The sequence below is a fragment of the Bacillus sp. SD075 genome, assembly GCF_017355165.1.
Classification (GTDB): Bacteria; Bacillota; Bacilli; order Bacillales; family DSM-1321; genus Peribacillus.
In genome coordinates, this window is sequence record NZ_JADILK010000028.1 from 1 (window position 1) to 57,671 (window position 57,671).

At 41.5% G+C, this 57,671-nt stretch carries 57 protein-coding genes, 1 pseudogene and 1 riboswitch (1 of these 59 running past the window's edge); of the genes and pseudogenes, 22 read left to right on the forward strand and 36 right to left on the reverse strand.

The window, feature by feature from the left end:
• Window positions 1-175: 175 nt before the first annotated feature.
• Window positions 176-1,051 carry a nucleotidyltransferase-like protein gene (locus tag IOC57_RS17080; RefSeq protein ID WP_207439867.1) on the reverse strand — a complete coding sequence of 292 codons (876 nt, stop codon included), beginning with the start codon at window positions 1,049-1,051 and terminating at the stop codon, window positions 176-178.
• Window positions 1,052-1,226: 175 nt separating this feature from the next.
• Between IOC57_RS17080 and IOC57_RS17085 the strand changes: the two genes are divergently transcribed.
• Window positions 1,227-1,580 carry a YgzB family protein gene (locus IOC57_RS17085; protein ID WP_207439822.1) on the forward strand — a complete coding sequence of 118 codons (354 nt, stop codon included), beginning with the start codon at window positions 1,227-1,229 and terminating at the stop codon, window positions 1,578-1,580.
• Window positions 1,581-1,678: 98 nt separating this feature from the next.
• On the opposite strand, the gene perR is transcribed toward IOC57_RS17085, so the two are convergent.
• The 6 genes and pseudogenes from perR to IOC57_RS17115 form a co-directional block, all read right to left on the reverse strand.
• Window positions 1,679-2,122, reverse strand: coding sequence for a peroxide-responsive transcriptional repressor PerR (gene perR / locus IOC57_RS17090; protein ID WP_076371177.1), 444 nt, complete (start codon window positions 2,120-2,122; stop codon window positions 1,679-1,681).
• A 166-nt stretch (window positions 2,123-2,288) separates the two neighbouring features.
• A complete protein-coding gene (locus tag IOC57_RS25985; protein ID WP_286184953.1) occupies window positions 2,289-2,417 on the reverse strand; it encodes a hypothetical protein in 129 nt (42 codons plus the stop codon).
• Window positions 2,418-2,451: 34 nt separating this feature from the next.
• A pseudogene (locus tag IOC57_RS17100) lies at window positions 2,452-2,744 on the reverse strand (NAD(P)-dependent oxidoreductase); the annotation flags it as partial.
• A 378-nt stretch (window positions 2,745-3,122) separates the two neighbouring features.
• Window positions 3,123-4,232 carry an aminopeptidase gene (locus IOC57_RS17105; protein WP_207439824.1) on the reverse strand — a complete coding sequence of 370 codons (1,110 nt, stop codon included), beginning with the start codon at window positions 4,230-4,232 and terminating at the stop codon, window positions 3,123-3,125.
• Window positions 4,233-4,242: 10 nt separating this feature from the next.
• Window positions 4,243-4,713 carry a thioredoxin-dependent thiol peroxidase gene (gene bcp, locus IOC57_RS17110; protein ID WP_207439825.1) on the reverse strand — a complete coding sequence of 157 codons (471 nt, stop codon included), beginning with the start codon at window positions 4,711-4,713 and terminating at the stop codon, window positions 4,243-4,245.
• 62 nt (window positions 4,714-4,775) lie between these two features.
• Window positions 4,776-5,195, reverse strand: coding sequence for a potassium channel family protein (locus IOC57_RS17115; RefSeq protein WP_034305333.1), 420 nt, complete (start codon window positions 5,193-5,195; stop codon window positions 4,776-4,778).
• Between the two features lie 243 nt (window positions 5,196-5,438).
• Window positions 5,439-5,630: riboswitch (cobalamin riboswitch) on the forward strand.
• 146 nt (window positions 5,631-5,776) lie between these two features.
• Here IOC57_RS17115 and metE point away from each other — a divergent pair.
• Window positions 5,777-8,083, forward strand: coding sequence for a 5-methyltetrahydropteroyltriglutamate--homocysteine S-methyltransferase (gene metE / locus IOC57_RS17120; RefSeq protein ID WP_207439826.1), 2,307 nt, complete (start codon window positions 5,777-5,779; stop codon window positions 8,081-8,083).
• Window positions 8,080-8,556, forward strand: a complete 477-nt coding sequence (locus tag IOC57_RS17125) for an acyl-CoA thioesterase (RefSeq protein WP_207439827.1) — start codon at window positions 8,080-8,082, stop codon at window positions 8,554-8,556. The genes metE and IOC57_RS17125 overlap by 4 nt, the downstream gene beginning before the upstream one ends.
• 41 nt (window positions 8,557-8,597) lie before the next feature.
• Here IOC57_RS17125 and IOC57_RS17130 read toward each other — a convergent pair whose 3' ends face one another.
• The 3 genes from IOC57_RS17130 to IOC57_RS17140 are packed head-to-tail and all read right to left on the reverse strand — an operon-like array spanning window position 8,598 to window position 11,235.
• The gene (locus tag IOC57_RS17130) at window positions 8,598-9,383 is read right to left on the reverse strand and encodes an ABC transporter permease (protein WP_207439828.1); all 786 of its coding nucleotides are present in this window, start codon (window positions 9,381-9,383) and stop codon (window positions 8,598-8,600) included.
• A gap of 4 nt (window positions 9,384-9,387) precedes the next feature.
• Entirely contained in the window at window positions 9,388-10,179 is a 792-nt protein-coding gene (locus IOC57_RS17135; RefSeq protein WP_063234836.1) for an ABC transporter permease, read from the reverse strand.
• A gap of 48 nt (window positions 10,180-10,227) precedes the next feature.
• Entirely contained in the window at window positions 10,228-11,235 is a 1,008-nt protein-coding gene (locus tag IOC57_RS17140; RefSeq protein WP_207439829.1) for an ABC transporter ATP-binding protein, read from the reverse strand.
• Between the two features lie 150 nt (window positions 11,236-11,385).
• On the opposite strand from IOC57_RS17140, the gene IOC57_RS17145 reads away from it, so the two are divergent.
• The 4 genes from IOC57_RS17145 to IOC57_RS17160 all read left to right on the forward strand — a co-directional run bounded on the left by IOC57_RS17145 (window position 11,386) and on the right by IOC57_RS17160 (window position 19,350).
• A complete protein-coding gene (locus IOC57_RS17145; protein ID WP_207439830.1) occupies window positions 11,386-11,706 on the forward strand; it encodes a hypothetical protein in 321 nt (106 codons plus the stop codon).
• 144 nt (window positions 11,707-11,850) lie between these two features.
• Window positions 11,851-13,143 carry a glutamate-1-semialdehyde 2,1-aminomutase gene (locus IOC57_RS17150; protein WP_207439831.1) on the forward strand — a complete coding sequence of 431 codons (1,293 nt, stop codon included), beginning with the start codon at window positions 11,851-11,853 and terminating at the stop codon, window positions 13,141-13,143.
• Window positions 13,144-13,479: 336 nt separating this feature from the next.
• Window positions 13,480-17,952: a glutamate synthase-related protein gene (locus IOC57_RS17155; protein WP_207439832.1), complete on the forward strand. Its 4,473-nt coding sequence runs from the start codon at window positions 13,480-13,482 to the stop codon at window positions 17,950-17,952.
• A gap of 306 nt (window positions 17,953-18,258) precedes the next feature.
• Window positions 18,259-19,350, forward strand: coding sequence for an FUSC family protein (locus IOC57_RS17160; RefSeq protein WP_207439833.1), 1,092 nt, complete (start codon window positions 18,259-18,261; stop codon window positions 19,348-19,350).
• Window positions 19,351-19,408: 58 nt separating this feature from the next.
• On the opposite strand, the gene IOC57_RS17165 is transcribed toward IOC57_RS17160, so the two are convergent.
• On the reverse strand, window positions 19,409-19,867 hold the full coding sequence (locus tag IOC57_RS17165; RefSeq protein ID WP_063234830.1) for a MarR family winged helix-turn-helix transcriptional regulator: 459 nt from the start codon (window positions 19,865-19,867) through the stop codon (window positions 19,409-19,411).
• Window positions 19,868-20,196: 329 nt separating this feature from the next.
• Between IOC57_RS17165 and IOC57_RS17170 the strand changes: the two genes are divergently transcribed.
• From IOC57_RS17170 to IOC57_RS17190, 5 genes are all read left to right on the forward strand, one after another.
• Window positions 20,197-20,835, forward strand: a complete 639-nt coding sequence (locus tag IOC57_RS17170; RefSeq protein ID WP_207439834.1) for a biotin/lipoyl-containing protein — start codon at window positions 20,197-20,199, stop codon at window positions 20,833-20,835.
• 55 nt (window positions 20,836-20,890) lie between these two features.
• Window positions 20,891-22,495, forward strand: coding sequence for a DHA2 family efflux MFS transporter permease subunit (locus tag IOC57_RS17175; protein WP_396020853.1), 1,605 nt, complete (start codon window positions 20,891-20,893; stop codon window positions 22,493-22,495).
• A gap of 18 nt (window positions 22,496-22,513) precedes the next feature.
• On the forward strand, window positions 22,514-23,044 hold the full coding sequence (locus tag IOC57_RS17180) for an NAD(P)H-dependent oxidoreductase (protein WP_207439836.1): 531 nt from the start codon (window positions 22,514-22,516) through the stop codon (window positions 23,042-23,044).
• 13 nt (window positions 23,045-23,057) lie between these two features.
• Window positions 23,058-23,399: a hypothetical protein gene (locus IOC57_RS17185; RefSeq protein ID WP_207439837.1), complete on the forward strand. Its 342-nt coding sequence runs from the start codon at window positions 23,058-23,060 to the stop codon at window positions 23,397-23,399.
• Window positions 23,400-23,692: 293 nt separating this feature from the next.
• Complete coding sequence (locus IOC57_RS17190) at window positions 23,693-24,613, forward strand: EamA family transporter (RefSeq protein WP_207439838.1); 921 nt, start codon at window positions 23,693-23,695, stop codon at window positions 24,611-24,613.
• 87 nt (window positions 24,614-24,700) lie between these two features.
• Here IOC57_RS17190 and IOC57_RS17195 read toward each other — a convergent pair whose 3' ends face one another.
• The 5 genes from IOC57_RS17195 to fabL form a co-directional block, all read right to left on the reverse strand.
• Window positions 24,701-26,449 carry an ABC transporter ATP-binding protein gene (locus IOC57_RS17195; RefSeq protein ID WP_309487723.1) on the reverse strand — a complete coding sequence of 583 codons (1,749 nt, stop codon included), beginning with the start codon at window positions 26,447-26,449 and terminating at the stop codon, window positions 24,701-24,703.
• Between the two features lie 240 nt (window positions 26,450-26,689).
• A complete protein-coding gene (gene ntdP, locus IOC57_RS17200; RefSeq protein ID WP_048685440.1) occupies window positions 26,690-27,220 on the reverse strand; it encodes a nucleoside tri-diphosphate phosphatase in 531 nt (176 codons plus the stop codon).
• 232 nt (window positions 27,221-27,452) lie between these two features.
• Complete coding sequence (locus tag IOC57_RS17205) at window positions 27,453-27,707, reverse strand: YgaB family protein (protein WP_207439839.1); 255 nt, start codon at window positions 27,705-27,707, stop codon at window positions 27,453-27,455.
• Between the two features lie 160 nt (window positions 27,708-27,867).
• Window positions 27,868-28,140, reverse strand: a complete 273-nt coding sequence (locus tag IOC57_RS17210) for a gamma-type small acid-soluble spore protein (RefSeq protein WP_207439840.1) — start codon at window positions 28,138-28,140, stop codon at window positions 27,868-27,870.
• Window positions 28,141-28,220: 80 nt separating this feature from the next.
• Window positions 28,221-28,970 carry an enoyl-[acyl-carrier-protein] reductase FabL gene (fabL, locus tag IOC57_RS17215; protein WP_207439841.1) on the reverse strand — a complete coding sequence of 250 codons (750 nt, stop codon included), beginning with the start codon at window positions 28,968-28,970 and terminating at the stop codon, window positions 28,221-28,223.
• Between the two features lie 68 nt (window positions 28,971-29,038).
• Here fabL and IOC57_RS17220 point away from each other — a divergent pair, with 68 nt between their 5' ends.
• Complete coding sequence (locus IOC57_RS17220; protein ID WP_061461732.1) at window positions 29,039-29,263, forward strand: hypothetical protein; 225 nt, start codon at window positions 29,039-29,041, stop codon at window positions 29,261-29,263.
• Window positions 29,264-29,660: 397 nt separating this feature from the next.
• Here IOC57_RS17220 and mutY read toward each other — a convergent pair whose 3' ends face one another.
• Window positions 29,661-30,779 carry an A/G-specific adenine glycosylase gene (gene mutY / locus IOC57_RS17225; RefSeq protein ID WP_207439842.1) on the reverse strand — a complete coding sequence of 373 codons (1,119 nt, stop codon included), beginning with the start codon at window positions 30,777-30,779 and terminating at the stop codon, window positions 29,661-29,663.
• Between the two features lie 207 nt (window positions 30,780-30,986).
• Between mutY and IOC57_RS17230 the strand changes: the two genes are divergently transcribed.
• On the forward strand, window positions 30,987-31,964 hold the full coding sequence (locus tag IOC57_RS17230) for a metal-dependent hydrolase (RefSeq protein WP_207439843.1): 978 nt from the start codon (window positions 30,987-30,989) through the stop codon (window positions 31,962-31,964).
• Window positions 31,965-32,019: 55 nt separating this feature from the next.
• Here IOC57_RS17230 and IOC57_RS17235 read toward each other — a convergent pair whose 3' ends face one another.
• On the reverse strand, window positions 32,020-32,286 hold the full coding sequence (locus IOC57_RS17235; RefSeq protein WP_101225953.1) for a YfhJ family protein: 267 nt from the start codon (window positions 32,284-32,286) through the stop codon (window positions 32,020-32,022).
• 111 nt (window positions 32,287-32,397) lie between these two features.
• On the opposite strand from IOC57_RS17235, the gene IOC57_RS17240 reads away from it, so the two are divergent.
• On the forward strand, window positions 32,398-32,556 hold the full coding sequence (locus tag IOC57_RS17240; RefSeq protein ID WP_207439870.1) for a small, acid-soluble spore protein K: 159 nt from the start codon (window positions 32,398-32,400) through the stop codon (window positions 32,554-32,556).
• A gap of 41 nt (window positions 32,557-32,597) precedes the next feature.
• On the opposite strand, the gene IOC57_RS17245 is transcribed toward IOC57_RS17240, so the two are convergent.
• Together IOC57_RS17245 and recX are read right to left on the reverse strand one after the other, a co-directional pair.
• Window positions 32,598-32,909, reverse strand: coding sequence for a YfhH family protein (locus IOC57_RS17245; protein ID WP_207439844.1), 312 nt, complete (start codon window positions 32,907-32,909; stop codon window positions 32,598-32,600).
• A 75-nt stretch (window positions 32,910-32,984) separates the two neighbouring features.
• Window positions 32,985-33,782, reverse strand: a complete 798-nt coding sequence (recX, locus tag IOC57_RS17250; protein ID WP_207439845.1) for a recombination regulator RecX — start codon at window positions 33,780-33,782, stop codon at window positions 32,985-32,987.
• A gap of 125 nt (window positions 33,783-33,907) precedes the next feature.
• Between recX and IOC57_RS17255 the strand changes: the two genes are divergently transcribed.
• The 3 genes from IOC57_RS17255 (at window position 33,908) to IOC57_RS17265 (ending at window position 35,294) form a co-directional block, all read left to right on the forward strand.
• Window positions 33,908-34,828 carry a TIGR01777 family oxidoreductase gene (locus IOC57_RS17255; RefSeq protein ID WP_207439871.1) on the forward strand — a complete coding sequence of 307 codons (921 nt, stop codon included), beginning with the start codon at window positions 33,908-33,910 and terminating at the stop codon, window positions 34,826-34,828.
• Window positions 34,829-34,881: 53 nt separating this feature from the next.
• Entirely contained in the window at window positions 34,882-35,004 is a 123-nt protein-coding gene (locus tag IOC57_RS17260; RefSeq protein ID WP_207439846.1) for a YfhE family protein, read from the forward strand.
• 104 nt (window positions 35,005-35,108) lie between these two features.
• On the forward strand, window positions 35,109-35,294 hold the full coding sequence (locus IOC57_RS17265; protein ID WP_101225951.1) for a YfhD family protein: 186 nt from the start codon (window positions 35,109-35,111) through the stop codon (window positions 35,292-35,294).
• A 401-nt stretch (window positions 35,295-35,695) separates the two neighbouring features.
• Here IOC57_RS17265 and IOC57_RS17270 read toward each other — a convergent pair whose 3' ends face one another.
• The 5 genes from IOC57_RS17270 to IOC57_RS17290 form a co-directional block, all read right to left on the reverse strand.
• Window positions 35,696-37,276, reverse strand: coding sequence for a fatty acid--CoA ligase (locus tag IOC57_RS17270; RefSeq protein WP_207439847.1), 1,581 nt, complete (start codon window positions 37,274-37,276; stop codon window positions 35,696-35,698).
• 132 nt (window positions 37,277-37,408) lie between these two features.
• On the reverse strand, window positions 37,409-38,560 hold the full coding sequence (locus IOC57_RS17275) for a thiolase family protein (protein ID WP_207439848.1): 1,152 nt from the start codon (window positions 38,558-38,560) through the stop codon (window positions 37,409-37,411).
• A gap of 27 nt (window positions 38,561-38,587) precedes the next feature.
• Window positions 38,588-39,733: an acyl-CoA dehydrogenase family protein gene (locus IOC57_RS17280; RefSeq protein ID WP_207439849.1), complete on the reverse strand. Its 1,146-nt coding sequence runs from the start codon at window positions 39,731-39,733 to the stop codon at window positions 38,588-38,590.
• Between the two features lie 80 nt (window positions 39,734-39,813).
• Window positions 39,814-40,581 carry a 3-hydroxyacyl-CoA dehydrogenase gene (locus IOC57_RS17285; protein WP_207439850.1) on the reverse strand — a complete coding sequence of 256 codons (768 nt, stop codon included), beginning with the start codon at window positions 40,579-40,581 and terminating at the stop codon, window positions 39,814-39,816.
• Window positions 40,582-40,654: 73 nt separating this feature from the next.
• Window positions 40,655-41,050 (reverse strand): MerR family transcriptional regulator, encoded by a 396-nt coding sequence (locus IOC57_RS17290; RefSeq protein WP_207439851.1) that lies wholly within the window; start codon window positions 41,048-41,050, stop codon window positions 40,655-40,657.
• A gap of 163 nt (window positions 41,051-41,213) precedes the next feature.
• Between IOC57_RS17290 and IOC57_RS17295 the strand changes: the two genes are divergently transcribed.
• From IOC57_RS17295 to IOC57_RS17305, 3 genes are all read left to right on the forward strand, one after another.
• Window positions 41,214-41,639: a universal stress protein gene (locus IOC57_RS17295; RefSeq protein ID WP_207439852.1), complete on the forward strand. Its 426-nt coding sequence runs from the start codon at window positions 41,214-41,216 to the stop codon at window positions 41,637-41,639.
• A gap of 165 nt (window positions 41,640-41,804) precedes the next feature.
• Window positions 41,805-42,686 carry a cidABC operon transcriptional activator CidR gene (gene cidR / locus IOC57_RS17300; RefSeq protein ID WP_207439853.1) on the forward strand — a complete coding sequence of 294 codons (882 nt, stop codon included), beginning with the start codon at window positions 41,805-41,807 and terminating at the stop codon, window positions 42,684-42,686.
• Between the two features lie 162 nt (window positions 42,687-42,848).
• A complete protein-coding gene (locus tag IOC57_RS17305; protein WP_207439854.1) occupies window positions 42,849-43,220 on the forward strand; it encodes a hypothetical protein in 372 nt (123 codons plus the stop codon).
• Between the two features lie 62 nt (window positions 43,221-43,282).
• Here the strand turns inward: IOC57_RS17305 and IOC57_RS17310 are convergent, their stop codons facing one another.
• The 5 genes from IOC57_RS17310 to IOC57_RS17330 form a co-directional block, all read right to left on the reverse strand.
• On the reverse strand, window positions 43,283-44,005 hold the full coding sequence (locus IOC57_RS17310) for an amino acid ABC transporter ATP-binding protein (RefSeq protein ID WP_207439855.1): 723 nt from the start codon (window positions 44,003-44,005) through the stop codon (window positions 43,283-43,285).
• On the reverse strand, window positions 44,002-44,658 hold the full coding sequence (locus IOC57_RS17315; protein ID WP_207439856.1) for an amino acid ABC transporter permease: 657 nt from the start codon (window positions 44,656-44,658) through the stop codon (window positions 44,002-44,004). Before IOC57_RS17315 ends, IOC57_RS17310 begins: the two co-directional genes overlap by 4 nt.
• Before the next feature lie 77 nt (window positions 44,659-44,735).
• On the reverse strand, window positions 44,736-45,557 hold the full coding sequence (locus IOC57_RS17320; RefSeq protein WP_207439857.1) for a basic amino acid ABC transporter substrate-binding protein: 822 nt from the start codon (window positions 45,555-45,557) through the stop codon (window positions 44,736-44,738).
• A gap of 338 nt (window positions 45,558-45,895) precedes the next feature.
• Window positions 45,896-46,915 carry an AI-2E family transporter gene (locus tag IOC57_RS17325; RefSeq protein WP_309487724.1) on the reverse strand — a complete coding sequence of 340 codons (1,020 nt, stop codon included), beginning with the start codon at window positions 46,913-46,915 and terminating at the stop codon, window positions 45,896-45,898.
• Window positions 46,916-47,135: 220 nt separating this feature from the next.
• Window positions 47,136-47,366, reverse strand: coding sequence for an excisionase family DNA-binding protein (locus tag IOC57_RS17330; protein WP_144478943.1), 231 nt, complete (start codon window positions 47,364-47,366; stop codon window positions 47,136-47,138).
• Between the two features lie 259 nt (window positions 47,367-47,625).
• Here IOC57_RS17330 and IOC57_RS17335 point away from each other — a divergent pair, with 259 nt between their 5' ends.
• Window positions 47,626-48,552: a glycine-rich domain-containing protein gene (locus tag IOC57_RS17335; RefSeq protein WP_207439858.1), complete on the forward strand. Its 927-nt coding sequence runs from the start codon at window positions 47,626-47,628 to the stop codon at window positions 48,550-48,552.
• 577 nt (window positions 48,553-49,129) lie between these two features.
• Here IOC57_RS17335 and IOC57_RS17340 read toward each other — a convergent pair.
• The 6 genes from IOC57_RS17340 to IOC57_RS17365 all read right to left on the reverse strand — a co-directional run.
• A complete protein-coding gene (locus tag IOC57_RS17340) occupies window positions 49,130-53,800 on the reverse strand; it encodes a hypothetical protein (protein ID WP_207439859.1) in 4,671 nt (1,556 codons plus the stop codon).
• A 172-nt stretch (window positions 53,801-53,972) separates the two neighbouring features.
• Complete coding sequence (locus tag IOC57_RS17345) at window positions 53,973-55,178, reverse strand: MFS transporter (RefSeq protein ID WP_207439860.1); 1,206 nt, start codon at window positions 55,176-55,178, stop codon at window positions 53,973-53,975.
• 307 nt (window positions 55,179-55,485) lie between these two features.
• On the reverse strand, window positions 55,486-56,154 hold the full coding sequence (locus IOC57_RS17350; RefSeq protein WP_207439861.1) for a GGDEF domain-containing protein: 669 nt from the start codon (window positions 56,152-56,154) through the stop codon (window positions 55,486-55,488).
• A 135-nt stretch (window positions 56,155-56,289) separates the two neighbouring features.
• The gene (locus tag IOC57_RS17355; RefSeq protein ID WP_207439862.1) at window positions 56,290-56,517 is read right to left on the reverse strand and encodes a hypothetical protein; all 228 of its coding nucleotides are present in this window, start codon (window positions 56,515-56,517) and stop codon (window positions 56,290-56,292) included.
• 266 nt (window positions 56,518-56,783) lie between these two features.
• A complete protein-coding gene (locus IOC57_RS17360) occupies window positions 56,784-57,578 on the reverse strand; it encodes a DUF4097 family beta strand repeat-containing protein (protein WP_207439863.1) in 795 nt (264 codons plus the stop codon).
• On the reverse strand, window positions 57,571-57,671 hold the final stretch of the coding sequence (locus IOC57_RS17365) for a DUF1700 domain-containing protein (protein ID WP_207439864.1). 454 nt of this gene lie beyond the right edge of the window; the window shows 101 of its 555 coding nt (coding positions 455-555); its start codon lies beyond the right edge, outside the window — the gene reads right to left on this strand; its stop codon occupies window positions 57,571-57,573. Before IOC57_RS17365 ends, IOC57_RS17360 begins: the two co-directional genes overlap by 8 nt.

The following is a 57,671-nucleotide window of genomic DNA, read 5'->3' on the forward strand; positions in this document are numbered from 1 at the left end:
CCGTTGTCGTTTACTTCGTAAGCGACTTTTACATCTTATCATGTTTTCAACTTTGTTGTCAACATGTTTTTTAAGTTTTTTTGTTTTGATGAAGCTGCGAAAGCTGATGTCCCGCAGCGACATGTATTAATATAACACCTATATTATTAATGGTCAACACTAAAATCACATTTTTTTAAAAGTTTTTTGACACCCGATAAAACCGATGATATACCTCATGCCCTTTTGTCTCCGCTTTGATGACGTCGATTACCTTCTTCTCGATCAAATATTCCAATAAAACACCTAGGTCGACTGAATAGAACTTAATTTCCGGATGGTCCATAAGCTCCGCAACCATCCACGGGTCTTCTTTCGTCCCCATTATTTCGACCAAATGCTGTGAACCTGCATTCGTCCTCGAATAAATAAGAAATTCACTAGCAAGGAAAAGAAGCTCCAATCTTTTTTCGAGAGTTTCCTCACTGCTGATCAACTCTTTATACAACTTATAGATTTCAGGTTTCATATGCTTCACTTGGTTCCAGACCGTAACCTCCGGATAAAAGCCTTGTTCAATTATTTCTAAGCGGGCCAAGTGATGCAAGGAATGAACGATATGGTTGTATGCCTCAAGGTAATGGCCTTTTTCAAAGAAACTTTTCCCATCCATGTACCTGCGAATTAACTTCGCGAATTCCATCCCCATCTTTAACTTCCTTCCATAGAAGGGGAATTCACGGATTTCGGTTTTCAAACGGTCCAAATATTCATTCCGGTCAAAAAGGACCTTCCCGTTATATATCCAGTCAACCACTTTGCGGTTCGTCCCTAATAGGAGCCATTCTTTTAACTGGTCTTCCTTTACGATATGCAAGGCTGCCTTTTTATCCTGGTATGTGTAATGTTTTAAAAACACGGCCTCTTCGGCATCGCCTGCGATTACAAAAAGAATGTAGTCAAATGTATCGGTAATCGGGCTATTATCCTCTCTTTTTTCTATTAACAAGATTCCAAGTGTAGATTTTAAACTTGCTCGCTCTTGATAAATCGGGCGAAGGATATCTTCCATCATAAATTCCTCCAAAACCTTTTTTTTTAGACTTTCGACAAAACTCTTCAAATTCCTGCTTATTTCCCTTACCCCAAACCAATTCAATTCAAAAGTAATATGTATCCTTTATTTCTTTTTTGTTCCACCCATTGTTTATGTTATAGTTAAAGTTATATTTTAGGAGGGACAATCCATGGCTAAATATTCTAGCAAAATCAATAGAATACGTACTTTTGCTTTGAGTTTGATTTTCATTGGCTTTATCGTAATGTACCTTGGGCTTTTCTTCAAAACGCATCCTGTTGTCATGACGATTTTCATGGGTCTGGGCCTTTTATTCATAATCGCAAGCACCGGGGTTTATTTTTGGATTGGATTGCTTTCTACAAAATCAATCCAGGTTGTCTGCCCTAACTGCGGCAAACCTACAAAAATACTAGGGCGTGTAGATATTTGCATGCATTGTGAAGAACCATTGACACTTGATAAAAAGTTGGAAGGCGAAGAATTCAACGAAAAATACAACCGAAAAAGCCTGCATGATTAGAAGAATTCGGCTAGCTGAATTCCCTTTCCGATGTCCTTAACACATGTATCATTACTTCATAACATGAAAAAAGTTCCAACCTAGTGGAGGAACTTTTTTTAATGCGATTCTTTTTTTGCACAATCCGTACAGTCGCCGTAGATTTCCATCCGATGGTGACTAACATTGAAACCGGTGACTTGTGCTGCGAAATGCTCGACTTCATCCAATGCAGGATAATCGAAATCCACAATTTTTCCGCAAGTTTGGCAAATTACATGATAATGATTCGTCGTAACGAAATCAAACCTTGCTGAAGAATCACCATACGTAAGTTCCTTTACCAAACCTACCTCACGGAAAACACGCAGGTTATTATAAACCGTTGCCACACTCATATTTGGAAACTTGCCTTCCAGCGCTTTATATATATCATCAGCGGTAGGGTGGGACATGGAGCTTATCAAATACTCAAGTATCGCATGGCGTTGAGGAGTTATTCTTACACCGGTATCTTTTAAGGAATCCAACGCTTCTTTTAACTGAACTTCAGACACCGTCATCCACCCCTTTTTCTCATTAAGTATGAATTCTTAAATTATAATATTTATAAATAGTGTACCTTTTATGCGTTGAATTTGTCAATAATGCAATGGCTCAACCATTCTTTTTTAGTTTATTCTTGAACACATTAAATCTTTCCCATTTTTGCATTGAGTTTAGTATCCCCTAAATAAGTCGATTACGTTGGCGAAGCCTTTTCCAGCTTTCATGTATTTGCTTGCTTTTTCCGAATATGGCAATGGTTCTTGGTAGATATTCCCCTTTTACTTGATAGATGCGGGGTGACTGTAACATTCTCCGTCCTCCAAGACGGATGCCCTTTTCCTAAAGGTTCCGGATCAAATACAACAAAGGTGGCATGAGATAATCCCCCGGCATCCAGGCTTTTATCAACACTTCATCGTTAATCAGGTCACCGCGGCCAATATTCACGAATACTGCAGATCCTTTCATTCCTTTAATGTGTTCTTTTTGAAGTAGGCCCTTCGTTTCCTCCGTACTTGGCAGGACTGATACGATATAATCGCCTCCCGGTATGGCTTTCAATAAATTATCCATGGTATAAAGGTGATCCATGGTTTCCACTGGTTTCCCGCTCTGGTTTACCCCCGTCGAAGTCATCCCAAAGGCTTTCCAAGACGAGCCACTTCCTTTCCGATTGCACCGACCATGCACTCATGATCATGATCCATTTCAAGTTCGCCGCGTCCCCAATGATTTCTTCAGTTAAGTCTTCACCCTATGTAATTAATGTTTCCGCTTCACGAAGCGGGCCATCCGTCCGTCATTTTTGGTTCAGGAAATTATTCCACCATCTCCGTTTAGGGCCTCTATTACAGTTGAAAGTATCAACATGTTAACTCTCTTTATTAACATAAAAAAAACACGGGCTCTATGTGTCCCGCGCAACTTTCTCTGAGGAGGTATTCCCTTAATAAAGCATATTCTGGCGTCCCCTTTTTGAGTTGGACAAAAGCCTCACCCTTATTAAAAAAGGCTTTATTTTAAAGAATTTGGGTTTAATGCATGTAATTCTGGCAAAATGAAAACGCCATCCCGTCTGATCAGTACGTCGTCAAAATAGATGTTGCCACCACCATATTCGGGACGCTGGATCAAGACCATATCCCAATGTATCGATGAACGGTTTCCATTATCCGCTTCTTCGTAGGCAAGCCCAAGAGCTAAGTGCAGACTCCCGCTTATTTTTTCGTCGAACAAGATATCGCCCATAGGTTCCAATATGTATGGATTGACTCCAATTGCGAACTCGCCAATAAACCGAGACCCCTCATCAATATTAAGAATTTGGTTCATTTCAGAGTCACGATTGGATGTCGCTTTAATAATTTTTCCCTTTTTAAAGTTTAATTCTATGTCACTAAAGGTGATTCCTTCATAGGTTGCGGGTGTGTTGAAAGCTACCCTTCCATTGAGACTATCTTTTATAGGTGCCGTAAACACTTCCCCATCCGGTAAATTCTTTTTTCCGGCACATATGATGGCAGGCATACCTTTGATGGAAAAGGTCAAATCTGTCCTTGGTGAAACGATCCTGACTCTGTCAGTTCGTTCCATCAATTGTTTTAACGGATTCAAGGACGCCTCCATTTTTCCGTAATCCATGGTGCATACGTTCAAAAGGAAGTCTTGGTACCTATCGAATGTCATGCCGGCTTTATACGCGGATGCGTTGGTGGGATAATTAAGTAAGACCCAACGTCGGTTGTTTACATAGAAAAGAGTGGGGGATTTCATCGCCTCCCCTTGAAGACGGTGCCTCTCGATGGGAACTTCAGCCATTTTCATATCGTTTTCTTCCCCTGTGATGATGATGACTGCATCGATATCCCTATATTTGTTCATGGCCCATTTCGAAGATATGTCAAGTTGTTCCTTCTCATTCCCTTGTAACAAGTGGCGGCTTATCTCATTGTCTTCAAGTTCTACATATGGATAAGCACCAACTCTGTATATTTCATCAATCAGCTCTTTCAATAATGGTTTCGTGTTGATATGCCCCCGTATGAGGATTCTCTCTTTTGGCTGTAATTGTATCGAATGATGAATCAGCCTGGCTGCAAGCTTCGTTATCCGCTCATCCTTCATCTGCCTGTCCCTATTTTTCGAGGTCGCGAAGAGTTCCAAGCGCTTCTTCGACGTGGCCTTTGACTTTTACTTTACGCCATTCTTTGACTACCTTACCAGCTTTATCAATCAGGAACGTTGAACGTTCAATGCCCATATACTCCTTGCCGAAGTTCTTTTTCAATTGCCAAACATCAAATGATTCAGCCGCTTCATGATTTTCATCGGCCAGCAGCAGAAAAGGCAATCCATGTTTTTCGATGAATTTTTCATGACGTGCCGCCGGATCTGGACTGATACCAATGATGACCGCGTTCAATTCCTCAAATTGCTCATTATGGTCTCGGAAATCGCAAGCCTCCGTCGTGCAACCTGGCGTCATGTCTTTTGGATAAAAATATAAAACAATGTATTTCCCCTTAAAATCCGATAGGGACACCATTTCACCATTGTTTGCAGGAAGTTTGAAATCAGGTGCTTTTTCTCCAATTTTAACAGTCATATTGAACCCTCCATTTCTTTCATTATGGTAAGAGTACCCAATAATCGAAAGAAACACAACTTTCATTTATCCTTCCTATCTTTCTGCTCCAGATCGATCACTGTCCGAATCACGAACGCTGCCGGCAGTGTATACCCAATGAAAGCCTGAATGGTAGCTATCATCCTGCCCATGCCAATCGGGGCTATATCCCCATACCCTACTGAAAACATCGTCATCGCACTAAAATAAAAAGAAGTCTTCAACTGTTCATAGAAAGTGCCATCCAATCGATTGCCCATATCAAGAATCACCGAATGATTCTGAAGCTCGTATAATAAATAAATCAGTGCAAACCCAACTAATATCGTCGCATATAAATTGCCAAGCCACAGCATATCCTCCAGAGAAAACTTCTTTCCCCCTGACTCAACTAGAAATAACGTACGAATGCTCATCACCATACAAAAAATGATTCCAGCAATCAAGATGTAGAAAGTCATCCCCCACGCCCCATTTCAAAACGCCACTCCTTCTATACATACTCCCTGTCCAAACAATATATTCTTTTTTAGGGACAGACCTCTTCCTTATACCGACACGCCTAGTAGAACGGATACTTTTCCGATTCTATTTTCCATGTTGACCCTTTTGGTCGGATATGTTACGATTGTCTAAATTTTTATAATAATTTTTATTTTATAAATATTTGACCTGCAAACAAGAATCAAGGCAGGTTTCGCAAAATTTCATATGTGGAAATAGGTTCCTAATTTTCATTAGGATTAAAAGGGAAGTCCGGTGTAATTCCGGCACGGTCCCGCCACTGTAATCGGAATGTTAGCGCCATCCAATATGCCACTGATCAATGGATCGGGAAGGCCCGCCGCTAATGATATTCCCTAAGTCAGGAGACCTGCCTATTTCGACAACACTGTTTTAACCTACGGGAGATAGGGAGGTGTTAGGGACCTTATAATTGTAAGGGGCATTCTGTATGCCTCTTTATTTTAAGCATTTCTAACTTTCTCTTTTGACTGTTAGGGATGCTTTTTTTATTGTTCAATTAAATGAATGTAGGAGGATGGGAATTTTGAAAAGCAGTAGTTTGGGTTACCCTCGAATCGGGGAAGATCGTGAATGGAAACGTACATTAGAAGCTTACTGGTCCGGTAAAATCGATGAGGCAGAATTTACGGCACAACTAAAAGCCATCCGTTTAGGCAACTTACAAAAACAGAAGGAACGAGGCATTGACATCATTCCAGTCAACGACTTCACTTTCTATGATCAAATGCTGGATATGTCCGTCATGTTCGGTCTTGTTCCTGAACGTTATTCAGCTTATGAAGGCGGAAGCGTTCCCCTTTCTGTTTATTATTCAATGGCTCGCGGAAACAATGATGAAGTCGCTTCCGAAATGACGAAATGGTTCAATACAAACTATCACTATATTGTCCCTGAATTAAAACTGTCACAGCTGACTTTAACAGAAAATAAACCACTTGCAGCCTATCGGGAAGCCAAGGAAAAGCTAGGGATTGAAACGAAACCAGTGTTGATCGGACCTTATACTTTCATCTCCCTTTCCAAAGGATTCAATAAACAAGAAATCCCGGGCATCATCCTGAGCCTGCTTCCCCTATATACGCAAATCCTGCGGGAATTGGAACAAGAAGGCGTGAAGTGGGTTCAAATGGACGAGCCTTCTCTTGTTTCATCCATTTCCAAAGATGATATGCAAACTGTTACTTACCTCTATGAAAAATTGAATGAAGCAGCACCCAACCTGAACATCATGCTACAAACATACTTTGATGCCGTGGAACATTACCAAGAAGTCATTGAATTACAAGTCCAAGGAATCGGTCTTGATTTTGTACATGATAAAGGAAGGAATCTAAGTAATCTTGAAACATACGGTTTCCCGAAGGATAAAGTGCTTGCTGCAGGTGTGATTGACGGAAAAAATATTTGGCTATCTGATTTATCGAAAAAAATCCGATTGATCGAGACTCTTAAGAAAAAGGTAGCCGAAGATCAAATTTGGCTTCAGCCCTCTTGTTCCTTGCTTCATGTCCCGGTGACCGTTCGTAATGAAACCGCCCTTTCAAAAGAAGTGAAAGAGGCCCTTTCTTTCGCTGATGAGAAACTTGAGGAAATCACACTCTTGGTCAAAGGGAATAATCAAGGCTTTGAATCAATCGCCGAAAAAGTCGCTGCAAATAAATTTACGGTTCAAACGTTAGCAAGTTCAAATGCACGGAATCACGGGAGTGTACAAACCGATGTCGAAAAGGTTAAGGCCAGAACCGCCGGCCGCCAGCTTCCATTTAAAGATCGTTACCAAAAGCAACAGGAATATTTCAATTTACCTTTTCTTCCTTCGACTACGATCGGTAGCTTTCCGCAAACATTCGAAGTTAAACAAGCACGCGGGAAATTCAAAAGAGGAGAATGGACCGCTTCGCAATATGAAACATTCGTTAATGAGGAAATCGGCAGGTGGATCGACATCCAAGAAGAAATCGGTTTGGATGTTCTCGTTCACGGGGAATTCGAACGGACGGACATGGTTGAATATTTCGGCCATAAGTTAGGCGGATTCGTCTTTCTAGAGAAGGGCTGGGTACAATCCTATGGCTCCCGCTGCGTGAAACCACCAGTCATCTACGGCGACATCCATTTCATCGAACCGATGACAGTCAGGGAAAGTGTATACGCACAATCCCTTACGAAGAAGACGGTAAAGGGAATGCTTACAGGTCCTGTTACGATTTTGAACTGGTCATTTGTCCGTGATGATATTTCCAGGGAGAATGTTTGCTATCAGCTGGCGCTTGCTTTGGAAAAAGAAGTCATTGCTTTGGAATCCGCTGGAATTAAAATGATTCAGGTTGATGAGCCCGCACTTAGAGAAGGTCTGCCATTGAAAAAAAGTGATCGCGACGAGTATTTGAACTGGGCTGTGAATTCTTTCTTGATATCCACATCAAGCGTTGAGGATACAACCCAAATTCACACGCATATGTGCTATTGCGACTTCAACAGTTTCATGGATGTCATCTCCTCCCTTGATGCCGATGTAATTTCCATCGAAACATCCCGTAGTCATGGGGAGCTTGCTTCGGCATTCGAGGAGAAAACATACGAAAAAGGGATTGGCCTGGGTGTGTATGATATTCACAGCCCGCGTGTGCCGGCAGTGGAAGAAATGGTCGATATGATTGAACGGGGCATCAAGGTATTGGATAAAGACCAGTTTTGGATCAATCCCGACTGCGGCCTGAAAACAAGGGGTATCCCGGAAACCGTCGCTTCCCTGAAAAACATGGTCGAAGCGGCAAAAATCGTCCGTGAAAACCTTTTAGCTAAACCAACAGGCAAATGATTGAAAAGAACATTGCCCATCCAATACAGCAGTCACGGACTTTTTTAACCGACCTTGTTTTTCCACCGGATACAAATCATCACAATACCATCTTTGGCGGAAAAGTAATGGCATATGTTGATAAAATAGCCTGCATTTCAGCTATGCGTCATTGTCGAAAGCCCGTTGTGACTGCTTCAAGCGACTCTTTTGATTTTTTGGCACCCATCAAGACTGGGGATGCGATCAACCTTGAAGCTTACGTCACTTGTGCTCATCGTACATCAATGGAAGTATTCGTCAAAGTGGAGCGCGAGAACCTATTAACAGGGGAAAAACAGCTTACGGCACGCGCTTTTTTAACGATGCTGGCCATTGATGAAGACGGTAAGCCGACAAGCGTACCTCAGGTCATACCGGAAACGGAAGAGGAAAAGCAACAATATGTTCAAGCACAAGCAAGGTATATTGCAAGAAAGAAAAAACGGAACTAAACAAAAACCCCTTCAACATGAATGTCGTTGAAGGGGTTCTTTTAGTTCCCTGCCCCGCGGTACCTCTTCACTCCCTGATTCCATATGAAAACGGATATCACGAAAAAGGCAACCCCAATTACAGGTGTGGCAAATGCATATGCATACCACTCTTCTTTTCTAAGGAAATAAGATGCCGGATAGACACCAACAAACGCGAATGGCAGCACCCATGTAAGGACAAAACGGATGACCTTATTATAAATATCAACAGGATAGCGCCCGTAGTTCCCGATATTATACATCATTGGCATGATGGATGTTTTCGCATCCGACCAGAACCCAATGCTTGCTATCGCAACGAAAATGGCTGCATAAGCGAGGGCCCCGCCTATTGCAAAAATGATGAAGAGAATCGGGTCATACCACGCAAGCTGCAACTCCAATGAAATCCCCGAATAGAATATAATGATCAAACCGGTAACAACACCAAATAACGCTTCTAGCTCGATTCTTTCTAAAATGACTTGGAACAGGCTATGTATCGGTCTTGTTAAAATCCGGTCCATTTCACCTTTGACAATATAGCGGTCATTAAAATCCCAGATGTTGAAAAAAGCAGAAAATAGGGCGAATGGGATAAGGAAGAATCCATAAATGAATATGATTTCTTCACGGCTCCAGCCGCTTAAAAATTGGGTATGTCCAAAAATGACTAAGATAAATACCAGATTCACGACCTGATTCAGCAGGTCAGATAGGATTTCCATGAAGAAATCGGCTCTATATTGCAATCTTGTTTTCATATATTGACTCACATATTGGAAAAACATCGATACATAAAACATCCCGTCAACCTCCTTGAATAATCAGCTGTTTTTTTGCGACTATCCATAAAAGCTGAATCGGTATTATGAGAATGATGCACCAAATTAACTGCTGTAAAAGCGCCATGCCAATTTCGCCTGAACTGTACCCGTTCGTAAAAATCATGCTCGGTACATAGCTGATCCCTTGAAACGGCAAATATTTCATCACTTCCTGCGCCCATATCGGATAGAAACTGATGGGCAGCAGCAAACCTGAAAATAAATCGATGATAACCCTTTTAGCCCGGATCAATCCGGCATTATTATATAAGAAAAAGGTAGTGATACCCGTCAATAAGTTTATTTGTGTATTGATGATGAAACTGAACAGCAAGGAAATGCCGAATATCCCCCAAGTAGCCGGCTCGTGCGGCAATTCTATAGGGAAAATGAAAGCTACCAGCAGCATTCCTGGAATCGAGAAGAAGAAGAAACGGAATATCCCTTCCCCAAGTCCTTGCATCGTTTTCATGCCTAAATAGTTATAAGGCCTGATCATTTCAATGGCGACCTTGCCGTCTTTAATTTCAGTGGCGATTTCGCGGTCAATATTATTGAAATAAAAAGCGCGCGCCATCCATGCAACAGCGACATAGGTTGTCATTTGCATACCTGAAAGTCCTTCGATGGAGCTTTTTTCTCCATATATCGCATTCCATAAAAAATAATAAGCACCGATATTAATGCTATAAATTAAAATGCCGGTATAATAATCCGTTCGATACGCAAGCATCATCAAAAAACGCATGCGGATCATTGCAAGATACTTCCCCATGGCCCTCCCCCTTCTTGATAGACACGTTGTTCCTTAATGATAAGAGAGTCAGACAGTGCCTTTTTCGTAAATGTTGCGAACAATCTCTTCAATGGACGTTTCATGGATTTTGATGTCCTTTATTTTAAAATGAGATACGACAGCCGAGACAAGCTGTGAAATATGATCACTTTCTTCTTTCAACAAGGCTATGTATATTTGATTTTTCTCATCATAAACCCAGTTAGCGGTAAACGGGAGCGCTAATGATTGCAATTCCTTCAATGCGACCGGCTCGATGAATTGAAAATGGATCTGTTTTTCCTCAGCCCAGTTATCTTTTAAACTCTGCAATTCACCATCATAAATGATTTGGCCTTCATCAAGCATGATTACGCGCTCACATAATGCTTCAATGTCTCCTAAATCATGGGTAGTCAAAAGGATTGTCGTATTATATTTCTCATTGATTTCTTTAAGGAACTCACGAATCTTCATTTTCACGAGTACATCAAGTCCAATCGTCGGCTCATCCAGGAACAGCAAAGGTGGGTTGTGGATCAAGGCTGCCGCAAGCTCGCACCGCATTCGCTGACCAAGTGAGAGTTTACGCACTGGTTTGTCCAGCAAAGGTCCGATATCGAGCGTCTGGATGACATGTTCCATATGATCGTTATATTGTTCATCCGTCACCTTATAGACCTTTTTTAGCAACCTAAAGGATTCTTGAACCGCAATATCCCACCAAAGCTGTGAGCGCTGGCCAAATACGACTCCGATTGTCTGAGTGAACTTTTCCCTTTCTTTATGTGGATTCATTCCATTGACCGTGATTTCACCTGCTGTCGGTTCCAAAATACCTGTCAGCATTTTGATAGTGGTCGATTTCCCAGCACCATTTTCCCCGATATAAGCTACCATCTCACCCTTTTTTACAGTAAAATTGATATCATTGACGGCAGGGACGATTTTATAATTTCTAGTAAGTAAATCCCGGAAGGCACCCTTTAGGCCTGTACGGCTTGATGCCGACTTAAATTCCTTCCGAAGCTGTTTCACTTGAATTGCATCACTCATCCTGTTATATCCTCCGTAATCTCTTGTCCTAATGAATTAGTTTATCCAACCTAACCTTTTTAGACAATAAAAATGCTTGGATGCCATATACCATTTTCAGGGAGAAATGATCGTTGTACCAGATACATATATAAAGGAGACGAGTATGCTATGAATATTAAAAGATTTTTACTATCACAAATCGAAAAGGTCGTAATCGACCTTCGATATGACTTCCTTTATGAAGATGAATACGGGGAATTATTATGCCAGGTCATCCAGAGGGATTCCAGCGGATCGATCGAAAGCACCCCCATAAGTTTTCACCTTGATATTAATGAAGAAAAAGGAACCGGTCACCTAATCTATTACCATGCCAAGGGAGAAATGAACCGCCAATCCTTCGACATCGAAAACCCTGCCACCATTTTGGCCATTCTTACATTTATAACCGGAGTGTTGGGCTCCGACCCCATTTCCCAAACAAAATGATGGCCCTGAATCCAGATGCTTCTAGGGCTGCAGCGGTTCCATCATGGGACGAGTCACATTTCCCAGCCCCCCACTCCAGATTTCCGGACGAAAAAGTGCTATGATTAAGAGGTAATATGTTTATATATATAGGAGGTTTTAAGATTGGATTTTAGTAATTCGGAGCTTTTACATAAAGAGGCATTGGAACATATCGTCGGCGGGGTTAACAGCCCATCCCGTTCTTTCAAAGCCGTAGGCGGCGGTTCACCAGTTGCGATGGATCATGCAAAAGGGGCTTATTTCTGGGATGTTGATGGCAATAAATATATCGATTATTTAGCTGCCTATGGCCCGATCATCACAGGGCATGCTCATCCACATATTACGGAAGCTATCGTTAAAGCAGCAGAAACGGGCGTTTTATACGGCACACCGACAAAACATGAAGTCAAATTTGCCAAAATGTTGAAAGAAGCCATACCTTCCATGGATAAAGTACGCTTCACCAATTCAGGCACCGAATCAGTCATGTCAACCATCCGTGTGGCCCGCGCTTACACAGGACGCGATAAGATCATCAAGTTTGCTGGCTGTTACCATGGACACTCCGACCTTGTTCTCGTCGCTGCAGGTTCCGGCCCGTCCACTCTAGGTACACCGGACTCTGCCGGCGTTCCAAAAAGCATCGCACAAGAGGTTATCACGGTACCTTTCAATGATATCGAGTCATTTAAAGAAGCACTTGATAAATGGGGCAATGAAATTGCAGGCGTGCTGGTTGAACCGATCGTCGGCAACTTTGGAATCGTGGAACCAAGCCCTGGCTTCTTGGAAGAAGTCATTTCACTATCTCACGAAGCTGGATCACTCGTCATTTTCGACGAGGTCATCACAGCATTCCGCTTCATGTATGGAGGGGCACAGGACTTCTTGGGAATTCAACCCGATTTGACCGCTCTTGGAAAAATCATCGGGGGAGGGCTTCCTATTGGTGCCTATGGCGGTAAAAAAGAGATCATGGAAACTGTCGCCCCGCTAGGACCAGCCTATCAAGCAGGTACGATGGCAGGAAATCCAGCTTCCATGCTTTCCGGGATAGCTTGCTTAGAGGTACTTAAAGAAGAGGGGCTGTACGAAGAACTTGACCGGCTGGGAAAAATCCTTGAAGAAGGCATCCTGAAAGCGGCTCTTCAATACAATATCCCAATCACCATCAACCGCCTTAAAGGGGCATTGACGATCTATTTCACGACAGAAAAAATTGAAAACTATGAGCAGGCGGAAAATACGGATGGCGAAATGTTCGCTAAGTTCTTCAAACTCATGCTCAACCAGGGAATCAATTTGGCACCGTCCAAATACGAAGCCTGGTTCTTGACAATTGCTCACACGGATGATGATATCGCATATACTCTAAAAGCGGTTGAACATGCATTCAAAAACCTAATACAATAAATTGAACCAGCATAATTATGCATTTTTTATACACCCTCAGGATGTACATCCATCTTGAGGGTTTCTTATTTCGCTGTAATAAATCTTTAATATTAGCATTTCAAGCCAATCCTCACAAAAATCCCATCAATAACAGCATCCATCCGATTGTATAAAAAATTGATTTCTGAATATTTAAATGATATGATATGGATACATTTATATACATTTATACACTTTCTTTCAATCTATCAAAACTTGGACTATTGTTCGGGTTTACTAATATTTCCCCCATTAAACACATGCTACAGGAGGTGAAAGGCTGAGAATAAGGGCACCCTTATTCAAGCCACATATATGACCCAACAATGGACACCTGCTACATTCAAAGAATTTCACAAGGAAGAACATGATGCCTGCGGAATCGTTTCCTGCATCGAAAAAAAGAAGATCCCTACTAACGAAAACATCTTTGCCTGTATCGATGCCCTGGTTAAAATGAACCATCGTTGTGGTTTCATCAATGGTGAGGGCGATGGCGCCGGTATCCATATCGATATTCCCCGGGCTCTTTGGAAAAAGAAGCTTGAAGCGGTAAATATCGATTCAGGCATCGTCGATCAAGATTCCTTCATAGTAGGCCACTTATTTTTAAGCAAAAAAGCAGAAGCTAACGACTTAAAAATCGAAGTTAAGGAGAAACTGCTCCAACATGGTCTCTCATTGATATTCGAAACGGATAAAGCCTACCGCTCCGAGGCATTGGGACCGATTGCCATTCAAGAAGACCCAGTATTCTGGCAATTTGCCTGTACCTCCACCATTAATAACAAACAGGAGCTTTCAAATGTTCTTTTTGAGCTGACTTCCGACATCGAAAAAAGTGATTTCATCCATGTTGCATCTTTAAGCCAGCATCATGCGGTATACAAAGTGATGGGTGCTGGGGATACGCTCCCTGCCTATTACCTTGATCTTGCCGACCCTTTGGTTGCGTCCACCATGACACTGGGACATAATCGTTTTTCAACTAACACTCTATCAAGCTTCTTCCGGGTCCAGCCTTTCAGTGTACTTGGTCATAATGGCGAAATCAATACCATCGCCAAATTGCGTGATGAAGCGAAAATGGTCGGAGTTCCCATCGCTAAAGATGGAAGCGACTCACAGGATTTAAACAAGACAATCGAAACTTTCATCTGCCGTCATGGCTACTCTTTATTTGAAGCTGTCGATCTTATGTTTCCGCCAATCATCAATGAAATCAAGGAATATCCCGAGCACTTACAAGACTTATATACGTATTTAAGGGAAGCATGGGGTCATTTTGCACAAGGTCCGGCAGGCATCATCTCTCGTTTCGGCGATGAAGCCGTGTTCTCTGTCGACTCTTTAGGCTTGCGCCCGCTATGGAATATTGAAACGGAATCATCCTATATGTTCACTTCCGAACCTGGGATCATCCCTTCCAGTGAATATACCGGGGATCCGAAACCGATGGGTCCAGGGGAAAAAATCGGTTTGAAATGGAACGGCGACCGTATTGAATTGTACACTTACAAGGATTACCAGGATAAAGTATTTGAGCTCTTCAATGATCGTTTCGTCCTTTCCAATGACCGATTCCGCTTACAGCCCCAAGTTTTTGAAAAGGTTGTCTCCATGACAAACACGCAAGCCATTCATAATGGGCAGTATAAAGCATTTGGCTGGGAAAGGGAGCATGTCCAATTAGTGGAACAGATGGCCGAAAAAGGCGCTGAGCCTATTCGTTCACTTGGTCACGATGCGCCACTGGCAGCACTTAATCCCCAACGGACCAACATTGCTGATTTCATCAAGGAAAGTGTGGCCGTTGTAACCAATCCAGCGATCGACCGGGACCGGGAAACCGAGCACTTCTCAACAAGAACGATCATCGGAAAACGACCTTCCCTTTTCGAATCGAATAAGGCAGGAAAGGTTACGGAGCTGCTGACTCCCTTATTGATTGAAGGATCAACGGGTTATGAGTGCTCGTCTATCGTATCGCAGCCAAGCTATGATCAGTTCATTAAATATAACCAAGATCAAAAACTCGTGCACTTCATTTCAAGCACGTTCAAAGAGGATGAAAATATCACGGATGCCTTGGCCAGGATTACGGATGAAAGTGCCAATGCAGTGGATGAAGGAAAAACGCTGCTCGTTCTGGATGATGCCCTTGCCCATCAAAACGGCAACCTTTGGCTTGATCCACACCTCGTCACTTCAGCCGTCGATCAAGCGTTGGTCCGCACCGGCAAGCGCCGTGATTGTTCCATCCTTTTACGTTCAGCATCGCTAAGGTCACTGCATGATATCATCGTTTCTTATGGTCTTGGGGCCAACTTAATCAGCCCCTACTATATGTTCCTTTCCTTAGCTTCAGATGACCTCAAGGGGGTTACCAATCTATATAACTCCTTGACGAAAGGGCTTGAGAAAGTCATCTCCACCATTGGCATTCATGAGCTGCGCGGTTATGGAAGACTTTTCTCAAGCATCGGTTTACATGAGGAAATCGCGAAATATTTAAATGTGGCTAACTTCTTTGGATCCAATAATCTGGACTATAATTTTGATAAAATCAAGGCAGATGCCATCCAGCGTGCAGCAGATTACAGCAATGAAAAAGAACGGATGGGAAAGACCTTTCATTTATTCCCTAGAATTTGGAAGTCCATCGGGGAAGTTGCTTCAACCGGGGACTATGATGCTTATCGTGAAAAGATCACCGAACAGGAAGAATCCAATCCTACGGCGATCCGCCACTTGACCTCATTAAAAACTTCAGATGCTTCCATTCCTTCTGAAGATGTCAGTCTTTCGGTCGGCGAACAGGAAATGCCGTTCGTCATAGCCTCCATGTCCTTTGGATCACAGAATGAGATTGCTTTCCGGGCATATGCAGAAGCTGCCGAGAGGTTAGGCATGATCAGCATGAATGGTGAAGGCGGGGAAATCAAGGATATGCTGGGCAAGTACCCGAAATCCCGCGGACAGCAAATTGCTTCCGGCCGTTTCGGTGTCAATGCAGAACTCTTGAACTCTTCAAATCTATTGGAAATTAAAATTGGGCAAGGGGCAAAGCCTGGTGAAGGCGGTCACCTTCCCGGTTCCAAGGTCACAGCGAAAATCGCAGAAGCCCGAAATGCAACAATCGGTTCCGATTTGATCTCCCCTTCCAATAACCATGATATATATTCAATTGAAGATTTGGCCCAAATGATCCATGAGCTAAAAACGGCAAACGACAAAGCAAAAGTTGCCGTCAAAGTACCGGTCGTTCCAAACATTGGTACGATTGCTGTCGGCGTCGCAAAAGCGGGCGCAGATATCATAACGCTTTCTGGCTTTGATGGCGGAACGGGTGCAGCCAGGATCCATGCACTCGCGCATGTCGGTCTACCAGTTGAGATAGGGGTGAAAGCGGCCCATAATGCTCTGCTTGAGTCAGGTATTCGTCAGAATGTTGAAATTTGGGCTGACGGTGGTTTAAAAAGCTCGATGGATGTATTGAAGGTCATGCTGCTTGGAGCAAACCGGGTAGGTTTTGGAACCCTTTCGATGATTGCTGTCGGCTGTACAACATGCCGCGGATGTCACCTTGATACATGCCATGTGGGCATCGCCACCCAAATTGAATCGGAAGCGCAGGCGAAAGAACATGGGCTGCGCCGCTTTGTTCCACGAAAGTTTGATTTAGCCGTTCAGGGATTAACGAATATGTTCAGTGCATTTGCAAAAGAACTCAAATCTTTGACAGGTTCACTTGGGGTGAAGAATCTTCAGGATATCGTCGGACGTTCCGATTTGCTACAGCAAGTTACAGGTCAACAATCATTGGATTTAACGTATTTATTGAAAAACCTTGATATAACACCGTTCTCACATAAAGAAACGGCGGCATATTTGAATGAAGGCTCCATGCAGGTAGCCGTTGGCGCTGAATATCTGGATTCGCATGTAGATGATCTGCATCAATCCCGGAGCTATAGCTCGATCACTGCCGAGCAGCGTGTACTTGGCAGCAGGGTGTCCTGTCACCGGGTTAGGGGCAGATTGGATGGGTCATACAAACAACTTCCTCCCGTTCACCTATCCTACCAGGATGGTTCCATCCCGGGTAATGGACTTGGGGCATACAATACGGAGGGAATTTCAATCAGCGTGAATGGCGGTGCCCAAGATGGTATTGGCAAAACATCGATTGGCGGTAATATTGCCATCTTTAAATCTCCAGGAAAAGATGGGAAGTTCTACAATGGCTCTGTCGGTAAGGGATTTGGTTACGGTGCACAGCATGGTCTCCTCATTGCCCAAGGTGATGCAGATGCCAGGGCGGGAATTCGTCTTTCCGGAGCGGATATGATCATTGGCGGTTTATTGAAACAGCCACTTCCTGAAAAGGAAAACGGTAATATTGCGGTGACTTCCAATATTAAGGGATTCGCTTTTGAATACATGACAAATGGGAGAGGTTTAGTTCTGGGTGATCCCGGTCCATGGATTTGCGCAGGGATGACAGGCGGTGTCGTTTATCTACGGCAACAGCCTGAATCTGGATTGACCAAAGAAGTCATTAAGAAACGGGTTGCGAAAGGTGCAAAGATTTCCATTGAGCCCCTATCCGCTAAAGGCCTGCAGGACGTGGCCGAACTTCTTGGCAAATACACGTCCCTCTTGAAAGATCATGGTCAAACCGAAGAAGCGGCATCCTTAGAAACACTGCTTCAAAATCCTGGCGAGCACTTCCTACAAGTCGTTCCAGTTAAAGAACAGGCGGATCCTGCTGTATCCACGGAGTGATCCTGAAAATATAATAAAAAAGGCTGATGCTCTTCAATTCGAGCATCAGCCTTTTCCAGTAAACGATGAAAAAACACAGTTGAAAGCAAGCAAGAAATTGCCTATCATTTCTTTATATATTAAACTTGTTTTTAGCTATTGTAACTTTCAGGAAAATCCTGTATATTACTTTTTGTTTACATCTTCTTATTTTAGTGTAAAGTACTAACAAATAAGTTAGAATACAACTTTAAGCAAAAGCCTATATATAAATAGAGCCTTTTCTTACCACGATCATTACAACACAAAGAAAGGATTAACCTATATATGAAGTTTGGTGCCCGCATTCTCAAAACAGGAATAGCAATTGTTTTAGCGCTTTATCTATCGGAACTGCTTAACCTTCCTGCTCCTGTCCTTTCTGGGATTGCTGCAATTTTTGCAATACAGCCGACCATTTATCGTTCATATCAGACGGTGTTGGAGCAAATTCAAGGAAATATCATTGGCGCATTGGTTGCTGTCTCCTTCGTTTTGTTGTTCGGAAATGATATTTTTATAATCGGTCTTGCCGTAATGGTTGTCATAACCATCAATTTAAAACTGAAAATGGATAAAACGATTGTCCTTTCCATCGTGACGGTCATTGCCATCATGGAAAACCAAGACGGGGAATTCCTGAATTTTGCCTTTATTCGTCTCTCATCCGTTTTGCTTGGAATCGTTTCTTCGTTTATCGTGAATCTGGTTTTCATTCCTCCAAAGTACGAAGCAAAGCTTTATACACGCATTACAGATGTAACGGAAGACATCTTGAAATGGATCAGAATCAGCACAAGACATGCTACAGAACACACTTTATTGAAAAAAGACATCAGCCGCTTGAAGGCGGAGTTACTCGATCTGGAACATATCTATTCCATGTACAAAGAGGAACGGGAATATTTCAAGAAGAACAGTGTAGCTAAAGCAAGAAAGCTTGTCGTTTATCGGCAGATGATCATAACGACAAAAAAAGCGTTTGAAACTTTGAAGAGAGTCCATAAATTCGAGAATGAAGTATATCAAATGCCTGAAGATTTCCAAAGGAGTATCTTACAGCAGCTTGATTCCTTGATCCGAAAGCATGAACAGTTGATATTACTGCATATTGAAAAAATCAAGTCCATCGAGGAGATTGAAGAGTGGGATCAGGATTGTTTAAGCCGTAAAGAGCTGCTCGCCCACTTTTTCGAACAGCAGAATCAAGTGGACAAAATGCATGATAACCTGGGCCATCTCTCTGCCCGCCTTGTACCATTGATTTCTGCAGTCATAGAATATGACGAACAATTGGAACATCTTGAAAAGCTGATCGTCAGCTTTCAGTCCTTCCATAAGGAAGATAACGAAATATCTGTTCAGTATGAAGAAGATTAAAAAAGACGGTTCCCGGGAACCGTCTTTTTTCTCCTCCATTTAGAGTATGCCCCCTCTTTCAATCATCCAAAAGGTTCTTATCGGCCGCCTTTTCAATCGTATCCAATTTCTTCAAAAGATCCTGCAGTTCATCTTCTGAGAATGAGTTGAAGTTCTTTCCCATCAATTGGTTATGATCCGCAAGGACTCTCCCTAAAATTGCTTCCCCTGCCTCTTTCAATTCAAGATTGATGACCCTGCGATCCTTTTCAGAGGGCTGCCGTTTCACATAATCCATTTCGACCAGCTTATCTACAAATACGGTAATCGCACTTGGCTTTACGGTTAAGAAGTCAGCCAGCTTAGTCGATTTGATCGACCCCTCTTTTTTCAATATCAATAATATGAAAAACTGAGGCGACGTTAATCCATAAGGCTGAAGATTTTTTGCTACGATGGCCCTAAGCTTCTTCCTAATTCGAAAGATCTGCATTTCTATACTATTAGTTACTTCCCATTTAAATTCCAGCCTTCTCACTCCTTATATAGGACAATCCTACCTCTTAAATTTAATTAAATGGCATTCCAATGTCAACTTTACTTTCCATATATCCTTAAAACTAAAAAAAAATTCAAATTTTTACTATTTCACTGTATTTATCCCCCATTATTATTCCGAATAAATTACATGACAAAAAATAATTAAGGTGATAAACTCTTTACTTAATAATATTAATACTTATAAAAATTAATATTTATTAAAATTAACAAATAAACATTAGAATAGGAGGCGATGTCGTTTATATCTCTACTGAAAGTTAATCAAAAAAAGGAATACATCATCAATATTATTTGGAGGCGAAACAAGTGAATAGAGGACGTTTAGTTTTAATCAATGTCATTGGTTTGGTTATTATAATAGCGGTATTAGCCGGCGGGGCTTATTACTATTATGAAAGCACGAATTTCATTAAAACGGATGAAGCGAAAGTATCGGGAGAGCTATATACCATCGTTGCCCCAGCAGCCGGTAAACTGGCAGATTGGGACTTACACGAAGGAGACAGTGTAAGTAAGGGTGACAAAGTTGCCAATGTAACCACCTTAGACGGAAATGAAGCGGTAAAACCCGCAGCACAAGGTACAATCGTTAAAACACAAGTGCATGATGAGCAGCTTGTTCAAGCGGGTCAAACGCTAGCTCAGACCATCAATATGGATGATCTGTCTATAACGGCTAATATTGAAGAAAATAAATTGAAAAATATCGAAAAAGGTGACAGCGTCGATATTATCATCGATGGAGATCCCGATACTGTCTTCGAAGGTGCGTTGGAACAAATCGGTTATGCCACAACTTCTGTCTTTTCAGTGATGGGCAATCAAAACAGCAGCGGAAACTATACAAAAGTCACTCAAAAAGTACCAGTTAAAATTTCCATCAAAGCACCATCCGATAAAGTTCTGCCTGGAATGAACGCAGAAGTGAAAATTTCAACTAAATAAGAAGGCTACACCGTCATACAGAAAGGAGGCTTTTCTTTAAATGGATTCTCAAACCATCTCAGTAAATGAAAACAAGGGAATGAAACAGTTTGCCCCCATGTTAATTATCTTAATGCTAGGATTGTTCATGGTCATTTTGAATCAAACCCTGCTTAGTGTCGCCATGCCGAGGATGATGGCAGAATTCAATGTAGCTGCGACTACGATTCAATGGCTATCAACTGGATTCATGCTCGTGAATGGAGCTTTGATCCCATTGTCCGCTTTTTTAATAGAACGGTTTGGCACGCGGATTTTATTCCTTGCTGCCATGTTTCTATTCACCGTCGGGACATTCATCTGCGGCATCGCACCAAATTTCCCCGTCATACTTACAGGCCGACTGATCCAGGCGGCTGGCGGCGGGATCCTACAGCCATTGGTCATGACGATCATCCTTTTCATCTTCCCTCCGGAAATGCGCGGGAAAGGAATGGGGATATTTGGACTTGCCATTATGTTTGCCCCTGCCATCGGCCCGACTTTATCAGGTTGGGTGATTCAGGAATATAGCTGGCGGGTCATGTTCTACGCAATGGTGCCATTAGGCATGATTGTCATGATACTCGCCTTTTTAAGCATGCGTAATGTAGCAGAACCAAGGAAAATCAAATTGGATTTGTTGGGTGCCTCTCTATCCTTGCTAGGTGTTGCTTCATTACTGTACGGTGTCAGTGAAGCAGGTTCCAAAAGCTGGACGGATTCCATCGTTCTGGGAACGATCATCATTGGGCTGATCAGTTTGACCTTATTTGTGGTTCAACAGCTTAAATCCGATACTCCTATGCTCGACTTCCGTGTATTTAAGTATGACATGTTCGTATTATCGAATATCATTTCCGCCATCGTCACAGTGGCCATGTTTACCGGGATATTCTTATTGCCTATATATTTGCAGACTTTAAGAGGCTTCACACCAGTTCAATCCGGTCTATTGATGTTACCCGGGGCCCTTGTGATGATGGTGATGTCACCCATTTCAGGAGCATTATTTGACAAAATCGGACCTCGTCCATTAGCACTAATTGGTTTAGCGATTACTGCCGTCACAACCTTCGAATTCGCTAAATTGACTACAGAAACAACCTATTCGACTTTGGTCATCATCTATGCCATCCGCGCACTTGGAATGTCTTTACTGATGATGCCCATCATGACAGCTGGGATGAATCAGCTTCCTAAGCATTTGAATACACATGGTACGGCAATGAGCAATACGCTTAAACAAGTAACGGGAGCCATTGGTACGAGCTTCGTGACGACCATTTATACTACCCGTGCTTCTTTCCATGGAACGGCTTTAGGAACGGAAATGAGTACGAGTGATCCCGGTTTTGTTCAGAATTTCCAAACAATCGTTCAATCCATCATGACTTCGATGAATCAAACAAGTGAACAGGCACAGGAAACTGCCATGTCGCTGATTTCTTCACAAATCCAAGGTCAAGCAAATGTGATGGGAATCAATGATGCATTCTTTTGGGCAACAGGCTTCGCAATTGCCGGTATCGTTCTCTCCCTATTTTTGCGTGACGTTCGGAAGGACAAAGCAATGAAAAAAGCTAAACAAGAACATTTGGATGTACCTTTGCTTCCTTCACCAGTAAAAAAATCGGTTTAATTGAATGGGGGAATAAAAATGAAGATCTATGTTGTATACGATAGTGAAGGTAACCATACGAAGGCACTTGCCGAATCAATAGCTCAAGGAGCCGCTGCGGTTCCTGGGGCTGAGGTTCTCATTGACCATGTAAACGAGGCGGATGTTTATAAGCTTCAGGAGATGGATGCCATCATCTGGGGCTGTCCAGGTCATTTCGGCACCATCAGTTCGAGCTTGAAAACATGGATTGATAAACTTGGGTATCTATGGGCGGAAGGTGCACTCATCAATAAAGTGGGCGCTGTATTCTGTACGACGGCCACCGTACATGGCGGACTCGAGGCTACCATGCTGAACTTAATCACCCCTATGCTTCATCAAGGCATGATCATCGTGGGCTTACCAGGCACAGTCCCGGAAAACGCCTTATATGGTTCCTACTATGGAGTAGGGGTAAGCTGTCCGCCCGGTGTGGATGACAACATAACCAAACATGACTTGCAGCTTGGAGAAGCATTAGGAAAACGGGTAGCCCATGTCACCCGTTCATTCATAAACGAGCTCTAGGAGGCTTGATTCAATGGGCATAATTCTAATTATCATCGTTGCCATATTAGCGGTTACAGGCTTGATCACATTCAATATCAAAGCCTTATCACCTGAAGATAAGCCGCCGGGAGTCGAGGAAGAGAACTCATTGGAACCTTTCTCTTCGGCAGATGATGCCGTTACCGAAATCATCTCCCCAACAGACAATGATGAATTGAAAATGAAAGATCGGGATTATCGTTTAGCTCTTTCCAAGCTTCACAACCAAAAGCCTGACGATGAACCATCTGCAGAAAAAAAGCCTAATCTTCGTAAAATGAAAGACGCGGAATACCGTGATACATTGGAAGACTTCCTGGAAAATCACGATTGAAACACATCCCCCCATTCGGTATATTCGCCTCTTTATTGGGGGGCAATTACTATGCATGAAAGGAACATCTCCGACCTCTGCAACCGCCTCCGCTTAAAGATCGACTGCATGCTTAACCTATTTTTTCTGGTTGACAAATATTCACAAAGACTTTAAGCTTAAGGTAATGCAACACAAACATTTTTTAAACTCAGCTTTTGTTGAGAGACGGAATTTTAAAAGGATTTCCTTTTTTCGTTCGTCACTTGCCTTTTTGGCAGGTGGCGATTTTTATTTTTACAGGGGTGAAAAACATGCAACTTTTGAAGTATTCCATAATGGTCTTAATCGGTTCGATCTCATATGGCACATTATCAACCATGATCAAGTTTGGATTCATGGATGGCCATTCTTCTGGAGAACTGGTCGGCAGTCAATACCTCGTCGGTTGGCTGATTGTCTCCGTGTTATTTCTTTTTTCTTTTAAATATAAAGTTTCATGGAAGAGTGCCGGATTACTTTTAATCACGGGCATGATGTCCACTTTCGTCGGAAAGGCATATGCCGTTTCCGTATCAGAACTTCCCGCTTCGATTGCCGTTGTCTTTTTATTTCAATTTACCTGGATAGGCGTCCTTATTGAAAGTTTCATAACTAAAAGACGCCCGGATAAAAATAAACTCATTGCGATTTTTGTTCTCTTCATCGGTACATTATTGGCAGGGGCGATCTTTGGTCAGCCTCTATCCGGCCTAAGCCTAAAAGGCGTATTGTTCGGACTATTGTCTGCTTTGCTTTTTGCACTGTATATGTACTGCAACTCTCAATTCGCTGTTGGTGAATCTTCAATGAAACGGTTGTTTTTCATTGCAACGGGTGCCATGCTGACTGCTGTTTTCACGACTAACCCCGTCACACTAATGACGAATCTAGTCCAAACCAACCTATGGTACTATGGTTTGCTGCTGGGCACTTTGGGTGTTTTGGTTCCTTTCTTTTTCTTTGCTGTCAGTTTACCGAAAGTGGGAGTCGGGCTTGGAACCATTCTTTGTGCAGCCGAGCTGCCTTCTGCAATGGTCGTTTCCGTCATCTTCTTGAATGAACAGGTTACGTCACTGCAATGGTTCGGAATGTGCTTGATCATCGTCGGCATTGCCTTGCCTGAGGGAATTAAGCATCTGCCGCAATTCCTTCCTGACAGGAAAAAAACGCTGCATGAAAAAAGGATTTCATAACGTGTACGCACGAGTTCGTATAAGAATAAGAAAGACCATTCCAGTTAGCGGAATGGTCTTCTTTTGTATATGGTTTTTTCCTTATGCTTAAGCATCCAATTGTTGTACTTGAAATAGGCTGTAATAATGTCCTTGCTTTTTCATAAGTTCTTCGTGTGTTCCCATTTCCGTAATTTCCCCATTATCGATATGAACGATCCGATCGGCATGGGTGATGGTTGATAATCGATGGGCCACGATGATGGTGGTCCGGTTTTTCGCCAAAATATCCAGTGCCTCCTGGATATAGTGTTCGCTTTCCAAATCCAACGCGGATGTGGCTTCGTCGAGAACAAGGATTGGCGGGTTTTTCAAAAATACTCTCGCAATGGCCACCCGTTGCTTTTGGCCTCCGGATAATTTAACTCCCCGCTCCCCGACTTTCGTTTCATATCCTTCTTTTAGACCCATGATGAAGTCATGGGCATTCGCCGCCTTTGCCGCTTCAACTACTTCTTCCTCACTTGCTTCAGGCCGTCCCATAAGGATGTTGGCCTTAACCGATTCACTAAATAAGATATTATCCTGCAGAACCATTCCTATTTTATCTCTTAGGCTGCGGACTTGATATTTATGGATATCCGTCCCATCCAATAATACCCTTCCCTCCGTTACATCATAGAAACGGGAAATCAAACTGACGATCGAGGATTTCCCGCCGCCGCTCATCCCAACAAGTGCAATGGTTTCCCCTGGTTTAACATCCAAATTTATATGTTTCAAAACGGGTGCCTCTTTCTCGTCATAAGTAAACGATACATCCTGAAAGGTTATTCGTCCATCCACATGTTTCAGCTCTTCCGCCCCTGGCTCGTCATCGATATCATACTTCTCATCCACAAACTCAAAAACCCTGTCCATGGACGCCAATGTCTGGGTCATTGTCGTCGAAGAGTTAACTAAACGTCTGAGAGGATTATATAGCCGGTCTATGAAACCGACGAAAGCAACCATGGTACCCAGTGACAATTGTTCATGAATGACCTGATAACCGGCAAAGCCTATCACGAGCAGGGGGGCAATATCCGTGATCGTATTCACGACAGCAAATGACTTAGCATTCCAGCTCGTATGCTTTAGGGCCTTATCTAGGAAATTCTTGTTCTGCTCCGCAAACAATTCCTGTTCCCTGTCTTCTATCGCAAAGCTTTTGATGACCGACATCCCTGAAACCCGTTCATGAAGGTGACTCTGTACATCCGCTAACGCTTGGGACCGAATCCTTGTATAGGCTCTCAGCTTACCAAAGAAATGCTTAATCGAAAATACATAAAATGGAAGCATGATAATGGATACAATGGTTAACTTCACGTCCATCGTAAACATGATGACTATCACTATAATGATCGTTGCAATATCGAGCCAAAGGTTCATCAGACCCGTGATAACAAAGTTCTTCGTTTGTTCCACATCCGTGATCATCCTTGAAATGACCTCGCCCACTCTTGTATTGGAATAATATTTAAAACTCAGTTTCTGTATATGAGTAAATAAATCATTACGAATATCATATAATATTTTCGTTCCGGTCCATTGAGCAAAATATTGACGGTAATACTCAATCGGCGGTCTAACTGCAACGAAAATGAATATCATGATGGCCATTGCCCATAAAAGACGTTCGGACTTCACGGCTTTGGACAGGTCACCATTTCCAATGATGTCATCCACTATGTACTTACTGAGCAATGGAAGCAAAAGCGGAATCGCGAACTTTAGCAATCCAATCAGTACCGTCCCGATTATCTGCCATTTATATGGTTTGACGAATTTCAAATATCTCTTAATGCTCCCCACGGAATCCCTCCTTTTCTGAATCATTAAACCCAAATGAAAAAAATTCCCTAACAGTCCATTTGTAATCGTGCACTATTCAATTATATTTTCCTTTTCGATGATTAACTATCAAAAGGATTTCATTCACTAACATTCATATAATTTATAGGAGGCAAGGATACAGTTATTCATCGTTCCTGCTTTCTCGAAAGATTGAATCACAATGAAAAGGCCTGCCAATTAAGCAGCAGGCCCTTTCTATCATCGATAGGTTAAAAATCGTTCATACCAACTATCAATAAACTCTGCGGAGAATGGTCCTTTTCGCTGGCGTATCATATAAATCAAATAGTCTACGTTCTGTTTCAATATTGAATCGATGGCATCCGGGTAATTCATTTCTTTCCGATGTCTTTCATATTCATCCTCATCCAGCAAATTAAACGTCATATCTGGGAATACTTTAATGTCCAGGTCATAGTCAATGTATTTCAATGCTCCCGAATCGTATGTAAACGGAGAACTGATATTGCAATAATAATAAACCCCGTCCTCTCTCAACATACCAATAACATTAAACCAATACTTTGAATGAAAATAGCAAATCGCCGGCTCTCTCGTAATCCAGGTCCTTCCATCTGATTCCGTTACCATAGTACGGTCATTCGCTGCTATCACCAGATTTTGGGTCCCTTTTAAAACGGTTGTCTCTTCCCAGATACGATGGATATGTCCATTATGTTTATAGCTATGGATTTGGATTTTTCCTCCTTCGGCAGGAACAATCCCCATTTATCTCTCCCTACTTTCTATAGACACCCTGACAGCGTACTGTGCCCTATTCCGTTTGCAGTTGTTGTGTTATTTAAAATATATACTTTTTTCCATTTACCCTATATTCCTATATTATAGCGATTTATTCATAAATTTAAAACAAAAGTGGCTAATCTCCCAGTGAAAATGTTTAAATAAGTCGAAAAAGTCTGACCATCCACCCATTTTAACTTAGAAATTAGCCGGTTATTTATCGTATGGCAGCCTGTCCTTGCTGAAAATAACGGATTACTTCTTCCGTTTGCTTCTCGAACATATCATGGATACTTTTCAATTCCTGCTTTTTGAGTTGGATCTCTTCCTGAATGGTGACTGCTTCAATCTCCTCTTCCAGTGCAAGGAGTTGCTTCTCTATATCTTGGCATCTTTCGATTTCGGATTGTAAAAGTAAAAGCTTATCCATCGTTTTCAACTGGTTGTTTATAAGCCGGTTAAATTCCTCCATGAATGCACCTTCCTAATCTGTATATTTTCTATAGTATGTATATTCTATTTTTATCCGTTTTTTCCTTTGACATAAAATGTAAACACGACGAAACATTTGTCGAATCCAGTGGAAGGCATAAAAAAAGCACCCTTCAAAAGAAGGATGCTTTTATCTGCAATTAGCCTTGGCTTTTATTGCTTTGAGATTTTTGGTTTTGTTGTTTTACTTCTTGAACGTTAGTTTCAGAAGCAAACTCTGTACCGTATTGGCCTTGTGCTTGACCTTGACCTTTTTTTTGCTGAGATTGCGCATTTTGTTGTCTCACTTCTTGAACGTTAGTTTCAGAAGCGAACTCTGTACCGTATTGGCCTTGCCCCTGCTGGGATTGCGCGTTTTGCTGTCTCACTTGTTGAGCGTTTGTACCTGCTTGTGATTTTTTGTTATTAGCCATTGATATCACCTCCACGATAATAAGATAACCATTATCCAGGAGTGTTATCCAACCAATAACATTTAAATTTTTCCATTTTTTTAAACAAGCAATGAAATACCCCCATCAACTATTAAGGTTTGTCCACGAATCATACTGGCTCCATCGGAAATTAAAAACAGGATGGTATTCACCATATCCTCCACCTCGACCATCCGTCCAGCCGGAGTCTGTTCTGCCGCCTCAGCAAGCATTTCATCCCGATTCGGGAAAGACTTCAGGGCATCTGTATCGATTACACCGCCTGAAACGGCATTGACACAAATATTTTTTGCAGCCAATTCAACCGCTAAATATCTTGTCAGTGCTTCAAGCGCGGCTTTGGACACTCCAACAGCTGTATAATTTTTTAAATAGCGTATGGATCCTAGTGAGCTGATGCTGACGATTTTCCCACCGCCGTTCCTCTCCATTAATTTCGCCGCTTCCTGTGCGCAGAAAAGGAGTGCCTTTGTATTGATATCCATGGTCCAGTTCCAATGGGATTCCTCCAGCTCCATCAATGGACGCTGCACTCCTGAGGCCGCATTATTGATGAAGATATCCAAACGTCCATAATAAGCATCAATTTCCTCGAACATGCTTTTCACTTTCGCAACGTCACCGACATTCGCCTTAACTACAAGGGCTTTTCGCCCCAGCGCTTCAATTTGGGCTGCCACTTCTAATGCTTTCGACTTGCTCCGGGCATAATTAATAACGAGGTCGTAACCTTCCTCTGCAAGCCTTATTGCCGTGCTTCTACCTAAACCTTTACTGCTACCTGTAACGAGTGCCACTTTTTGTTCCATTCGTTTATTCATCCTTTCTGAGTAAACACCGCGTAATAAAAATCAATTTTATAAGGAGTGTTACTGTTATGTATGTTGGACGTGATATGACAGAGTTGTCGATGATGAAAAAATCGGATTGGGAAAATAGTGAACTAGCCTATTTTCATCACTCCCTTCAACAAATGGTACCTTATTTAAACCAAGAAGGACAGAGTATCCATAGCGAAATCGTCAAAGAAATTGAAAATAGAGGCGGACTTAATAGGCAGGAAGCCGATTATACTCATGGAACGAAAACCATTTACGATTGATTTTATACAGATATGGCTTTAAAAATCAACAAAAGGAAGAGGATATCTTAGCGGATATCCTCTTCCTTTTGCATATTCCAAATATTCCTAGTTCCTTTTTAAAATCACGATTTTATTATAATAAGTTATTGAATACAAATCAGGGCTGTCCCCAAAAATGCATACGAAAATAAAGATGGTGAATTTGCCTAACCCCATACCTTTTCACCAATTTGGAAATATAAGGGGGCTAAGAGCTTGGAAATGAGGATAGTCATTCAGTATTCATGGCTTCAATCATCATACATGCTTTTTATTTTAGGAGTGCGATAATGGTCGGATCCATAAAAACAAGCTGGTATAAACCGAATCGGACATAGTATGTGCGCGGAAGGGCAATTCAGAACAAAAAAAACCTTTATTCAATACGTTTTTTTTCTTTATAAGCCTTCTTCATTTTTTGGTGTGAAACCGGAAATGCCAACTCCTCCATCTCTGCTTCACTCACCCACTTAAGTTTCTGTTCTCTTAGTATCTCTTCACTGATAGCTTCTTTGACGACTCCAATATATGTGTCCACTTTCCAAACGAGATGTGAGAAAACATGTTCAATTCTCACAAGTGATTCAGTGATTTCTGGTTTGACGCCATACATTTCATGAAACCGACTCTCGAAGAATTCCCTCTTATGCAAAAGGGATGAATGGTTTTCGAAGTTCAGATATTCCCAAAGATTTGCAAGCAATCCTTCTGATGCTCGCTTGTGAATTAAGAACTCACCTTTTTCATTCGTTAAAATTGCTGCTACAATTGGTACATCCCGCGTTTTTTTCTTTTGGATTTTTACCGGCAATTCCGACTGAACCCCAGCTTCAAATGCTAGACAATGACTTTGAACGGGACATAATAGGCAGGAAGGCTTACCTGGTGTGCAGATCAATGCTCCAAGTTCCATCAAGGCTTGATTGAAGGCAGAGGTATGTTTATGATCGATCAGCTTTCTGACTGCAGCTTCGAATGTTTTTCTTGTCTTTGGCTTTGCTATATCTTCATATATCATCAATATCCTTGATAAAACACGCATGACGTTTCCATCAACGGCTGGCTCGGGCTTGCCGTATGCGATACTAAGAATCGCACCAGCTGTATAAGGGCCAACACCTTTCAATTTGGAAATTTCCTCCGGATCATCCGGTATAATACCATTATAGGATGTCTTCACTTCCTGAACGGCACTATGCAGATTCCTTACACGTGAATAATATCCCAGCCCTTCCCATGCTTTTAGGATTTTCTCTTCATCGGCATTGGCAAAATCCTCGAGTGTTGGGAACCATTCCAAAAACCGGTTAAAATAAGGAATCACCGTGTCCACTCTTGTTTGCTGCAGCATGATTTCAGAAACCCAAACACGGTACGGGTCCTTATTTTCCCTCCATGGCAATTCTCTTTGTTCTTCAAGAAACCAGGAAACCAAATCTTTTTGAAATTCATCGATTTTTATTTTGTCTATTGTCGGGATCGTTATTTCTTTCACATCAGTTCCTCCAAAGATGTTACACTCTTATCAAAAATGGGAATACCTATAGTAGGTCATTCTATTTTTAATATCATGCTCATATCCATTTATTTGTAACGGGGCACAGAAAAAAAGTAAAATTATATTCATTTGATGGTTAATATATAAATACGGTATGATGAGAGAAGACCATTTTTTTCAAATTGTGGCAGGGAGGTTAGATTTTTGGATACAGGTACTCACTTTGTCATGGGAATTGCTCTTGGAGGTCTTGCCACATTAGATCCTGTCATTGCGCAGAGCCCAGTCACTGCAAGTGCAGTCATAGCAGGTACGATATTGGGATCACAAGCTCCAGACATTGATACCGTTTTAAAATTAAGGAATAACGCTGTATATATACGAAACCACCGTGGAATCACGCATTCCATTCCCGCTGTTTTACTTTGGCCCTTAATAATCAGCGGAGCGCTTTTCGCCATCATACCTGAAGCAAATTACCTTCATCTTTGGCTTTGGACCTTTTTAGCCGTTTTCCTTCATGTATTCGTGGATATATTCAATGCTTATGGGACTCAGGCTCTGAGGCCGATTTCATCAAAATGGGTAGCTTTAGGGGTCATCAATACATTCGACCCGTTCATTTTTGGGATACATGTTGCCGGCCTGATATTATGGGGCTTTGGATTTCCACCAGGCTATTTATTTCTTTCCATTTACGGAATACTCATCATCTATTACATTTCCAGATTCAGGGAGCAAACTTTCGTAAAAAGAGTGGTCAAACAGCAAATTCCTGGAGCAAGGAAAATTCTTTTATCACCGACCATGCGTTTTCATCGCTGGAAAATTGCGGTGATTACCGAAAAGAATTATTATGTGGCGCGAGCCGATAATGGGTATGTGACGATTCTAGATACGTTCGATCGAGTGCCATTGCCTGAAAGTGAAATTCTCGAAGCCGCCAAGAAGGATATCAACTTGGCAGCCTTTCTATCCTTTTCTCCCGTTTATAGATTTGAAATCGAACAGATAAAAGAATATTATGAAGTCCGTTTTATCGATTTAAGATACCGCAGCAATGGATATTACCCCTTTGTGGCAGTTGTCCATTTAGACAGCCAATTGAATATCTTGAATTCTTATACCGGTTGGATCTTTAGCGAAGCCAAGCTGCAGAAGAAATTGAATATTATTTTGTAGTCGCTGCATATTGAAAAAGAGCTGATTCCAGAGAAGCCCTCTGGAATCAGCTTTTTTAATGCACTCGATTCTGCTGATTTAATAACTGTTGATATTTAGGGTTCTTTGCAATGAATTCGTGGAATTGCTCACCGTAGTTATCAATCCAGGTCCTTACAACGCGTGATGTCATTTCTTCTCCGGCATACTCATGCCCAGCCTTTGCATAGGTTGCTTCGAAATCTTCCCATAATAATTCCACCCAAGTCAAAGCTTGCTCATATGTGATGTGTTCATTTTTCTCAAGCAGTATCTTGGTTAATCTTTCATGGTAATCATTCATTAGAACCACCTCATTGCCAATATTTTTACAGAATGAACTATACTGTCCCATACCCATACTAGTGGTAAGCGGAAACGCTTCTTTCTTTAATCTGATGCTTGGAGGAGAAAAATTTTGCGAAATAAACAAAAAGGATTCCCCAACCAAAACAATAATAAATTCCAAGGCGAGCCTCGTGCAAAGGCAAGGTATGCGTCAAAGCGTGCAGATGGCAGTATTAATACACACCCTCAAGAAAGAATGAAAGCATCGAACGAGCGATCGAATTAAAAGGTTCATCAAAAGGAATCGGGTACTTCCCCGGTTCCTTTTTATTTCAACATTGAAATCGGGAGTGCTTCTTCCTTACCGCTTCCACCTAAGCGGTAACCCCAAGCGAATACGCCGTTCATATAATCAATTTTGAAATAGACACCGGGATCACCGTCAATTTGATATATTTCACCTTTTTTGAAATCATCCGGATTTAACAAATAGGCCTTGGCCATCGTCACTTTTCGTTCCAATACTGAAAATTCATTAACCATTCCCAATTGCTCTGCTTTTCTCGCTTTTTCAGTTAATGCTGCAATTTCCTGTTGTAGTTCATACGCGGACAACTTGCTGTATCTTATGTCACTCATATATATGACTCCTTAAAAGAAATATTAATTTACTTCTATATTAAACAAAATTTTGTGATTTGGCTATCGATGCACCTAATCCCCATCAGGATTGGAAAGATAACGCTCGATCAATTCTATTGGAAAACCTTTTCGGTATAATGCCTGCTTCATTTTTTGTTCATATTCGAAGCCTTCATGGTTTTTATATCGGCGTTGCATTTTTTCGGCATGGTGGCAAAGAGAATCCCATTGCTCATCTTCGTCCTTTTCAACCGTCACATCTTCAAGCGCTTCATGGATGACATCTATAGGGAAACCTTTCCGTAACAAGGTTTGTTCAACTTTCAGCCTTAAAGCTCGTTCGGAAATGTTTTTTTCCTTTTTGACCGCTTTTCCAGCAAGTTTCTTTGCATGTTCAATTTGAACATCAAAAGGGTATTCCTTCAATGCCTCCACAACCATTTTTCCTTGCACACCTTTTTCCTTAAGCTCAAGCTTAAGGGTAGTCGGCCCCTTATTGCCCCCGTTCACATGGGTCCTTACGTAAGCCTTGGCAAATTCAAGGTCGTCTAAATAGTTAAAACTGTATAGTTTATGTATCGCTTCCTTAATGATTGGCTCTTCCGTTTCCTTCTTTTTTAGATAAAGGCGAATTTCCGATTCGGAGCGCATCCGGTATGATAAATAATTAAGTGCATCAGTAAATGCTTTTTGGATTTCATCATGGAATTGTATTTCTGCCAAAAGAAGGTCATCAAGTTCCGTTCCCTTTTTTAAATGAAATTTCAATAGCACTTCTTCGTCTACACTGAAGGCATATTTTTCGTCAACGAAAATGTTATAACGATCTTTACGTTTCTTTTGGGTTGTTATTTTTGTTATGTTTGGCATAAATCCACCCCCACCCCTACTTTACCCCTTTACGTTTACCATTTCTATAAATAGCATGTCTAAAAATGAAAAAAGAACAAGGGCATGTTAAAGTGAAGGAAAGAAAGGGAAAGGAAGTGGTTTTCGTGAAAATTGCCATTGCTGGTGGAAGCGGTTTTGTCGGCACAGCCCTTATTGATGAATTATCAAAAGAAAATCATGATATATATATTTTGACCCGTCATCCCGAAAAATTTAAAAAACAGACTAATTTGACATATATCGGCTGGTTAACCAAGGAGGCGAAACCAGAAAAGCACTTGGCCGGGCTCGATGTCTTCATTAACCTCGCTGGTGAATCTCTGAACAGCGGGCGTTGGACACCTGAACGAAAACGCCGGATTGTCGAAAGCAGGGTCGAAGCTTCGAAAGAGATGAACCGGATCATTTCCATTCTGCCCGCTAAAGTGCCCGTCATCATCAATGCAAGTGCAATCGGATATTATGGTATATCGGACGTTGAAACCTTTACCGAAACCTCTGAATCCATTGGTGATGATTTCTTGGCCCGTACCGTTCAACTATGGGAAAAGGAAGCGGCTAAATCACGCTCTTACAGTAAAAGGTTGGTCCTAACAAGATTCGGGGTGATTCTGGGAGAAAAAGACGGCGCACTGCCGATGATGGCCCTCCCTTATAAACTTCTCGGCGGAGGAAAGATGGGCAAAGGGAATCAGTGGCTTTCCTGGATTCATATCCATGACGTGGTCCGTGCAATCATCTTTTGCATGAACAATCAACGAATAGAAGGTCCAGTCAATTTTACGGCACCGAACCCCGTTCAAATGGATACATTCGGGAAAACGATAGGGGCTGTCCTCCACCGGCCCCATTGGTTATCCGTACCTCCCTTCTTCTTCAAGAAACTCCTGGGGGAAATGAGCATACTGGTGCTTGAAGGACAAAATGTCCTTCCCACTAAACTTAAAGAGGAAGGATTTCCCTTCTCCTTTCCAACCCTTAAAGAAGCCTTACAAAACATCTTAAAAGAGGATTCTCACGTATGAAGAGATCATTTTAGGGAAAAATAGGTATATTAAGTGAAATGGAGATGATTTAATTGTCCAAAAAACACGAAAAAGAGAAAAGTAACTTAACTAGTACGCAAGCGATTCTTTATGCGCGGGAATTTAAAAATGCAGATCGAGCCGCTGGATTTACCGAGAAGAAATCCCGTCGTTAAGTTTGGAGTTTTTTCCCGTACATTTTGAACAGCCACTCAACACAAAATAAGCTGGAGATGAATTTATCATCTCCAGCTTATTTTTTATTTTAGGGGGCGCTAACATGGGACGCAATAACATACACCATAATCGAGATAAGAACAAACAGAAACTTCCTCAGGTTCCTAAAAACCTGAAAAGTGACGGACTTGACGTTGAATATTCTTCCGAACTGGCTGACCAGGAAGACATCGAGGCACAAGCCCGGGCAAATGCGGCTGACCGCCGTGCTCATAATCGCCGCTTATAAGCAGAAGAAACAAAAGCAAGGGGGCTGTAAATCAGCCCCTTATAATTTCTTTATTTATACAACTTATCCACAGCCCTGTGTATATTGTGGATATATTCAGAAAATACTGACAAGGAAAAGGTGCAGTTATTCTCCTTATTAACATGAAAATAATGTTATTTCTGGATAACCCTGTGGATTATGTGGATAAAGGGTGTACTTTACTAATCACGCTATATTCTTACTGTGGATAACTATTCTCTCTCCTTGATTTGCAGGATTATTATTTATATATTGATTCATCTATATCTTTTACGTTCTTTTTTCATTTCTTCCATCCACGTATTATCGCATGCCAAGGAATTATAAACGACTTTTCCAAACCTATTTTGTTAGTAGTTTTATCACTATTTATCCCGGCATTAAAGAAGGTTCCCAATACTATTGCCATCCATATTTCCTTCCAATTGTTTACGAAGCAAGAATTTTTGTATCTTCCCACTTGCGTTTCGAGGAAGCTCATTACAGAAGATATATCTTCTTGGACGTTTATAGTTCGCCAGTGTATTACTGTTCTTACACCAGATTTCTAAATCGATTTCCGTTAGTGAAGGATCTTTGGGTACGATGAAGGCCGTCACCATTTCCCCCCATTGATCATCTGGCTGACCAAGTACTGCGCAGTCGAGAACTCCTTGATGCTCATATAGTGTATCTTCCACTTCACGTGGATAAATATTTTCCCCTCCAGAAATAATCATGTCATCCACCCGGTCCTTGACCCACAAATATCCATCTTCATCTAGGAAACCGATGTCACCGGAATGATACCACCCTTTGTAAAGCGCCTTTTCGGTCTCTCTATCTTTTTGAAAGTAACCCTGCATGATACACGGACCCTTCACTAGGATTTCCCCCGTTTTTCCAGGTTCCAGCATATCCTCGGGATCCGATGGCCCTTCGTCATTCGGACGGGCAATGATGATTTCATGATTGGAACATGCTTTGCCAGCAGAACCTGCTTTCCTAATTTGATCTTCCTCCAATAAAAGGCTGATGGCGGGACCCATTTCAGTCATACCATAAGCTTGGATGAACTGGATGCCAAGTTTCTCCTGACAGGCACGTACAAGTGATGGAGCCATCGGGGCTGCTCCATAAAGCCCTAGCTTCAAACTCTGGAATTTATACTCATCCAAGTTTTCTTGGATGAGCATGTTCCACATCGTAGGTGCGGCAAAAAACTTGGTGATTCCCTCGGATTCAATCAGTTCCATAACCTTTTGGGGATTAAATTGATGTAATATGACATTTGTGGCACCGACCTGAACGCGAGGTAAAAAGGAACAGTGCAATTCAGCACAATGGAACATCGGCGCAGTAATCAAACCGATATCAGAGCGTTCGTATTTCATGGCCCCTATTAAAATCTCGGCTTGTTTGACCATGTCTTTATGAAGGTGAATGACTCCTTTGGGACGCCCGGTTGTCCCGCTTGTATACATGATGGCATAGATATCATCTTCGTAAACGTCCACTTCTTCTGGCTTTGATGAGATACTGGCCATTTTTTGACGGTAACCTTTGGCATACCCAGGCACATCATCATCAATATACCAGAAGGACGTTTCCAGAAATCGCCTTTCAACTGCGGCAACGTTCGTTTCCAATTCGTGTTCGAATAAAACGACCTTTGGAGCAGCGTCGTGCAAGATGAAGGCCAACTCTTCCGGCATTAAACGGAAGTTGATGGGATTAAAGATTGCACCAATCTTTGCACAGGCAAAGAATGCTGTTGCAATCTCTTCATTGTTATAAAGGTACGTAGAGACCCTGTCACCTTTTCGCACCCCTTCCGCCTGAAGGGCTGCCGCCAACCTATTCACCTGTTCATTCCATTGAATGTACGTATAGCGGATATTTCTTCTCACGTCATAGATAGCTTCTTTAATGGGGAATTTCTGAACCGTCTGATCAAAGATATTTTTAATCGTTACTGACATATCATTTTCCTCCTCAAGTAACCACCATCAACAGGAAAAGTTCAGGCAAAGCCTGCCGATGGTCGGCTTCATCCCTTTTTCAGCTTTTACTCTCGTGTGAATTACGAATGTTCATAAATGGATAGTCCAGCTTCAGTCCAATCTTTCAATAATGGTAGCATTCGCCATGCCGTGGCCTTCACACATTGTTTGCAGCCCATAACGGCCGCCCGTCCTTTCTAACTCATGAATCATCGAAACCATCAATCTGGCCCCGCTGCCACCAAGAGGATGGCCCAAGGCAATCGCCCCGCCATTTGGATTCAGCTTTTTGGGATCTGCCCCCATTTCTTTTAGCCAGGCAATCGGTACAGGAGCAAAAGCCTCATTCACTTCAAAGATATCGATATCATCAATTGTAAGACCTGCTTTTTCCAAGGCTTTTTGGGTGGCTGGAATTGGTCCCGTAAGCATCAGGGTGGGATCTGACCCGACAACAACCCGTGTATGCACTTTAAAGCGTGGTTTCAATCCAAGTTCTTCGGCTTTCCTGCGTTCCATCAATAATAAAGCGGCAGCACCGTCACTGATCTGACTTGAGTTTCCAGCATGGATTAAACCGCCTTGTTGAAAAACCGGTGTTAATCCAGCAAGTACCTCAAGCGTAGTTCCACCCCTTGGGCCTTGATCTTCCGTAACTTCGATTTGATTTCCTTCTTTATCAGTACCCGTTACTGATATCATTTCACGGTTAAAATGCCCCTCTTTTTGAGCACGTATTGCCTTCGCATGACTCTCAACGGAAAACTGATCACAATCTTCACGCGTTATCCCCCACTTATCGGCGATCCTCTCAGCTGATAAACCTTGGTTGATCACCTCATGCAAGTCCATATACTTTTGGCTTGTTACAGCTCCTTGATAATTAGACCCCATGGGGACTCGTGACATGTTTTCCACTCCACCGGCCACCACTACATCCATATCCCCCGACAAGATGGCCTGGGAAGCGAAATGGACTGCCTGCTGACTTGATCCGCATTGGCGGTCAATCGTCGTTCCCGGCACTTCAATCGGAAATCCGGCAATCAGTGCAGCAATCCTTGCTATATCACCTGCCTGTTCCCCCGACTGTGAAACGCACCCTAAAATGACATCATCGACAATAGCCGGATCGATACCCGCCTTTTCAATCAGCTTCTTCAATACTTCCCCTGCCAGATCATCAGGACGAATGTCTTTCAGGACACCGTTCCTTCTGCCTACCGGCGTGCGAATCCCTTCAACGATAACCACTTCCCGCATATACCTTCTCCCCTTCTCATCCTGTTATTATAGGCCCAGATTCTTAGCGATGATTTTCTTCATGATTTCATTTGTCCCCGCATAGATGCTTGCTACCGGAACATCCCGATACCTTCTGGCAATCTTGTATTCCTCCATATATCCATAGCCGCCATGGAGCTGCATGCATTCAATCGATATTTTCCTGGCTGTCTCCGTCAAACGCCATTTTGCCATCGAAACTTCCGTTACAACCTGTTCACCAGCCATATGTTTGGCGATCAGTTGATCTAGGAAGGCACGCCCCATTTTGATTTCCGTTGCCATTTCCGCGATTTTGAATTGAGTATTTTGGAACTGACTTACGGAATTTCCGAACGCTTCCCTGCCCTTCACGTACTCAATCGTATCTGCCAGCATATCCTCAGATGCGGTTTGGGCACAAATTGCCACCACAAGGCGTTCCTGCTGCAGTTTTTCCATTAAGAAAGTAAACCCCTTGCCTTCTTCACCAAGCAGGTTTTCCTTTGGAACACGGCAATCCTCGAAGATGAGTTCTGCTGTATCCTGGCTGTGCAAGCCAAGTTTCTTCAGTTTTCGTCCCCTGGAAAATCCCGGTGTACCCCTTTCGACCACGACTAAGCTAACACCTTTATGTTTCGGAACGGCACTTGGATCCGTTTTACAGGCAACGATGACCAAATCCGAATGAATGCCATTTGTGATGAATGTCTTTTGGCCATTTAATATGTAATGATCCCCATCCAAAATGGCAGTCGTTTTAATATTGGCCAAATCCGAACCTGTGCCAGGCTCTGTCATGGCAATGGCTGTAATGATTTCCCCCGTCGTGCATTTAGGAAGCCAGCGCTTTTTCTGCAATTCATTTCCGTATGCGGAAATATACGGAACGGTGATGTCACTGTGAAGTCCGAAACCAATGAAACCAGAACCAACTCTTTCCAGCTCCTCATTAATTATGACCGCAAAGCCCCAATCCACCCCGGAACCCCCATAATCTTCTTCAAGGTCCGGACATAAAAAACCCTGTTCCCCCATTTTCACCCAAAATGACCTTGGAATGATTCTCTCTTCTTCCCATCGTTCATAGTGGGGAACTGCTTCTTTCTCTAAAAACTTTCGAAATGACTTACGGAAAATTTCATGATCTTCACTTAGGTATGGATGCTCCACCTGTTTTATCTCCTCTCCATTTCATTGTCGGAGGCTCTTTTTCTAGATTTACTATGGATTGCTCTGAAAGAATTAACCACTTACCTGGGCGACATTCTAATGGCCCCATCCAGTCTGATGGTTTCCCCATTCAACATCGGATTCGTTATGATGCTTTCCGTTAGTTTAGCGTACTCTTCGGGATACCCGAGCCTTGGTGGGAATGGCACGGTTTTACCTAATGACGTCCTCGCTTCTTCAGGTAATGAATCGAACATCGGAGTATGGAATAGCCCGGGTGCAATCGATATGACACGAATCCCTTTGGTGGCAAGCTCCCTAGCGATCGGCAGTGTCATACCAACAATCCCTGCCTTAGAGGCACTATATGCTGCTTGTCCGATTTGTCCTTCAAAGGCCGCTACCGAAGCTGTATTGATAATGACCCCGCGCTCCCCCTCTTGGTTCGGTTCATTTTCGGCCATTTTTTTCGCTGCAAGCCTGATTACGTTAAACGTACCGATCAAATTGATTTGCACGACGTTTGAGAACGCTTTCAAATCATGTGTACCTTTTCTGCCTATGACCTTCTCGGCAATAGCAATGCCTGCACAGTTAATGACCGTATTGATGCTCCCGAATTTTTTTACTCCTTCATCCAATGCTACCGCTACGCTTTCTTCACTAGTTACATCCGTTTTAATAAACAGGACTGAATCTCCCAATTCCTGAGCCATTTTAGCGCCATTTTCTTCCGAGAGGTCAAATATGACCGCTTTTCCACCTTTTTTAATGATGTTTCTTACTGTTGCTGCTCCCAGACCTGAAGCCCCGCCTGTCACTACTGCAATGGTTTCTTGTATTTCCAAATCCTCACCCCATCTGTTTCTAGAATATATATTCATCTTTCACTATCATCAAAACCTCTTTTAAAGATTATTTTCACCACTTGCCTATTTTATCGTTCACTTTCAAGTCATGAAGGGTCTCGGTAAAGCCCTTGATCACCTGTTCAAAATCCTGTTTCAACCCATCCAGCTCTTTAATGCGTTCATTTATTTCCGTTAACTTCTGTTCTGCAGTTTCAATCGTTTTTTCCAATTGCTTTATGCCTGTCCTATCCTTATCGAATAAAAGGACTATATCCTTTATTTCAACTAGCGAAAAACCATACTTCTTACCGCGCATTATGATTTTGAGCTGTGCATATTCTTTCTTTCCATAAACTCTTTTTCCCGTTTCGGTACGCTTTGGCCTAAGCATACCCAGTTCCTCATAATATCGGAGGGTCCTTGTCGTCAATCCGAATTCTTTTGCTAACTCAGAAATGGTGTACATATGAAAACCACACTTTGCAAAGGGATTAATTACCTTTATTTTAACATTGACGTTAACGTAAACTTCAATAAATATTCACAAAATTTATAATATATGAAACTGCATGGAAGATTTAAATTGGTATACTAGGGGTATATTCTTTAAAGAAGGGACTGATTGATCAATGCTATGTTCAAAAATATTAGTTGCTTATGATGAATCTGAATTGGCACTTAAATCTTTAGAAAAAGCGATTGAATTAGCAAAGCTGGATCCCGCTATCGAAATCCAGGTGCTTCACGCCGTAACGCTGCCAATCAAACCAAATCTATATGGCAATGCCTTTCAGGAAATTGAAGAATCCATGCTCAAGTATGGCAAGGAAGTGATTAAAAAAGCGGAAGCGCTTTTATCAGAAATCCCGAATGCATCCCAAGCATTTGTCGTAGAGGGTTCAGCCATCACGACTTTATTGGAACATGCAAAATCCCAGAATTGTGACCTTATCATCATGGGCAGCCGCGGATTGAGTGGTTTCAAGGAATTCCTAGGCAGCGTGAGCCACTATATCGTTCAACATTCCCCAGTGCCCGTCTTATTGGTCAAATAAAATTCACGGCAGGTATTCTTGCCACCTTTCATAAGCTGGGTTCCCCTTTGGAATCCAGCTTATTTATGCGTGCATGGAACTCCATCAAAACATATCATGTTTTACAAACATGTCCGTTTACGGGTAAAATGAAACTAATTTTAAACGAGGATAACAGGTGACGCAATGGATATTAAACATTTGCAATACTTTTTAGAGGTAACCAATTTCAATAGCTTCACTCGGGCTGCCGACCATTTATTCATTACCCAACCGACCATCAGTAAGATGATTAAAAACCTGGAAACCGAGCTAGGTGTTGAGCTTTTTGATCGTTCACGTAAGCAACTGATCCTGACCGATGCAGGCAGGGTTGTCCTAGAGCAGGCAAAATTGATTGATAAGGCCTTTCACAATTTAGAAACGGAAATGGACAATTTATTAGGTTTAAAAAAAGGGCATATACGCATCGGGCTGCCGCCGATAATCGATGCTTCTTTCTTCCCCCGAATTCTTAGCCGTTTTCACGAGGACTATCCTAATATTACCTTTCAATTAGTAGAGGATGGTTCAAAGAAAATAGAAGAATCCGTCCAAAATGACTTAATTGATATAGGCGTAATAGTCCTGCCAACCAACACCGCACTTTTTCATCATTTTGCTTTTTTGGAAGAAGACATCAACTTGATTGTTCATCCCTCCCATCCGCATGCTTCTGGGGAGGAGATCGATTTGGCCGACCTGGAAAACGAATCTTTCATCTTATTCAATAAAGATTACGTCCTTCGAGATCTCATCATTTCGTCCTGTAATGAAGCTGGTTTTTCTCCACATATCGTCACGGAAAGCTCACGATGGGATTTTATTGAGGAAATGGTTTACTGTAAACTTGGTGTTGCTCTATTACCGGAAAGTTTATGCCGTCATGATGAGCGCGTAAAGACAATCAAGGTTAAAAATCCCTCCATTAGTTGGAATTTGGGATTTATTTGGAGTAAGAACCATTACCTTTCATACGCTGCAAAAGAATGGCTGAAATATACGAGGGAGGCATTGTTTCATAAATAGTGAATGATTCGGCATGATTGATGTAAGCATTATCATAGATTTGGGCTATGCACTTGATAACATCTAACCATTTTACAATGCGTTACGGCGGGGGTAGACTAGTATGAGTAAAAAGCATGGTAAATGCTGATGGGATCCATATATTCTTAAAAGGAGATATTCATGATCACTTTATCTAGTGTCGATGAGTTACAGTCAACAGAATCAGCTCTGGAGAAAATTAAATATTCATACCCCGAACTATTTAATAAACTGGTCCATATCGTTGCCTTAACACGGGCTCTTCAATTTAAATATCAATTTATGGGCACCTTAATCATGGATGAAAGCCATAACGAATACACCCCTGAATTCGTTATGCCCTCCGTTATCGGATTATATATAGAGGAAGTTCAAAAGTTAAAGGATGATCCGAATATCCAGGTATTACTTCAGACCTTCTCCCAAAATAAAAATATTGGATATGCCAAAATCAGTATGCTTGTGCTCGGTAAAAGCCCTGAATCGCTTTTAGGCGCTTCATACATAAAATGAAGCCCCCTGATATTCCCCCCAAAAAAACCTCCCTTAATGGAAGGTTTTTTCTTTACGTGTAATTAAAGTACTTTACTCAGAAAAGCTTTAGTTCTTTCCTGCTGGGGATTAGCAAAAATCTCACTAGGAATATTTTCTTCAATAATATAACCTTCGTCCATGAAAATCACGCGATCTCCAACTTCTTTTGCGAATCCCATCTCATGGGTCACAACTACCATGGTCATGCCTTCCTTAGCCAGTTGCTTCATGACCTCAAGGACTTCACCGACCATTTCTGGATCTAGAGCGGAAGTCGGCTCGTCGAATAGCATGATTTTGGGTTCCATCGCTAACGCCCTGGCAATTGCTACGCGTTGCTTTTGTCCCCCCGATAACGAATCTGGATATGCGTTCGCTTTCTCGCTAAGTCCCACTTTCTTAAGCAGTTCCATCCCTCTTTGGGAAGCCTGTTCTTTGGATATCTTGCGGACCTTTATAGGCGCAAGCATTATATTCTCAAGAACAGTCTTATGTGGAAATAAGTTAAAATGCTGGAATACCATGCCAACTTCCGTCCGGACCTTATTGATATCGACCTTCTTGTCTGTCGTATCAAGCCCTTCAATAAAAATATGGCCTCCCGTTATCGTTTCAAGTTGATTGATACACCTGAGGAAAGTCGATTTACCCGACCCAGAAGGACCAATTACCACGACTACTTCCCGAGGGGAAACGATTGCATTGATATTTTTCAATACATCATTTTCGCCAAATGACTTCTTTAGATTCTCCACCTTGATCATTCTGTTTTCAACCTTCTTTCGAGTCTATTTAATACGAAACTTAAAATGAGGGTCAGGAATAGATAGATGAAGGCACATGCCAGGTATGGCTCCCACACTTTAAAGTACTGACTCCCCATCGCTTTCCCCCAATACATCAATTCTGGGGCAGCAATGACACAAAGCAGGGATGAATCCTTCAATAATACGATGAATTCATTGCCTAACGGAGGGATCATTCGTTTGAAAGCTTGAGGCAATACAACATGTATCATTGTTTGGATATGGGTCATTCCCAATGAACGCGCCCCTTCCATTTGCCCCTTATCGATGGATTGAATGCCCGCCCTGAAAATTTCGGCAATATATGCGGCTGCATTTAAAGATAAAGCAATGACGCCGGCAGCTACTGCATTCGTTTCCCCGGTAAAAAAGGGCACAATTCCAAAATGGATTAAAAAGATTTGAACTAAAAGCGGTGTTCCGCGAAAAACCGTGACATAACAGTAAAATGGAAAGGCAAGCACTTTGTTTCTCATGATTTTCCCTAAACCGATCAATAACCCCAAAAAGGTTCCGATGAGGATGGAGGAAGCCGACAGCCCTATAGTAAGCAATGCTCCTTTTAATAAGAAAGGAGCATATTCAAAAATAATATCCCAGCGAAAACTCATTTTATTCCCCTCCTAGACCAAAAAAACTGCGTAACTTCACACGTAAAGTTACGCAATCTTTTACTATCTGTTCGTTTTTATTGTTGTGCTTTCAACGTTTCGATATCTGGATCAGTACCAAACCACTCTTTATAAATTTCTGTATATTTCCCATTTTCATAAATGGCATTCACGGCTTTATCGAACTCCGATTTCAATTCACTGCCTTTTGGGAACATAAGACCATAAAACTCCTCATTGAAACTTTGGCTATCTTCAACGACTTTCAGTTTTTGATCGGGGTTATTTTTCACATATTCTTCAACAACCGTATTATCAGCTACGACAGCCGATGCTCCGCCTTTTAGTAATTCCTGAATGGCCAGGTTATTATTTTCGAATTTTTTGATATCCTTGTGATTCTTTCCAAGGAGTTTCTCTACCGCTTCCTGTCCAGTAGTACCAGTTTGAACGGCAATGACGTTTCCTTTCAACTCATCTCCTGATTTTATATCACTATCCTCAGGAACGAGAATCTTGTTTGTGGATAAGAAATACGGAACCGAGAAGTCATAAGATTGTTTTCTTTCGTCATTCACTGTAATCGCAGATATGGCGACATCCGCTCTCTTACCTTCGATTTCAACAAAAATCGGATCCCAACCAACACTTTCCAATTTAACTTCATAACCCGCTTCCTTTGCAACGGCATTGATGAAATCAACATCGAATCCTACAATCTTATCTCCTTCAAGATATTCAAATGGAGCATAGTTGGCGTCCGTCACGATCCTGAGCGTTTTCCCATTGGACTCTTCTTCTTTACCAGTTGTCGAGACTTCCTTATCCTTCCCGCATCCTGTCACGACCAGTAACAAAGTAGCAACCATGGCAAACGCTAAAAAAGAAACCTTTTTCAAAATAATCCCCTCTTCTCTCTCGTAAACTCTCATTTCCAAAAAACAGATAAATCTAACTTTAGAGAACATTCAGTATATTCTTGTAAGAATATTATACGTTTATTTGTTTTTTTATGCAATAAAAAGTCGATAAATAACTTTAGTAAAATAAAATTTTAATCAATTAACTTATTAAATCAAAAACGCAACTATGCTCTAATGGGGAAAGATGCTGCCTTTTACCCTTTTCTCGAATTAATGGATATTATATTGCAAACAGATCGCGCCACTTTTCGAAAGATCTAATAGAACAAAAATAAGCAGCGGCCATATTAGCGTGGCCGCTGCTCAAATGATTATTATGGGACTTCCTTATTCCCCTCTTCAATATCCAACATATCCAATAGGAAGATGAAAATCGGTATTCCTATGATCAATCCCCATATCCCAAGGAAATGCTCGGAAAACAATAGGATGATGAAGGTGAAAAATGTTGGAAGATTTGTTTTTGCCGACATGAATTTAGGATTTAAAATATAGCTTTCAAGTGCATGGATCACAACAATCATGATTAATACAGCAATCACTTTGGGCATGCCGCCGATGCTATAGGCAATCATGCTCAGTGGTATGAGGGAGATGATAACCCCTGCAACCGGAATCAAACCAAGGAAGAATATCATGATCCCTAGACCGAGTAACTGCGGGAAGCCAAGAATCCATAAGAAAGTTACAGATAGGACGGCATTCGTAATGGCGATCAGGAACTGGACCTCGATCACCTTTCCGAATGAATTGATGAATTTGACGCCAAAATGGCTTAGGTTTATAAAGAAAGATTTGAATTTGGCCCGCTTGAATTTAGAAGTGAAACGAATGATTTTATCTTTTTCCAATAAGAAAAATAGACTAAGCAACATGGAAATGAAAATTTGAAATGCCAGTTTCCCGAAATCGGATATATAAAGATAGAGTGTATTCATCTGTTTTTGAAGATCGAGCGGCGATTCCAGCTCGTTCATTATATTAATGGCATATTGAATGACCCTGCTATCTGGTGGATGTTGAAAGAAGTAAACGATTTGTGTCACTAATTCCGTGAATTGTAGCGTAATGACCGGTAGATATTTATAAAGAACGATGGCTAAACAAGAAATGGCGATTGCATATAAAAAGCTTATTACAACCTTAGAGTTGATATGTATCACTTTATTCAGCCAGATCATGATAAATTGCTCCAGCCTCCCCATCAGGAAAGTGAAAACAAATGTGAATAGCACGATATTAACCATACTACCGATGCTTATTAAAAAGAGGACTAACACAATTAATGTAATTAACCTTGAAAAACCTTCGCTTTGCAAATACTCTTTTACCACTTACCTATCTCCTAACTACCATTCTGCTGTGATAATTCCTTCTACTTACATTTTACACGGAATTGAGAGTTTCTACTACAAATACCTTCCATTGACAACAAATTTTTTTGAATGATCAGTAAGACCCATGATGCAGACGTAGTTAAGACTCTTTGGAAATTTCGATTCTTAATCCCACAGCCATTTAGGACATGAAAAAACATCTGCCAAATGGCAGATGCTAATCTTCATCCTTCACATCGATATCTTCGGGGATGGGCTCATTATAATAATCCGCTAATTGCTTCTTATATTTCTCCATCTGTTCAAGATGCATATTAAACTGCTCTTTAAAAATCAAATGCTGCTCACCATCATGGACGGTGCGAATTTTATTTTGAACGATCAAACTTTCTATATAAGATTCCGGCATTGATAAATATTCCGCTGTCTCTTTGACTGTCAAGTACATGCCTTCACCCCTTCCTCTCTAACTATACTAGATATGAGGCATTATTTGAAGTCCTTGATCATTGATTGAAACTCCCTTCAATGCCAAGGAAAAGACGAAACCGAATCCAGTTTTTGGGCATGTAATCTCCACAGCTTAATCTATTTTTGCAAATGGAACATTTTGACCGAAATTCAGGATAATAACTCACAATCCTTTCCAATAACATGTAAGATAATGTTAAAGTACTATATCCATAGATTAAGAGGAGTCGACAAAAATGGTTTATTTTTATGTCATACTTTCGGCTATTTTTGCTGTTTTCCTAGTCAAATTCGTTAAAGGGCTAAGTGAACCGGCTAAATTAGAACGCTATCAAAATGAATTCCGAAAATACCATGCGGAAACTTTGGATCTGCATGCAACGGAAATCGTTTCAGAAGCATTGATAGAAAAGCTTAATAATGCACTGGATCCCAATTATATGGAAACGGTCAATGCCGAATTCCGACTGAAGCATCCACGGGACTCACAGATAAAGGTCAATCAGGTTTGGCGTGAATTGAAACGCTATTTGATTATGGCTTTAGTGTTTGGAAAAGTTGAAATGTTTAATTCAGTCATCGATGAGTTATGGCATATCATGCTGAAATATGGTCAGGAATATGAAGAGTTTTGCCAGGCTTTCATCGGTAGGACCATTCAGCACCATCCTCATTCAGCACCTGTGTTCAAGCCCGAAGAGCGCACTCTTTTTGACTTTTACTATGTACAGCTATTTAAGGTGGACTCCCATTCCATTCAAAAATGGGGCAAATTTTTCAAACATGATAAAGGGCAAACGCTTCTCCGCGATTTTGAAACGTTGGAGCTGGAGCAGTTAAAAGAGAAATATATGCGGAAACCGACAAGTATACAAGCGGAACGAACCTTTGAATCTTTCACTGCCCAATTTAAAGAAAATCGCCCCATGACAGAATTGAATTGGCGGAAAACGTACGAACAGACGGACTACGCAGCCCCTGCCTATTTCACTTATGCAAGCACCGATGATTTTGACAGCGAATTTAAAGATATTTTCGGGAATGAACCAAACACAGTTTCCTCTGGATCCGCCCATGCCGATCATGGCGGTCATAACAGTTCCCATGACAGCAGTTCTGATTCCTCTTCCAGCTGTTCTTCATGCAGTTCTTGTTCGTCTTGAGCTTTTCCCTCGGAAAAAATCCAAGCGTTTTTGTCTTCACAAGCATTAGATAAAAATGATAATTGGATTGATAAGGGATGGGTTTGTTACTCAATTTTTAAGGAATCACTACTGATATGGATGATAATGGGATACGAAAATTCAGACCAGTTTTTGTATAGGTGAATTGGTAAAATAAGTAAAAATTAGTACGAGGTTTAACTGAAGATAGAGTAAAATTAATCCAAGGATTAAAAAATACAGAAAAAGCCTTTCACCATTTTTAATTATTATCTTGCAAACCAATCTAGATCAGCGGGAAATGGAATTCATGATTGGCAAGAGGAAATAAATAAAATAGAAAAAGAGAATGAGAGCTATTAGATGCTTTCAGTGCTTCTGCAAAAGGGTTCAGAACAAAGGGGTTGGAACGGAAAAGCGAGTCCAAGGGAGCCCTCGCATAGGGGGGCATCCGGACCGCCGCTTACATTCTACCTAACGTACTGCCTAAGCGTTTTTTTATCTCGTAATACTTTTTTCTTGTCCCCGCATCTCCTTCATTAACATGCATTGAATCAAAGATTAATTAATTAATTAATTAATTCCACCGATTGAACCAATTCTTGATCCTTTGTTTATTTTTCTCAAGAACCTCCTTCGATGTCCGGTTGTCTTTTTGTTTTTTCCATTCAAAAAATGAGGCAATTCCGATAAGCAGCCCGCCGCCGATAATTAAATACAGCCACCATGGCATCTCGCCCCACATCGAATTGGTATTCAAATAGACATTGAATAAAATGGTCCCAGTTCCAGCGATGAAATAGGATTTGTATTTCATCATGAATCCAAAGAGCATTGCTGCCAATGAAACCGTGCCAATAATGAGGGCATCATATAAGGTGTTACCTGCCATTGCATCAATGATCAAGGCTAAAAACAAGAGGAAAACAATACCACTCTCGATATATTGTGTGATTTTGCCTTTAACAAAGATTTTCCTCAGCATAGTGGTACTGACAATGAACAGCGGCAGAATATTCACCTCTTCCTCCAATACAGGAGGTATCGTAAACTGATCGACAATGACCCAATACGGATATAGACTGAACAATATCGCTGCAGCCAACAGGGATTTCCTTTCCAACATGCCTGTAGTCGTACTTCTCATCAAAATGAAATGGACCGGAATCAGAAGTGCCACGAAGATTTCCAACATGAAATGTGCTGATCCCCCCGTTAAAACATCCATGTTCATGGCCAGAAGAAACAGCAGACCATAGACTCTGTAGAAATCCAATTGAAGCCCTGCCTCGCCTTTATCAAGCAAGCCTTTAAAGAATTTCCTGCTTAGCAACACCATTATAGCCGTACACCCCAAAAGGAATGCCGCTCCGACGAAAGGCTGTAATGTGTATGCATACATGATGATGGTCCAATACGGATACAAACTGAGAACTCCCGTCAGCCAAACGTATACTCCCTTCTCTTTTACATCCTTGGTGAAACTTCCCATCAGGATGAAGTAAACCGTGATCAAGAGCGAGACGAAAACCTGGAGTAACTGGCTTGATGTTTCAGTTACTGGAATTCCCCTATTCATGGCCAGTAAAAACAGGAGGCCATATATCCTGTATGCATCGATGGTAATACCTGTTTCTTCCTTTTTGATTAAACCACCGAAATAACGCCGGCTTAAAAGCAGCATCCCTGACATACAGCCGAAAAGGAACATCAATCCCATTACAACCGATAAGCTGTCGGCATAGTCGACGATGATTAGGAAGGGATACAGACTGACAAGTGCAGCAATATGGGAATAGATTTTCCTTTCTAGCTTTTCCGCTGACAGGCTTCTCAGGAAAATGAAATAAGCGGTCAACAGAAGCGATACAAAGACTTGGAGTAACTGATGTTTAGTATCATTAAAAACCTCCACATTCATATCGATCAAAAAGAATAAACCATAGATCCTGAAAGGATCAAAGTTAATGATGCCTGATCCAGTTTTCCTGAGTAACCCGCTGGAATACAGCATGCTAAACAACAACATTCCTACCACACAGCCAAAAAGAACCGCCAAACCCGTGACGATCGGAAGTGTATGGGCATAGTCCATGATATTGATGAACGGGAAAAGGCCGATGATGGCCGCTATTCCTGAGTACATGCTTTTTTCTTCCTTATAGATCGTGAATCTTCTCATAAGGATGAAGTAGCTAGGGAACAGAAGGGTAACAAAGATCCCCCAAATCGCAGAATCTGTATTGCTCATAAACACTTCCAGATTCAGAGTACATAGATATAGCAAGCCAAAAATCCGATAATAATCAATGACTCTCTTCGTTCCCTCTTGATTGACCAATCCTTTGAAATGACGTCTGCTAGCCATGACCATCACAGCCATACATATAAGCAATACGATAATCGCCATAACCAAAGGCAAGGTATTTACATACATATTATAGAAGATGTACGCCAGGCTTAGAGGAACCGCAACATAGTTCCGCCATTTCCTTTTCATGAGCAGATACCAGGAAAACAAGATCTGTACAGTCATCACTCCTACCCAGACTAAGTCCCTGTTAAGCGGAAAATCCCGGATTGCAGTTTCCAATATGGATATGCTTATTCCTAAATGAATGAATGGAATAAGATAATACTCCATGATGCCCTTCCAATTCTTATTGGAAACCAACCACAGAATGGTTATGAGTCCTGCCGTTACCATCATGCATATGGATGTAATGAATGCCATTGGCCCCACGTTTGTTAAAAATAAATGGACCTGCAGGAAAAGGGCTATAAACCCTATGTACGTAAAGGAGTATTTTTCCCATTTCACCTGTGCCCTTGAAGCACTCAAAATATAAATCAACAGTTGTGCAACATATAGGAATGGTGAACTTTCCGTATAAACAATGAGCAAATACCCAACGGGAATCGCCAGTAAATTGGCAAGGTGACTAGTATATTGAAAGTACAATTTCCCATTTTTTGAATATTTCCCAAACCATTCCCCTAAAAGGAAAAAAATCATAGGACCTATCAGCACAAACGCAATCTTCAACACCATTGAACCAAAATCAAAAACATCGTAGAGTGAAGCGTATAGGCTGGCACTTGTAATCACGACAGGCACCCAGGATATGTGCTTCCGATGTATATGGACGGACCAGCCGTTCACTGCCGTAGCTATGGCAATGACTCCGCTTGCCTCCAAAGGATTCAGTGAATCGAATGGAATCGATATCAAGGAAAGGAGGGAAAGAATCTGTCCGCTATATGCAAAAACAGGGAAGAATTTATGGTATCCCTTTTTTGATGTGTAAGCTGCACCGATGGAAATCAGTGAAACCACCATTAAATAGACGCTGAACATTATATTTGGTCGGCCCCACTCTAAACTCTCCAACAAATATGGATAGAACGCAACCAAAGCCAGTACGAAAGTGATTGGAAATCCGTAAATGGCGCTTTCCTTCATATGCTCTGATTCGTCTTTAATATATGTGATGAAGAAAAGCCCAGAGATCATGGCGAGCGCTGCACTTGCTGCAAGCCAATCCATTTCGATGAATTTACTGGTCAGTATCACTAACATGAGCATTGGCGAGATAAGTAAGATACTCTTCTTAAACAGGCTGTACCTTGGATGACGGTTATATAAATATACTCCAAGATATTGAATGACCTGTACAACAAAAAACAGATTTAAAATGTTAGAAAAAGCGACTGGCAAGGCAAAGAAAAGATATAGGAACGCTAAGTCGAAAACAACTACAGCCGGGTACGTAAAGCTTGAATTTCTCGAATGAAGGGAAACATAGATAAGCTGAGCGGATACTATCATGAGCGCGATGAATATTTGCGCATAGCTCTCCTGGTACACCATCGCATTACTATATAAGAAAACGATCCCGCTCTCAATCAAGCTGGTGAAAATGAAGTTCTTGGAAAGCTTAGTCATTTTGGATTTATCCAGATATTTCGATAGCACAGTAAAAATGATCGGTACAAATGCAAAAGCAATGACCATGTACTCACTTAAAAATGAGTTAAAAATAAAATGGATATAACCATACGTGAATATGGCGCTAAAAGCCATTTCATAATATTTTTTTTGGAATTTGACTGAAAAAATTAAAAACAAAACGGAAAAGGCCATCAACGTTAGCGAATACACCAAGTTACTTGAAAATAACGTCAGTATCACAAAGGCTTCCACAATGATCTTAAACTGGATGAATTGAAAAATGAATGGTTTGAATAACCTTAATGCTTTTTGATTTATCAATTGCTCAATATTCCATAATAGTATGAAATTAAGAATGCCAATCGCCAAAAACATCCACTCGATAGTCGGCGTCACAAAACCCAATCCAAAATAGCAGGTAAAGCCAAACGTGAATATCGAAATGAAAATGAATATTTTCGACTTAAAGTAGTCAGAAATCTTCCAATAAATGGCTAAGCAAAGTAATCCTCCAAGAAAACCCAGAAGCCCCCGCCCCCCACCATTAAGTGAAAGGTACTCTCCAAAAATCCGATAATATGAAGCTGATAAAATCGTAATCGGAATGAATAAACCCGCTAGCGTCAGGAATGCAAAAGCGGTCTGTTTAATTTTCAGCTTCGAGGCGATGAAGGCCATCCCTGTAAAAATGACGGATACCATTCCAATGAAGAAAACTTTCAGGACCGCATTCAGATCCCCCCATGAAGAGGTTGCTAAAATCAACCCGCCAAACAGAAGCAATATGACCCCAGTGAGCAGGATGACAGAGATATTCCGTTCCCTAATTTGCTCAGGTGTTTTCTTCGGCTTTGCCGGTTTTACCGGTTTCTCCCGTTTGATGGCTTGCTGTTCAATAACCGGTTTCCTATCAGTGATTTCCTTGACAGGTTCAAGACTATCCTCCAAAACGGATTCAATAGGATCATACCCGTCCTTCTCATGATCCATTAGCGTTTCTTTCAATTTACCAGATTCCAATAATTTCAATGGAGATTCTTCAACCAGGCTATCTTGAACCTTCATCTCGGCACTTTCACCGATAATCGTTTCATGTGCTTGGATGGAATTCGTTTTTTCATGCTCTAAGCGTTTTTGTTTATGGAGGGCTAATTGGAAATGCCGATTGTATGCCCTGCTAATCCGGATATATTCTGATTTAGGGATGAGCCGCCTTTCCAATAAAACATCCAGCTCTTCATGGAAAATACGCTTCCTTCTTTCTAATGTCATTTCTTCGTTTGAAGAATCATTCATCCCAAGATTCCCCTTCCTTCAAATAGACCTTCTATCATCTTATGTAAATTCTCTTTTTGATAATAACAATTTTTCCCCATTATTTAAATATTTAGGATGATATGCATATGAAACAACGAAGCCAGTGTTGTTCCTCCTGACTCAAAAAAAGAATGACTTCCATTGAAGCCATTCAACGTCTTTCGATTGATTTTACTTTATCCTCGCTCCTGATGATGCATAAATAAACGATCATTGAAATGAATATCGAGGCGGCTGCCGTGATATAGATGCTCCTATAGCCAAAGAGGAAGCCTATCTGTCCGAACACGATGGCACCTATGCCCACTCCAAGATCGAAAAATGAAAAGTATGTTGCATTCGCCATCGCCTTCCGATTAGGTGCCGTCTTTTCAATCGACCATGCCTGCAGCGCAGGCTGGACAGAACCGAATCCAAATCCATAAAGCACTGCCGCAATGTAAAGGACCGCTTCACTCGGCATCCACGCAAGCAGCAGCATCCCAGCCATGATAAGTACTGTTGAAGGCACGAATATGGCTCGATGTCCTCTTCGGTCATATAATCGACCCGCGAATAATCTCGTGACCATTAAGGCCATTGCATATACTAAAAAGTACCATTGAATTCCATCTACACCTTTTTCCGCAGTATACAAGGGAAGGAAGGTTGCAATTCCACCGAATGTAACGGAGATGAAGAAAATGAGCAATGATGGCTGAAGGGCACTTTTCTCATATATATCAAACCTTCTGGCTCTGACAGCCGCCGAAGGATCACTTTCCACTTTTTGATACCGAATAAGTGATGCTGCGATGATGGCAAACAATCCTAATAACGAACAGATCAAAAACAACTCTTGAAAAGGAAGGACCGTAACTAGAAAAAGACCCAATGATGGCCCGAATGCCAGTGCTAAGTTCCCCGATAATCCGTAATACCCCATCCCCTCTCCACGCCGTTTCGCAGGGATTATATCGGAAGCAATCGTTCCTGAAGCCGTTGAAGAAAAGCCCCAGCCGACGCCCTGCACAATCCGCATCATGAATAACAAGCCAATGCTACCCATAAAACCGAAGGAACCCACCGACAATGCAAAAATGGCTAACCCGGTAAGAAAAACGATGCGCCTTCCCTTCGTCTCCAATAATCTGCCGGCAATTGGCCGTACAAGCAAGGCTGAAAAAGTGAAGATTCCAAGGACGGCCCCCACCAGGCGGTCATCACCGCCAAGCTGTTCTACAAACAGCGGAAGTGTCGGCATCGTCATTTGAAACCCCATGAAGATGCACATATTTGCCAAACAGATCATGATGAAATCACGTGTCAAGATTTTATCATGATCTCTTACCCGTTCATCCACTAAGGTTTCCCTCATATTCCTTCACCTTCTAATTAAAATAGTCATTGCCAGTTTACTAAAATTGGTTTAAATAAGCGAATGATTTATTTCGTATACCTAAATATATATTAAATAAAAGCCCAGTATGACACTGGGCTCCCCCTTTAACATTCATAATGAAAAGCTGACGTAACAACTTACCTTCCGTATGCAAACTAACAATCTAGGTTCGCCATGCTGAAATACCAAATACCATTGCTTCTATTCATCATTCATACAGCCGAACGACTCCGAATCCTTTTAGTTGAAAGGATTCCGCCATTCTAATGGAATTTCCTTAAATTCAAAATTCATTTAACGACCCAGGAATCAACCTTTCTGCTAGTGAGGAAGGGTTGTCTCGCCTCAACTTATTATCTACCCGCCCGAACGAGTTTCTGTTCCTTTCTTCTCCGTTTATCATGAAACATTTTTTGATCCGCTTCCATGAATAAGCTATCCATATTCCCTTGGAATGCGAACGGTAAGCATGACCGAATGACATACTGATGTGAGGGCCTTTTTTTATGGAGTTTTGCAGAAGGATTTCTTCCTTTAATAATTCACAAAGAGATACTACTTCTCGCTTGCTTCTATCTATCAGCAGAATGGAAAACTCATCTCCTCCCACTCTTGATACAACAGCGATGTCCGAGAAAATCCGTTTCAATAGATTGGCCGCTTCTTTAATCAATTCATCCCCTTTCCTATGGCCATACGTATCATTCATAAATTTCAGCTCATCTAAATCACACAATATCATCGCAACCGGAGTGTCAAAATCCAGATTGGATTTCGCAGAAATATTATCGAAAAATTGTCGATTATGGATATTCGTTAATGGGTCATGTGACATTTGATATTCAATATCCTGTATGAATCTCACTCTTTCATCGATATTCCGAATGATTCCTTGAACGGCTACCAACTGCTCTTTTTCATATATAGGTGTAGCATATTCCTCGAACCACAAATAATTCCCCTCGATATCTCTCCAGCGTTGAATGATCGGCTTAGAATAATCAATCCCAACGTATATCTTTTCATTTAGGATTTCAAAGTCATCAGGATGAATCCTTTCAAAAGGAGAGAAAGGGTCATTGTATGCCTATTCCAAGACACCTTGACCTAAAAGTGTATGGATGGATGGACTTAGATACCTCAACTTGGGACTTGGACTTGATTCGTAGCAGTAGATAATATCCTTTGAACTTTCCACTATATTAAAAACCTTTTTTTGCTCTTCGAGTCCTTTCTTCAGATAGTCCTTTTCCCTTTTCTTGCGAGTGAAGATCGTACGTTTAAATATATCTAACGACAATTTATTGAATTTCATTCTACAGCCCCATACTTTTGAAGTTATTTTCATAAAAACCTTTTCCTTAGATTTGATGGCGGACTTACGCGGTTCACTCATTACTTTTTAACATAATTATCCTTTCTATATTATAATTCCAAAAACATCTAAAGGAAAAACTTTAAATGTTTTTCCTTATTCCCTTAGAAGGGGGACCGCTTCTAGCAAATTACCACGCTTTGATTAAATGGCCGCATAACTGAAAAAGCCGATCCCAATTGGATCGGCTTTTTCATGATTCACGCCTATTTCGTTACCTCGATTTTCCCATTATTCGTTTTCAATTTAATTAAATTTTCACCTTTGCCAATGACAGTATTGCCCTCATACTTACCAAGGATATCTACTCTCCCATTGTCAACATGAACATCGAATGTTGTATTTGTCGGTTCATTCTCCGTTTTGATCATGATTTTACCATTATTACTTTCGAGGTCGATCATCCTATCCAAATCTTTCGTGACCAATGTGATTTTACCGTTATTCGATGACCCAACCAGTTTTCCCTCCACATTATTAAGATCTACTTTTCCGTTAGCAGATTTCACTTCAACTTTTTCAGTTACTATATCATTCAGTTCAACTCGGCCATTTTGTGATTTCACAATTAGATTTTTACTTGTCAACCCTGATATCTGCAATTTACCATTATCGGATCCTGCGACGAAGGATTTATAAGATTCATCAGGTACATACACCTTTAAGTGTAAGGATTGAATATGAAAACCAAAGCTAAAGGTACGTCGATCTTTTAACTTTACCGAAAGCTTCTTTCCTTCCACATCTGCAGTGAAATCCAACTTGGAAACTTCCACCCCTTTTGAAACCAGCTCTATCCTGGTAGCCTTATCCTTCGTTGGCATAATCTCCACAGCTGCATTGTCAGTGTCGATTTGAATGTCCGTCACGATCTCCGAAATCGTTTTTTCTTCTGTAGTCGCTTTCTGATCCGTCACTTGGGAAAACGTAAACAGACTTCCAATTACACCGATCAATAACAATACAAGCGCAACGATCGATAATTTCTTAACATTAATCATTTTTCAAACCGCCTTTCACAAGAGAAGCGTTAAATTTTAAATAGCGAATGAATCCTTTAGTTAAAGCACTCGTAGCGACAAACATTCCCATGG

Excerpts from the sequence above, each read along its gene's own strand:
- IOC57_RS17190 (WP_207439838.1), top strand. The coding sequence starts at position 23,693 with ATGCAACTTTTGAAGTATTCCATAATGGTCTTAATCGGTTCGATCTCA.
- ntdP (WP_048685440.1), bottom strand. The coding sequence starts at position 27,220 with ATGGGGATTGTTCCTGCCGAAGGAGGAAAAATCCAAATCCATAGCTAT.
- IOC57_RS17245 (WP_207439844.1), bottom strand. The coding sequence starts at position 32,909 with ATGAGTGACATAAGATACAGCAAGTTGTCCGCGTATGAACTACAACAG.
- IOC57_RS17330 (WP_144478943.1), bottom strand. The coding sequence starts at position 47,366 with ATGTACTTGACAGTCAAAGAGACAGCGGAATATTTATCAATGCCGGAA.
- IOC57_RS17205 (WP_207439839.1), bottom strand. The coding sequence starts at position 27,707 with ATGGAGGAATTTAACCGGCTTATAAACAACCAGTTGAAAACGATGGAT.
- recX (WP_207439845.1), bottom strand. The coding sequence starts at position 33,782 with ATGCCAAACATAACAAAAATAACAACCCAAAAGAAACGTAAAGATCGT.
- IOC57_RS17310 (WP_207439855.1), bottom strand. The coding sequence starts at position 44,005 with ATGATCAAGGTGGAGAATCTAAAGAAGTCATTTGGCGAAAATGATGTA.
- IOC57_RS17360 (WP_207439863.1), bottom strand. The coding sequence starts at position 57,578 with ATGATTAATGTTAAGAAATTATCGATCGTTGCGCTTGTATTGTTATTG.
- IOC57_RS17105 (WP_207439824.1), bottom strand. The coding sequence starts at position 4,232 with ATGAAGGATGAGCGGATAACGAAGCTTGCAGCCAGGCTGATTCATCAT.
- IOC57_RS17085 (WP_207439822.1), top strand. The coding sequence starts at position 1,227 with ATGGCTAAATATTCTAGCAAAATCAATAGAATACGTACTTTTGCTTTG.
- IOC57_RS17180 (WP_207439836.1), top strand. The coding sequence starts at position 22,514 with ATGAAGATCTATGTTGTATACGATAGTGAAGGTAACCATACGAAGGCA.
- IOC57_RS17160 (WP_207439833.1), top strand. The coding sequence starts at position 18,259 with ATGAAGTTTGGTGCCCGCATTCTCAAAACAGGAATAGCAATTGTTTTA.
- IOC57_RS17270 (WP_207439847.1), bottom strand. The coding sequence starts at position 37,276 with ATGTCAGTAACGATTAAAAATATCTTTGATCAGACGGTTCAGAAATTC.
- IOC57_RS17185 (WP_207439837.1), top strand. The coding sequence starts at position 23,058 with ATGGGCATAATTCTAATTATCATCGTTGCCATATTAGCGGTTACAGGC.
- bcp (WP_207439825.1), bottom strand. The coding sequence starts at position 4,713 with ATGACTGTTAAAATTGGAGAAAAAGCACCTGATTTCAAACTTCCTGCA.
- IOC57_RS17305 (WP_207439854.1), top strand. The coding sequence starts at position 42,849 with ATGATCACTTTATCTAGTGTCGATGAGTTACAGTCAACAGAATCAGCT.
- IOC57_RS17080 (WP_207439867.1), bottom strand. The coding sequence starts at position 1,051 with ATGGAAGATATCCTTCGCCCGATTTATCAAGAGCGAGCAAGTTTAAAA.
- IOC57_RS17145 (WP_207439830.1), top strand. The coding sequence starts at position 11,386 with ATGAATATTAAAAGATTTTTACTATCACAAATCGAAAAGGTCGTAATC.
- fabL (WP_207439841.1), bottom strand. The coding sequence starts at position 28,970 with ATGGAACAAAAAGTGGCACTCGTTACAGGTAGCAGTAAAGGTTTAGGT.
- IOC57_RS17135 (WP_063234836.1), bottom strand. The coding sequence starts at position 10,179 with ATGGGGAAGTATCTTGCAATGATCCGCATGCGTTTTTTGATGATGCTT.
- IOC57_RS17355 (WP_207439862.1), bottom strand. The coding sequence starts at position 56,517 with ATGAAATTCAATAAATTGTCGTTAGATATATTTAAACGTACGATCTTC.
- metE (WP_207439826.1), top strand. The coding sequence starts at position 5,777 with ATGGGAATTTTGAAAAGCAGTAGTTTGGGTTACCCTCGAATCGGGGAA.
- IOC57_RS17295 (WP_207439852.1), top strand. The coding sequence starts at position 41,214 with ATGCTATGTTCAAAAATATTAGTTGCTTATGATGAATCTGAATTGGCA.
- IOC57_RS17140 (WP_207439829.1), bottom strand. The coding sequence starts at position 11,235 with ATGAGTGATGCAATTCAAGTGAAACAGCTTCGGAAGGAATTTAAGTCG.
- IOC57_RS17235 (WP_101225953.1), bottom strand. The coding sequence starts at position 32,286 with ATGAATGATTACCATGAAAGATTAACCAAGATACTGCTTGAGAAAAAT.
- IOC57_RS17290 (WP_207439851.1), bottom strand. The coding sequence starts at position 41,050 with ATGTACACCATTTCTGAGTTAGCAAAAGAATTCGGATTGACGACAAGG.
- IOC57_RS25985 (WP_286184953.1), bottom strand. The coding sequence starts at position 2,417 with ATGTTACAGTCACCCCGCATCTATCAAGTAAAAGGGGAATATCTACCA.
- IOC57_RS17125 (WP_207439827.1), top strand. The coding sequence starts at position 8,080 with ATGATTGAAAAGAACATTGCCCATCCAATACAGCAGTCACGGACTTTT.
- cidR (WP_207439853.1), top strand. The coding sequence starts at position 41,805 with ATGGATATTAAACATTTGCAATACTTTTTAGAGGTAACCAATTTCAAT.
- IOC57_RS17130 (WP_207439828.1), bottom strand. The coding sequence starts at position 9,383 with ATGTTTTATGTATCGATGTTTTTCCAATATGTGAGTCAATATATGAAA.
- IOC57_RS17335 (WP_207439858.1), top strand. The coding sequence starts at position 47,626 with ATGGTTTATTTTTATGTCATACTTTCGGCTATTTTTGCTGTTTTCCTA.
- IOC57_RS17265 (WP_101225951.1), top strand. The coding sequence starts at position 35,109 with ATGGGACGCAATAACATACACCATAATCGAGATAAGAACAAACAGAAA.
- IOC57_RS17115 (WP_034305333.1), bottom strand. The coding sequence starts at position 5,195 with ATGACTTTCTACATCTTGATTGCTGGAATCATTTTTTGTATGGTGATG.
- IOC57_RS17275 (WP_207439848.1), bottom strand. The coding sequence starts at position 38,560 with ATGCGGGAAGTGGTTATCGTTGAAGGGATTCGCACGCCGGTAGGCAGA.
- IOC57_RS17315 (WP_207439856.1), bottom strand. The coding sequence starts at position 44,658 with ATGAGTTTTCGCTGGGATATTATTTTTGAATATGCTCCTTTCTTATTA.
- IOC57_RS17210 (WP_207439840.1), bottom strand. The coding sequence starts at position 28,140 with ATGGCTAATAACAAAAAATCACAAGCAGGTACAAACGCTCAACAAGTG.
- IOC57_RS17155 (WP_207439832.1), top strand. The coding sequence starts at position 13,480 with ATGACCCAACAATGGACACCTGCTACATTCAAAGAATTTCACAAGGAA.
- IOC57_RS17340 (WP_207439859.1), bottom strand. The coding sequence starts at position 53,800 with ATGAATGATTCTTCAAACGAAGAAATGACATTAGAAAGAAGGAAGCGT.
- IOC57_RS17220 (WP_061461732.1), top strand. The coding sequence starts at position 29,039 with ATGTATGTTGGACGTGATATGACAGAGTTGTCGATGATGAAAAAATCG.
- IOC57_RS17345 (WP_207439860.1), bottom strand. The coding sequence starts at position 55,178 with ATGAGGGAAACCTTAGTGGATGAACGGGTAAGAGATCATGATAAAATC.
- perR (WP_076371177.1), bottom strand. The coding sequence starts at position 2,122 with ATGACGGTGTCTGAAGTTCAGTTAAAAGAAGCGTTGGATTCCTTAAAA.